Here is a 57,671-nt window from a genome sequence, read left to right as displayed (position 1 = left end):
GTGGAATGTGCGTCTATCAGTGGCACCAGGAAGGCTTCGATCTGCCGGCGGGGGCGCGCCTTCTGGCGCGGGGACAGACGTATCCGAACCAAGCCTTCACGACGGGCCGCGCGGCGTACGGCATCCAGTTCCATCCGGAGGTCACGCACGAGATGATGGAACGGTGGATGGCCAAGGCCGCACACATGCTGTCATGGCCGGGCGCTCGCGACGCCGCCGCGCACCGCGCCGACCGTCTGCGCCACGATGCCAAGCTGGGTCGTTGGCTGACGCGGTTCCTGGATCACTGGCCGGCGACGGCATGAGGGGGAGGGAGACCACACGATGATAAAATCCCTTGCCGCCCTGGGGCGGCCATTCGTTCATGGCCGGGTTGCCTTCGGGCTGGTCGCGCTGATGCTGGCCGGCGTGGTGGCGCTGCAGGTCTGGCTGCAGACCGGCGGTCGCAACGACGATGCCGAGCTTCTGCTGTTCTCTCAGGCGCTGGCGCTGGGCTATGATCCCCTCAATCCGCCGTTGGTGGTGTGGCTGCATTGGCTGAGCGCCGAGGCCCTGGGGCCGACACTGCTGTCCACCCGCGTGCTGGTGGCGGTGCTGCTCTTCGCGGCCTACCCGCTGGCCTGGGCGGCCACGCGCCAACTCGCGCCGGATCGTGGCATGGCCACCCTGGCGGGCCTGTCGCTGGCCGGGCTGGTGGCCTGGAACTGGGCCCCGCACATCAACCTGACCCATACCGTGGCCCTGACCACGGCAGGTTTCGCGCTGCTGTGGGGCGCCTTGGGCGTCGTGCAGCGGCCGAACTGGGGACGGTGGCTACTGCTCGGCCTGATTGCCGGGCTGGGGCTGCTGACCAAGTACAGTTTCGTCCTGGTGCTGCTCGCGGTGGTGCTGGCCGGGCTGGCGACGCCGACGACGCGCGCCGTGATGCGGTCGTGGAAGATGCCGGCCGCCGCCCTGCTGACGGCCATCATCGCGGCACCGCATTACGTCTGGCTGCTGCTGCACTGGAGCGCGGCCGGTCCCCTGTTCAGTCGCAAGCTTTCGCCCGACCCGTCAATCCTGGGGAACTGGGAGGCCACCGCGCCCGGTCTGGCCACCCTGGGCGAGCACGCCCTGATGGTGCTGTTGCCGGCGGTGGCCATCGCCCTTCTGCTGTTTCTGCCGGCGCTCTGGCGCGCGCTGACACGGCCGGAGCCCATCGCCCCGGTCACCCGCGACCGCCGGGATTTCGCGCGGCTGGTGCCGGTGCTGTTCCTGGTTGAACTGGCGGCGCTGGTGGTGGTGGCGGACGTCACCCTGAAGCCGCATCATGTCTATCCGCTGATCCTTGTGGTGGTGCCTTTGTTCGCCTGGCTGGCGCGCGGAAACCCGGGACCGACGGCGCGCGGCCTGTATGCCCTGGTGATCGTGCTGCTGGCGCTGGCGGTCCCGGTGTTCATGGCACGGTTCATCCTCACCACGGCCGACGCGTGCGAGGACAAGTGCAACCTCGTCCTGCCCTATGCAACCTACGCCGACGGCGTGCGCGACGCCGGGTTCGAGGGCGGCACCGTCGTGCTGCTGGGCACGGTCCATCACCTGCCGCTGGAGAACCTGCGTCCGCACTTGCCGGCCTCCCGCTTCGTTCGCCCCGCCGACTCGCAGAAAGCCTTGTTCGCGCCGCCTGCGCGCCCGGTGTCCGGCGACTGCCTCGTGCTGTGGCCCGCCGAGCGGATGCCGGAGGCGGCGGACACCCTGCGCGCGGACGGCATCCCCGGACAGGACGCGACCCTGCCGGAGGACGCCACCATCGGCACGGTCACGGGTGTTCTGGCGCATTCCGGCCGCCCGGCCCCGACCCTCGGCTATGCCCTGGCCAAGGGCGGCGCGGGGGTGTGCCGGTAAATGGATCGGACGCGCGGGTCGCGATGAAGCGGCCCGCGCGCCGCCCCAAGCGAAACGCAAGCGAAACGGCCTCATCCGTGTGGCGGTGTCGGAAATTCGTCCTTTTGGTGGGCCAATCCCATGGCTATACTGGCCGACCCGGCGCCGGCGATCCCGGCGCTCTTCTTTCCTCAGCGACACTGATCCGGCCATGCAGCTGACCATCGAGCGTTCCGCCCTTCTGAAGTCCCTGGGGCACGTCCAGAGCGTCGTCGAGCGACGCACCACCATCCCCATTCTATCCAACGTCAAGCTGGAGGCCCATGACGGCGCGCTCGGCTTGAACGCCACGGACATGGACCTGGAGATCGCGGAATCGGTGGCCGGCGAGGTGGCCCAGGCCGGCGCCTCCACCGCGCCCGCCCATACGCTGTTCGACATCGTCCGCAAGCTGCCGGACGGTGCCCAGGTCGAGCTGAGCCTGGACACCGAGGGCGAGCGCTTGGTCCTGCGCTCGGGCCGGTCACGGTTCAATCTGGCCTGCCTGCCGGTCGAGGACTTCCCCGTCATGAGTTCGGGGACCTATACGCATTCCTTCTCGCTGTCGGCGGCGGACCTGCGCGGCATGATCGACCGCACCCGCTTCGCCATCTCCACCGAGGAAACGCGGTATTACCTGAACGGTATTCACCTGCACGCCACCACCAGCGATGGCGTCCCCGTGCTGCGCTCCGTGGCCACCGACGGCCACCGGTTGGCCCGGGTCGAGGTGCCGCTGCCGGAGGGCGCGGCCGGCATGCCCGGCATCATCGTGCCGCGCAAGACGGTCGGCGAACTGCGCAAGCTAATCGACGAGACCGGCATGGACGTCGCGGTCTCGCTGTCCGACAGCAAGATTCGCTTCGCCTTTGACGACAGCGTGTTGGTCTCCAAGCTGATCGACGGCACGTTCCCCGACTATGAACGCGTCATCCCGATCAACAACGACAAGATCCTGGAGGTGGACTGCGCCACCCTGGGCAAGGCGGTGGACCGCGTCTCCGCCATCTCCACCGAGAAATCCCGGGCGGTGAAGATGACCGTCGAGAAGGGGCAGGTCACCCTGTCCGCCAACAGTCCCGAGGCCGGCAGCGCGGTGGAGGAACTGGAGGCCAGCTTCGACGCCGCGCCCATCGAGATTGGCTTCAACAGCCGCTACCTGCTCGACATCCTGGGGCAGATTGAGGGCGACGCCGTGCGCCTGATCATGGCCGATGCCTCCGCGCCCACGATTCTGCGGGACGTCACCGACGGCTCGGCCGTGTACGTCCTGATGCCCATGAGGGTCTGATGAGGCGAGCCTGATGGCGTCGGCGGATCTCGGTTCCCCGGATCCAGGCTCCCCTCCGGCCGCCGCGCTGCCCGCCGTCACGCGCCTGACCGTGACGGACTTCCGCTGCTACCGGCGCCTGCGGCTGCACATCGAGCCGGCCCCCGTGGTCCTGACCGGCCCCAATGGCGCCGGCAAGACCAACGTGCTGGAGGCCCTGTCCCTGCTGGTGCCGGGGCGTGGTCTGCGGGCGGCGCGCCTGGGAGAGATCACCCGGCACACGGCCGAATCGGGCGCCTGGGCGGTGGCCGCCACGGTCCAGACGTCGGCGGGGCCGGTGTCCCTGGGGACCGGCCTTGAGGCCGGCGGCGGGGCGGATCGGCGCGTGGTCCGCGTCGACGGCGAGACCATGCGTGGGCAGACCGCCCTGGGACGCCATCTCGCCGCCCTCTGGCTGACCCCGGCCATGGACGGGCTGTTCCGCGATGGTGCTGGCGAGCGACGCCGCTTCCTGGACCGGTTGGTGCAGACGCTGGACCCCGATCACGCCGGCCGTTGCGCCGCTCACGCCCATGCCCTGCGCGAGCGCGGCCGGCTGCTGCGCGAGGGGCGTGGCGATCCGGGTTGGTTGTCCGCGCTGGAGGATACCCTGGCCCGTCACGGTGTGGCCATCGCGGCGGCGCGGCGGGATCTTGTGGCGCGGCTGTCGGCGGCACTGGCTGAGGCGGAGGGACCGTTTCCGCGCGCCATCCTGGCGCTGGAGGGTGTGGCCGAACGCGCGCTCGACGACCGGCCGGCGCTGGCCGTCGAGGATTCCCTGCGCGAGGCCATGGCGGCGTCGCGCGCCGCCGATGCCGAGGCCGGGGGTACGGCCCTGGGGCCGCACCGCTCGGACCTGCTGGTGCGCCACGCCAGTCGCGACCTGCCAGCGGCCCAGTGCTCGACCGGCGAACAGAAGGCCGTGCTGATCGCGCTGGTCCTGGCCCAAGCCCGGGTCGTGGCGGCCGCACGGGACGGCCCGCCGCTGCTGCTGCTCGACGAGGTGGTGGCGCATCTCGACGCCGAGCGGCGCGCCGCCCTGGCCGACGCCCTGACCCGTTTGGGCGCGCAGGCCTGGCTGACCGGAACCGACGCCGCGTTGTTCGGTGATTTTGCCGATCAGGCGCAATTTGTCGGCCTTCGGGACGGCAATCTGGTAAACTGACGTGTTCTCTCCGTTCGAACAGGATGCAGCATGGCGCAGCACGCATACGACGCCGAATCCATTAAAGTTCTCAAGGGCCTGGACGCGGTGCGCAAGCGTCCGGGCATGTACATCGGCGATACCGATGACGGCTCCGGCCTGCATCACATGGTCTACGAGGTGGTGGACAACGCCATCGACGAGGCCCTGGCCGGCCATTGCGACCGCACCGACGTCGTTCTCAACGCCGACGGCTCGGTGACGGTGCGCGACAACGGGCGCGGCATTCCGGTTGGCGTCCACAAGGGGGAGGGCGTGTCCGCCGCCGAGGTCATCATGACCCAGCTTCACGCCGGCGGGAAATTCAACCAGGACAGCTACAAGGTCTCGGGCGGGTTGCACGGCGTCGGTGTTTCCGTGGTCAATGCCCTGTCGGAATGGCTGGATCTGCGCGTCTGGCGCGAAGGCAAGGAACACCGCATGCGCTTCCGCGACGGCAAGGCGGAAGCGCCGCTGGCCGTGGTCGGCGACGCCGAGGGCCGCACCGGCACCGAAATCACGTTCAAGGTTTCGTCGGCCATCTTCACCAACACGGCCTTCGACTTCAAAACACTGGAACACCGCCTGCGCGAACTGGCGTTCCTGAACTCCGGCGTGTACCTGAAACTGACGGATGCGCGTCCGGCGGAGCCGGTCAGTATCGATCTGCATTATGAGGGCGGCATCCAGGCCTTCGTCCAATACCTGGACCAGTCCAAGACGGCGCTGCACACGCCACCGGTGGCGATCACCGGGGAGCGCGACGGCACCATCCTGGAGTTGTCCATGGAATGGACGGACAGCTATCACGAGACGATGCTGTGCTTCACCAACAACATTCCGCAGCGCGACGGCGGCACCCACCTCGCCGGCTTCCGGGGCGCCCTGACCCGCACCCTGAACCAGTACGCCCATGAATCCGGCCTGCTGAAAAAGGAGAAGGTGAGCCCGACCGGCGACGACATGCGCGAGGGCCTGACCTGCGTGCTGTCCGTCAAGGTTCCTGATCCCAAATTCTCCAGCCAGACCAAGGACAAGCTGGTCTCCTCCGAGGTCCGCCCGGTGGTCGAGAGCATTACATCCGACCGCCTGGGGCAGTGGCTGGAGGAGCATCCCACCGAAGCCCGCAAAATCGTCGGCAAGATCGTCGAGGCGGCGGCCGCGCGCGAGGCCGCCCGGCGCGCCCGCGACCTGACCCGGCGCAAGGGCGCGCTCGACATTTCCAGTCTGCCGGGCAAGCTGGCCGACTGTCAGAACCGCGACCCGTCGCAGTCCGAACTGTTCATCGTCGAGGGGGATTCCGCCGGCGGCTCCGCCAAGCAGGGGCGAGACCGCGGGTTTCAGGCCATCCTGCCGCTGAAGGGCAAGATCCTGAACGTGGAGCGGGCGCGCTTCGACAAGATGCTGTCGTCGCAGGAAATCGGGACGCTGATCGCCGCGCTGGGCACCGGCATCGGCCGCGACGACTTCGACATCTCCAAGATCCGTTATCACCGCATCATCATCATGACGGACGCCGACGTGGACGGCAGCCATATCCGCACCCTGCTGTTGACGTTCTTCTTCCGCCAGATGCCGGAGATCATCGAGAAGGGGTATCTGTACATCGCCCAGCCGCCGCTGTTCCGCGCCAAGCGCGGCAACTCCGAGGTCTACCTCAAGGACGAGCGGGCCATGGAGCGATACCTCATCGATACCGGACTGGATCAGCTTCGCCTGACCATGAGCGACGGCAGCGCCGTGGTGGCCGAGGACCTGCGCGCCCTCGCCGAACAGGCGCGCCAGTTCAAGCATTCGCTGGAGGGGCTGGGCCGGCGGGTGCCGCTGTGGATCCTGGAACAGATGGCCATCGCCGACGGTTTTGATCCGGAGGTGCTGGCCGATCCGGCGGCGGCAAATGCTCGTGCGGCCGAGGTGGCCGCCCGCTTGGACCGTCAGGAAGCGGAGGCCGAGCGGGGCTGGCGCGGCGAGGCCCTGGAGACCGACGGCGGCCTGCTGTTCTCCCGCACCCTGCGCGGCGTGACCGAACGCCATGTCATCGACGCCACAACCCTGCACAGCGCCGAGGCGCTGCATCTGCACCGTCAGGCCGAAACCCTGCACGCGGTCTATGACCAGCCGGTGACGTTGACGATGTCCGACGGTGATCGCGCCATGCACGGCCCGGCCCGTCTGGCCGACGCGGTGATGACGGTCGGCCGCAAGGGTATCAGCCTGTCGCGCTACAAGGGCCTGGGCGAAATGAACCCCGACCAGCTTTGGGAAACCACGCTGGACCCCAACGCGCGTTCGCTGTTGCAGGTGAAGGTGAGTCAGGTGGACGACGCCGAGGCCATCTTCTCCCGCCTGATGGGCGATCTCGTCGAGCCGCGCCGCGAGTTCATCCAGGACAACGCCCTAAACGTGGTGAATCTGGATATCTGAGGGCGGTCGAACCGCCGGGCGAAGACGCCAAGTTCGGGGGCGTTCAGCCGCCCCCGAACCTGTTGTCCTTGGGGAAGCCGCGCGGCGGCAGCTTGCCGGCGCCGGCGCGGTTGCCGAGCCACGGGGACAGGTCCGTTTCCGTGCGGGTGCGCTCGCCGCTGGGCCAGCTCAGCCCGTCCGCCAACCGGATCACCACCACATCCGACAGCGCGGCGTCCTTCAGCCGCATGAGCGTTACGCCGCGTCCTTTCACCATTGTGGCTACCTGATCCAGCGGGAAGATCAGCAGTTTGCGGTTGGTGCCGACGCAGGCCACATGGTCGCCCGCCGTCCCGCCCGGATCGAGCGGCCGGCTGGTCACCGCCACCGCGCCTTGCCCCGGGGTGAGCACCTGCTTGCCGGCCTTGGTCTGGCCGACGCACTCGCCCTCTTCGACCACGAAGCCGCGCCCGTCCGACGCCGCCAGCAGCCGCTTCGCGCCCGGCCGATGCACATGCAGGCCGACCAGCGCGGCGTCGTTGGGCACGTCCACGATCAGCCGAACCGGGTCACCGAAGCCGCGCCCGCGCGGGATGCGGTCCCCGGCGATGGTGTAATACCGCCCGTTGGAGGCGAACAGCAGCAGCTTGTCCGTGGTCTGCGCGCGGATCACGGTATGCAGGCTGTCGCCGTCCTTGAAGCGCGGGTCGCCGATGTCCTCCGGGTGGCCCTTGAGCGCGCGGATCCACCCCATGCGGGATAGGATCACGGTGATCGGTTCGCGCTCCACCATGGCCTCGATCGGCACCTCGACGACGCCGGGGGCCGGTCCCAGTTCGGTGCGGCGGCGGCCAAGCTCCGTATGGCCGCCGAAGTCCTCCTGGATCTTGGCCACCTGCTCGCCGATGCGCGCCCAGCGCCGCGCCGGGTCCGCCAGAAGATCCCGCAAGTCCGCCTGCTCCGCCGAAAGGGCTTCGTGCTCCTTGCGGATCTCCATCTCCTCCAGCTTGCGCAGGCTGCGCAGCCGCATGTTGAGGATGGCCTCGGCCTGGACGTCGGTCAGGTCGAAGGTGTCGATCAGCACGGGTTTCGGGTGGTCCTCCTCGCGGATGATGCGGATCACTTCGTCGAGGTTCAGGTAGGCGATGAGGTATCCGCCCAACACCTCCAGCCGGTGGGCGATCTTGTCCAGCCGGTGGCGGGTGCGGCGCACCAGTACGTCGTGACGATGGTCGAGGAAGGCCAGTAGCACCTCGCGCACATCCATCACGCGGGGCACACCGTCGGCGTCGAGCACGTTCATGTTGAGGCCGACGCGCACCTCCAACTCGGTCTGGCGGAAGAGCTGTTCCATCAGCGTCGCCGGATCGACGGAGCGCGCGCGCGGCTCCAGGACGATGCGCACGTCCTCGGCCGATTCGTCGCGCACATCGCCGAGCAGGGGCAGCTTGCGGTTGGTCAGCAGGTCGGCGATGCGCTCGATCAGCTTGGCCTTCTGCACCTGATAGGGGATTTCCGTCACCACGATCTGGAACAGGCCGTGGCCCAGCTTCTCCACCGCCCAGCGGGCACGCAGACGGAAGGCGCCGCGCCCGGTGGCGTAGGCCTCGCGGATCGCGTCCGGCGATTCCACCAGGACGCCGCCGGTGGGGAAGTCCGGCCCCGGCAGACGCTCAACCAGGGTCGCAATGGGCGTTTCGCGGTCGTCGATCAGCAGCGTCAGCGCGTCGCAGATCTCGCCCACATTGTGCGGCGGAATACTGGTGGCCATGCCCACCGCGATGCCCTGGGCGCCGTTGGCCAGCAGGTTGGGGAAGGCCGCCGGCATAACCCGGGGCTCGTCCTCCTCGCCGTCGTAGGTGGGGCCGAAATCGACGGCGTTCTCGTCCAGTCCCTCCATCAGGGCCTGGGCCACGGCGGTCAGGCGGGCCTCGGTATACCGCATGGCCGCCGCGTTATCGCCGTCGATGTTGCCGAAGTTGCCCTGGCCCTCGACCAGGGGCCAGCGCACGGCGAAGTCCTGCGCCAGACGCACCATGGCCTCGTACACCGCCGAATCGCCGTGCGGGTGGTACTTACCGATGACGTCGCCGACCACGCGGGCGCACTTCTTAAAGCCGCCCTCCGGGTCCAGCTTGAGTTGGCGCATGGCGTACAGCAGGCGGCGATGCACCGGCTTCAGGCCGTCGCGCACGTCGGGCAACGAGCGGGCGACGATGGTCGACAGCGCATAGGCCAGATAGCGCTCGCCGAGCGCGTCGGCCAACGGCGTGTCGCGGATCTCCCCACCGGCAGGGGGCGGCGGCGGAGGCGGGGTCTGGGTGGTGGTGCTCATGCGTGCGAGAATGCGCCGAAGCGGGGCGCGGGATCAAGGGGTTGTGCGGGTGCAGGCGTTTGAGGGCCTATTTTGATCCTAGGGTGCGCCCGTTCCCCTCACGGCCCGTCGCCGTCCTGCTCGGGATCGAACACGCGGTAGGTGCCCTTGCCTTCGCTCTTGGCGCGGTACATGGCGCGGTCGGCGGCGGCCAGCAGGCCCTCCGCATCGGCGCTGTGCAGCGGAGACAGCGCGACGCCGATGCTGCACCCCATGGGCATCCGCGCCACGTCGACATCGAACGGCTCGGCGAAGGTGTCGAGGACCTTGCGTGCCAGCGCTTCCGCGTTGCCGATCTCTCCGGTGTTCTTGAGCAGCACGACGAATTCGTCGCCGCCCAGGCGGCCGACCACGTCGTCCTTTCGGACGGCAGCCACCAGACGCCGTGCCACCTCCTGAAGGGCAAGGTCTCCCGCGCCGTGCCCATATGTGTCGTTGATCGGTTTGAACCCGTCCAGATCCAGGAACAGGACCGCCAGGGTGTCCTCGGCGCGTCGCCGCGCGTGCAGCGCCCGCGTTAGGCTGTCCAGCAGCATGTGCCGATTGGGCAGGCCGGTGACTTCGTCCTTGTGGGCCTGCTGGCGGATCCGGTCGGATTCCAGCTTTTCCTCGGTGACGTCCGAAAGCAGACCGACATAGCTCAGGACCGTTCCGTCGCGGTCGTGAATGGCCGTGATGGCCAGCCGCTGGGCATAGAGCGTGCCGTCCTTGCGGCGGTTCCATACCGCGCCGTGCCAATGGCCCGTTTGGGTCAGGCCCTCCCACATCTTCCGGTAGAATTCCTTGTCGTGACGGTCCGACGAAAGCAGCCGGGGATTGCGTCCAATGACGTCCTCCGCCTCATATCCGGTCAGCTTGGTGAAGGCCGGATTGACGGCGATGATGAGGTTGTCCGCGTTGGTGACCATCATCGCTTCGGCGGAATTGCGGAACACCGTGACGGCCAGTTGGCGTTCCCGTTCGGCCTGCTGGCGATCGGTGATGTCGGTGGCGATGACCGCGAACGCCGGCGGTGTGTGGGTCGCGACATATTGGCACCGGAACTCGGCCGGCATCGTCGAGCCGTCCTTGCAGCGCAGGCTACCCTCCAGGGTTCGCACCTGCTCGGCGGAGCGGACCAGGGGGGCCAGTTCGGTGGCCAGGTTGCTGTTCCTGTCCAGGAGAATGAGTTCAGGCCCCAGCAGACTCTTCAACGCCTCGTCCGAATACCCCAAGTCCGACCGCGCGCCCCGGTTCGCTTCGAGCACTGCCAGACTGGAGGCGTCCAGCAGCAGGACCTGTTCGTGGGCCAGATCCAGGATGCGGCCCAACTGGAGTTGCCGCGCCTCGGCCCGCCTGTGGCGCGCTTCCGCCCGCCCGAGAATGAACCAGAACAGAACGATCACCGCGATGCCGCCACCGACACTGGCTCCGGCGATGATCAGGATCGTGCTGGCGAGGTCTTCGCGGCGCGCTGTGGTATCCAGGGCCGTGACCAAGTGCGCGACCCGCCGGTCGCCGGCGTCCATCAGCGGGAACCGGAACAGCGCGTGCGTCCTGCCGTCGTGCTCAAGGGAGTCGGCCGCCCCCGTGGGGCCAGTGGGATCGAGCAGATCCAGGGGCAGATCCGTGTCCGTCTCGCTGGCCAGGACCACGTTGGGCAAGGCATCCCATTCAAACGTCCGGCCGAGCATGCGCATGCCGGATTCCCATCCCGTGCGGTCCAGGTATGATTTGTCGATGAACGCGAACAGTTCGACGCCGAACTGTTCGCGCAGATTGGCGAGGACGTGGTCGATTTCCTCGCCCAGTTCCAGATATCCGATCAGGCGGTCGTCGGTTTGCCATGGCACCACGAACCGCAGAGTGAAGGTCCCGAGCGGCCCCAGTTCGACGCCCCAGGTGGGCAGGCCGGTTCGCTCGGCGCCCAGCGCGGTAAACCGGTCGATGGTGTCGCCGTGTCGCGGCGGCTGGTGGACCCGGAGAAAATTCACCCGGTCAGGGCCGTGAAAATAGAAATGCGTGACCCGGTTGTGCGTGTTCAGGTCCGCGTACGTCGGCGCGACAAGGGCAAGCAGGCGATCCCGATCCCGCTGCTCGAACGCCTCAATCAGGCGCGCGTCGCGCGAAATGGCGCTGAGGGCCGCGCGCAGCATCTCGGCGTCCTGGCCAAGGGCATGCTTGAACTCGGCCTCGATGCCGGTTCGCATGCGGCTCAAGAGAGCCTCGGTCTCGCGTTGATGGGCGAGATAGGTCACGCCCGATATGCCGACGATCAGGAGGATCACAAAAACAACGAAAGGCAATAGAATGGCCGATTTTAGGGATCGCAACGGAGGTCCCCCCTGAACGAAGCCGAAGCGGCGAACGAGCAAGTTTACGCTGGTCGGAAAAAAACATACAGGAATCACGGTTAATCTCTTCCGAACCCGCAGGGCGAACACCCGGATCGGGTTCGAGTTTTTTCTACAACGAAAGGACGTAATTGCGTCAAAAATGCGACTTAAGAAGAGGCGGGTGTGACTCCTCTTGGGAATTGCAAGAACGCTCATAGCCGTTGCGTGACCTGACGGATCGGTCACGATCCCTGCCGTGACCGACGGCCGGTGTCCGCGCGGTCTGAACCGCTTCCTGAGGCTTGGGTTGGTGATACCGACCCGGGCGATCAGGCCTCACGGCCTCGCATTCGCACGTCGGGCGGGTGTCCTATGGCCAGCCGCCCGACGGTCGCACTCCAGTCAGACGGACCAAGTATGATCGAGGGCGCTTTGCGGGCGCCAAACCGCGCGGAACGCGCCCACAGTTAAGCACCGCGTCGTCGCGATCCGGTCCAGATCGCTCGGGATTGGCTCTAGAACCGCCGCTGGGCCAGTTCGCGGATCAGGAAGTCGCGGAACACCTCGACCTTCTTGGAGTGGCGCAGTTCCTCGGCATAAACGAAGTAGATCGTCACCTCGGGGCCGCGCAGGTCGGGCAACACCTTCACCAGGTTCCCGGCCTCCAGGCTGAAATAGTCCGGTAGTGCGGCGATGCCCAGGCCGCTCTGCACCGCGCGGAACATGCTGTAGATGTTGTTGACGCGCAGCACGGGCTTGCGCGGCTTGGCGGGATCGGCCCCGGCTTCGATCAGCCAGTTCATGCGTTCCACGGGGGGGCGGAACTTTTCCCCGTAGATGATGATGTTGTGATCGTCCAGGTCTTCCGGCTTCTGCGGAATGCCGTGCTGCTTGATGTAGTCCGGCGCCGCGAAGCAGTGGTAATGCATGGTGATGAGCTGGCGCTTCACCAGATCCGGCTGGCGCGGCGGCATGAAGCGTAGCGCGACATCGGCCTCGCGCATGGCCAGATCGAGTTCGCCGTCGTTCAGCACGATGGTCAGGTCGATCTCGGGATAGCGTTCCAGGAATCGCTTGACCCGGGGCGTCAGCCACAGGGAGCCGAAGGCCACGGTCGTGGTGATGGTCAAGGGACCCTCGGGTCGCTCCCGCGTTTCACCCAGCTTGGCTTCGACCATGGCGAGCTTGGCGAACACCTCGTGGACGGTGCGGTACAGCATCTCGCCGGCTTCGGTGGGGATCAGGCCCCGGGCGTGCCGGTGAAACAGGGTGACCCCAAGACTCTCCTCGAGCCCGCTGATCTGACGACTGACGGCTGACTGGCTGAGGTTCAGGGCCTCCCCCGCGTGGGTGAAGCTGCCGGCGTCCGCCACCGCGTGAAACACGCGCAGCTTGTCCCAATCCATCGCGCCTCCACGCGCTGGCATCGCCGTTCCTCCCTGGTCCCCCGGGGTTGGCCCCGGTGTTGCCGGCCCGGACGGGAGTCCGCGCCCATTGTCCGCTCGGGAGGGGCCTTGGCTCCAATGCAGGCGGCCCATCCCGGCGCAACGAGCCTAGTCGATGCGGACGCCCGGGGGAAGCACAAGCGGGCCGGGGGCGCGGATTCTCCCGCAAGCCTCCCCCGGTGCGTCCGCTCGGGGATCGAGATGCCGGTCAGGCGCCGTTGGTGACAAGGAAACGATCCGCCTCCAGCGCGGCCATGCAGCCCGTCCCCGCCGCCGTCACCGCCTGACGGAATACATGGTCCTGCACGTCACCGGCGGCGAACACACCCGGCACGCTCGTCGCGGTGCTGTCCGGCGCGGTGACGAGATAGCCGGTCTCGTCCATGTCGAGTTGGCCGGTGAACAGTTCGGTGTTGGGCTTGTGACCGATGGCGATGAACACGCCGTCGACGGCCAGATCGGACAGTGCTCCCGTCTGGACGTCGCGCAGGCGCACCCCGGTCACGCCTGGCGGCATGCCGCCGCCCAGGATCTCGTCCACGACGCTGTTCCAGCGCACCTCGACCTTGGGATTGGCGAACAGGCGTTCCTGCATGATGCGCTCGGCGCGCAGGCTGTCGCGGCGGTGCACCAGCGTGACCTTGCTGGCGTGGTTGGTCATGTAAATCGCTTCCTCGACGGCCGTGTTGCCGCCGCCGATCACCGCCACCGCCTTGTTGCGGTAGAAAAACCCGTCGCAGGTCGCGCAAGCGGACACGCCCATGCCGGAGTACGTCCGCTCGCTGTCCAGGCCCAGCCACTTGGCGCTGGCGCCGGTGGCGATCACAAGCGTGTCCCCGATGTAGGTGTCGCCGGAATCGCCGGTGCAGACGAACGGCCGCTTCGACAGATCGACGGAGACGATCACGTCATCGAAGATGCGGGTGCCCACGTTGGCGGCCTGGGCGCGCATCTGTTCCATCAGCCACGGCCCCTGGATGGGATCGGCGAAGCCCGGGTAGTTTTCCACGTCGGTGGTGATGGTCAGCTGGCCGCCCGGTTGCAGGCCGGCGACCATGACGGGGTCCAGGCTGGCACGCGCCGCGTAGATGGACGCGGTGCAGCCCGCCGCGCCGGAGCCCACAACCAGGACCTTGGTCCGATACTCTGCCATTGTTGCTTTCCTTATGGAGTGGCGCCCGAATTCCACCGTCGCCGCGCGCGGCCGGCGGTGTCCTCGGGGCGCGTTCAGTCATATGCAGGAGTCATAATAAACAGGCGGAATCGGGTCAAAGGAAACGGGGCGCCCCCATGGGAGCGCCCCGTCCGTTGTCCAATCCGCCTTCCGTCAAGGCGGGTTTGCGCGACTGGACTCAGAGTTCGTCGGCGTGCTCGGACAGGAACTTGGCGACACCATCCGGGGTGGCTTCCATCCCGGCGCCGCCCTTCTTCCAGCCGGCCGGACAGACCTCGCCGTGCTCCTCGTGGAACTGAAGCGCATCGACCATGCGCAGCGTTTCGTCCACGTTGCGGCCCAGCGGCAGGTCGTTGATGACGTAGTGACGAATGTTGCCGGCCTTGTCGATCAGGAAGGAGCCGCGCAGCGCCACGCTGTTGTCCAGCAGCACGCCGAAATCGCGCGAAATGTCCTTGGTCAGGTCGGCCACCATGGGGAACTTGACGTGTCCCAGGCCGCCGTCTTCCGGCGGGGTCTTTTTCCAGGCCAGGTGGGTGAAGTGGCTGTCGATGGAAACACCGACCACCTTGACGCCCCGGGCCTCGAACTCGGCCATGCGGTGATCGTGGGCCAGGATTTCCGACGGACACACGAAGGTGAAATCCAGCGGCCAGAAGAACACCAGGGCATACGAGCCGCCGATGTAGGACTTGAGATTGAAGGCGTCATCAATGCTATTGTCGCCCATGACGGCCGGCGCGGTGAAGTCTGGCGCCGGCTTGCCGATCAGGTTGCCGATGGTCTCCGCAGTCTCGGTCATGATGTCTCTATCTCCCTATCAGGATCGGTGCCTCGGGTGCCGACATGCACCGTGTGATCTCTTGGCGTTTTCTCACCGGGCCATGCGGCCTCCGGCTCCGGGGCGGTCGTCGCCGAACCAGAGCCACCCTGTCGCCGCGCCCTTTGTTTAGAACGGTTCCAACATAGCGACAGATGGCGGAAGCGCAACCCCCAACCGGCTTCGGGCCGCCATGATTCCGCATCCGCATCGCTTACATGGGCATCCTACCGCCGGATGCCAGCGGACCGGGCGTCTGACCGAGACGTTTGCGTGACGAAGCGATTATCCATTGCGCCACGGTTCGGTGGCTTGTAATTTCATTTCACATCTTTTTCCCCACTCTCGACCCCTCGGCTCGCATGCACCGTGTGAAACTGGACCATGTGGACAGGTCCATCCTGGCCGATCTGCAATCTGACGGACGCATGACCAACGTCGAACTGGCCAAGCGTGCGGGGATTTCGGCACCGCCCTGTCTGCGCCGCGTGCGCGCGTTGGAAGAGGCCGGGTTCATCAAGGGGTATCACGCCGAAGTGGATGCCCTCGCCCTCGGCTATCATGTCACCGTTTTCGCCCATGTCGGGCTGAACAGTCAGGCCGAAACCGACCTGAAGGCGTTCGAGGCCCTGGTGCGGGAATGGCCGGAAGTGCGCGAGTGCCACATGCTGGCCGGCGAAACCGATTTCCTGCTCAAGATCGTGGCCCATGACTGGGATCACTATCAGCAGTTCCTGACCAACAACCTGACGGCGGCGCCCAACGTGGCGCACGTGAAGTCCGCGCTGGGCATCCGCACCGCCAAGATGGAACCGGGCGTGCCCATCGAGCGGCTGGAGACGGCGCCCTGATTTTCCTGGGGAGGCCTTGGCGGGCGTGGCCACGACGCCTATTCTGGGGGCCATGAGTTCCAGCGCCGCGCCCCTCATCCTGCCTGTCTATGAACGCCAGCCCGCCGGGCCGCGCGCGGAATTTCGCTTGGCCTCCGACTATGTTCCCGCTGGCGACCAGCCCAAGGCCATCGCCGAACTGAGCGGCGGCGTCAGCGGGGGCGAGCGCGATCAGGTCCTTCTGGGTGTGACCGGCTCCGGCAAGACCTTCACCATGGCCAAGGTGATTGAGGCGGCGGGCCGCCCGGCGCTCATCATGGCGCCGAACAAAACGCTCGCGGCCCAGCTTTACGGGGAGATGACGCAGTTCTTTCCCGAGAACGCGGTGGAGTATTTCGTCTCCTACTACGACTACTACCAGCCCGAGGCGTATGTCCCGAAGACGGACACCTACATCGAGAAGGACTCCAGCATCAACGAGCAGATCGACCGCATGCGCCACGCGGCGACGCGGGCGCTGCTGGAACGCCGCGACGTCATCATCGTGGCTTCGGTGTCCTGTATCTACGGCATCGGCGCCGTCGAGTCGTACTCTCGGATGGTCATCGGTCTGCGCAAGGGGCAGGAGATCGACCGCGACGCCCTGCTGAAGGGCCTCGTCGAGTTGCAGTACACACGCAACGATATTGCGTTTACGCGTGGCACCTTCCGGGCGCGCGGTGATGCCATCGAGATCTTTCCGGCGCACTACGAGGATCGGGCATGGCGGCTGTCGCTGTTCGGCGACGAGATCGAGGACATCGCCGAGTTCGATCCCCTGACCGGCGCCCGCACGGCCGGCCTTGGTGAAGTGACGGTCTATGCCGCCAGCCACTATGTGACGCCGCGCCCCGCCCTGTCGCAGGCGGTCAGGACCATCAAGGTCGAACTCAAGGAACAACTGGAGGCCCTGCACGCCGCCGGCAAGTTGCTGGAGGCCCAGCGCCTGGAACAGCGCACGATGTTCGATTTGGAGATGATCGAGACCACCGGGCACTGCAAGAGCATTGAGAACTACAGCCGCCACCTGACCGGCCGGCCGCCCGGCGCGCCGCCGCCGACGCTGTTCGAATACCTGCCCGAGGACGCCCTGTTGTTCGTGGACGAAAGCCATGTGACCGTTCCGCAGATCGGGGGCATGTTCAAGGGCGACTTCCAGCGCAAGAGTACGCTGTCGGAGTATGGCTTCCGGCTGCCGTCGTGCGTGGACAACCGACCGCTGAAGTTCGAGGAATGGGACGCCATGCGGCCCCCGTCGGTCTACGTCTCGGCCACGCCGGGCGCCTGGGAGCTGGAGCGCACGGGGGGCGTCGTCGCCGAGCAGGTCATCCGTCCCACGGGTCTGATCGATCCGGTGTGCATCGTCCGCCCGGTTGAGCATCAGGTGGACGACCTGCTGGCCGAGGCGCGGGACTGCGCCGCCAAGGGCCAGCGCGTGCTGGTCACCACCCTGACCAAGCGCATGGCCGAGGACCTGACCGAATACCTCGCCGAACAGGGCATCCGCGTGCGCTACATGCATTCCGACGTGGACACCCTGGAGCGCATCGAGATCATCCGCGACCTTCGCATCGGCGCCTTCGATGTCCTGGTGGGGATCAACCTGCTGCGCGAGGGCCTGGACATCCCGGAATGCGCCCTGGTGGCCATCCTGGACGCCGACAAGGAGGGCTTTTTGCGCTCCAAGACTTCGCTGGTCCAGACCATCGGCCGCGCGGCGCGCAACGTGGACGGCCGGGTGCTGCTGTACGCCGACAAAATCACTGAAAGCCTGCGCTACGCCATCGACGAAACCAACCGGCGGCGCGAAAAGCAACAGGCTTACAATGCCGAACACGGCATCACGCCGGCCAGCGTGCGGGCGCGCATCTCCGATGTGCTGGAGAGCGTGACCGAGAAAGACTATGTCACCGTGCAGGCCGGCATGGCCGAGGAGCAGCACCTCATCGGTCACAACCTGCGCAGCTATATCGCCGACCTGGACAAGAAGATGCGCGCCGCCGCCGCCGACCTGGAGTTTGAGGAGGCCGCCCGGCTGCGCGACGAAATCCAGCGCCTGGAGGCCATGGAACTGGGCGTGGCCGGGGCCGGGGAGGGCGAGGGGGCGAATCCGTTGCTGGCCTCCGTGCGTCGGGCGGAAGCCGACACTAAGGGCGGCAAGGGCAAGGGGCGGCGCCGCAAAGGCCCCGCCAAGACGGGCCGGCCGGCGCGGTGACCGCCGCACGGTCGGGCCTGTTCGGTGGCGCGTAGACAAATACAAGAATCATCCCTGGCCGAACGTCATATGCCGATCCACCAGATTGTCGCAAAGCATGGAAAATCGTATGCATTCCCCGTGGGCAGCCGGCTGGGGGGCAGTCGGGGGTCTTCGGACCCGCCCCGCCGGTCGCTCGTCCGGCCAAGCCCTTAAGTCACGAGGTCTTTCGTGACACGTCGCCCTGCCGTTCCTTCCCGTATTCTCATCACCGGCGCGTCCAGTGGACTGGGCGCCGTGCTGGCTGTTGTATACGCGGCGCCCGGCGTGTCCCTGGTGCTGGGCGCGCGGCGCCTTGACCGGCTGGAGTCGGTCGCGGAGGACTGCCGCAAGCGCGGCGCGGCGGTCGAGATCGCCCGCATCGACGTGACCGACCGCGAAGAAACATCCGCCTGGGTCAGGGCGGCCGACGAGTCGGCGCCCCTGGACCTGCTCATCGCCAACGCCGGCATTTCCGGCGGCACCGGCGGGGGTGAGGAGCCGGAGGACCAGACCCGCGACATTTTCGCCGTGAACCTCGCCGGGGTGCTGAACACCGTGCAGCCGGTCCTGTCGACGATGCGCACGCGCGGCCGGGGGCAGATCGCCCTCATGGCGTCGATTGCCGGGTTCCGGGGCTTTCCGGGCGCGCCCGCCTATTGCGCCAGCAAGGCGGCGGTGAAGGTCTGGGGCGAGGGCCTGCGCGGCTGGCTGGCGGCCGACGGGGTGCGGGTGTCGGTGATCTGCCCCGGCTACGTCCGCACGCCGATGACCGACGCCAACCGCTTTCCCATGCCGTTCCTGATGGACGCCGACCGGGCGGCGGACATCATCCGGCGCGGGCTGGCGCGCAACAAGGGGCGCATTGCGTTTCCGTGGCCGATGGCGTTCGCCGGTTGGCTGGCGGGTGCCTTGCCGGATGCCCTCGTGGACCGACTCACACGGGGATTTCCGCGCAAGTCCTGATCATTCGGAGACCGCCTGATTGAGTCCCTGGCGGTGGCCGGCGGCCCGTAGGTTGGGGTGAGGCGCATCGCGCCAAACCCCAACTTCGCGGCCGATGTTGGGGTTCGCTACGCTCACCCCAACCTACACATTTTTTCGAATGGATCATCCGGGCTTCGTATCACGCCGCGCGTCGGCTCAACGCCAGCCAGACCCCGCCGCCGATCAGGAACGAGCCCGAGATCCGCTCCAGCCAGCGCACGTTGCGGCGCGACAGCAGCGCCCCGGTCTTGCCAGCGGCGACCGCATAGGCCCCATCCAGCAGCAGCGCCACCACCATGAACGTCAGGCCCAGCAGCACGACCTGGACGGCGGCATTGCCCTCGGGGCTGACGAACTGCGGGATGAAGGCGCCGAAGAACAGCAGCGCCTTCGGGTTCGACCAGATCACCAGGAACCCCTGCCACGCATAACTAGCATGGGATCGCGCCGACACGGCTTCCGCCTGTCCCAGCCGCCCGTCCGAACGCCACATCTTCACGCCCAGCCAGATCAGATAGGCCGCGCCCACCAGCCGCAGCACATCAAAGACGACTCCGGCCTGGGTGACGATGGTCTCCAGCCCGGCGGCCAGCACGCCGACCATCAGGATCAGCCCGGCCTGGGTGCCGGCGACGTTCATCAGCCCGGCCATGGGACCGGCGCGCAGGCTGTTGGCGATGATGACCGTCACCGTCGGGCCGGGGACGACCACGATCAGGGCGGAGGCGGCCACATAGGCCAGCCAGGTGGTCAGGTCGAACACGAAAGGCTCCCTTGGAGTCTACAGCAGGAATCGGGTCCGAACGGTCCCCGGAATGGCCGCAAGGGCCTTACGGATGCCCATGCCGGCTTCGATTTCCTGATCAACGTCCACGACGACATAGCCAATGTCACTGTCCGTGCGCAGGTATTCGCCGGCGATGTTGATGCGTCTCGACGAGAAAATATCGTTGATGGCACTAAGAACACCCGGGACGTTCTTGTGTATGTGCATAAAGCGGCTGACGTTCTCCTGACTCGGCAGCGAGACCTCAACGAAGTTGACCGCGCCGGTTGTCGAGCCATTGTCGGAGTACTTCACCAGTTTTTCGGCCACCTCGGTGCCGATATTGGCTTGGGCCTCCATGGTCGAGCCGCCCACATGCGGTGTCAGGATGACATTTCGCAGGCCCCGCAGCGGCGATTCGAACACATCGTTGCCGCCCTTGGGCTCCTTGGGGAACACGTCCACCGCCGCCCCGGCCAGATGATCGGTGCGCAGCGCGTTGGCCAGGGCGTCGATGTCCACGACGTTGCCGCGCGCGGCATTGACGAGAAACGAGCCGGGCTTCATCAGGCCCAGTTCCCGCGCCCCGATCATGTCCTTGGTCAGGGGCGACGAGGGCACATGCAGGCTGACCACGTCGGCGGTTTCCAGCACGGCGTCGAGGGAGGGCAGGGCGGCGGCGTTGCCGATGGCCAGCTTCTCGACGATGTCGTAATAGACGACGTGCATGCCCAGCGCCTCGGCCAGCACCGAAAGCTGCGAGCCGATATGGCCGTAGCCGACGATGCCCAGGGTCTTGCCGCGCACCTCGTGGCTGCCCTCGGCGGTCTTTTCCCAGCCGCCGTCGTGCGCCGCCCAGGCTTTCGCGAACGTTCCCCGGAACAGGCAGATGATCTCGCCCAGCACCAACTCGGCGACCGAGCGGGTGTTGGAATAGGGCGCGTTGAAGACCGGAATGCCCTGAATCTTGGCCGCCTGCAGGTCCACCTGATCCGTTCCGATGGAAAAGCAGCCTATGGCGATCAGCTTTTCGGCTGCCGCCAGTGCATCCACCGTGACCCGGGTGCGCGAGCGGATGCCGAGAATGTGCGTGTCGGCCAGGGCGTCCTTCAGGGCATCCCCCGACAACGCGGTGCTCAGGTGGGTGACGTTGGCATAGCCCTGCCGATCGAGATACTCGACGGCATTGGAATGGACATTCTCCAGCAGCAGGATCTTGATCCTGTCCTTGGGCAGAGAGAGCTTGCTCACGGCGGGCGGATCCCCAAGTCTGTGGACGAACGGCGCGGCCCGGCATTTTCCGGGCCGGCCCACGCCTGACGTACCATACAGCAGCCACGCGAAGCGAAGGGGTTTTTCATGCCTGGACAGATCGAGGACCGCCTGACCGCCTTGGGCATCACGCTGCCGGAGGCCACGGCACCGGTGGCCAACTACGTGCCGTCCGTGCGAACCGGCAATCTGGCGGTGATCTCGGGGCAAATCCCGCTGTCCGACGGCAAGCCGGCCTTCACCGGGTTGCTGGGCCGCGACCTGTCGCTGGAGGAGGGACAGGCCGCCGCCCGCCTGTGCGGGGTTAATCTGATCGCTCAACTCAAGGCGGTGTGCAACGGCGACCTCGAACGGGTGACGCGGATCGTGCGTCTGGGCGTGTTCGTGGCGGCCACACCGGACTTCACCGATCACCCCAAGGTTGCCAACGGGATCTCCGACCTGATGGTCGAGGTGTTCGGTGACGCCGGCCGCCATGCGCGCGCCGCCGTCGGCTGTGCCTCGCTGCCCCTGGGCGTACCGGTGGAGGTGGACGCGATGGTCGAGGTGGCGGACTGACCGGGGCCGCGCGGGCCCTTGGTGGCGGGCGGTGTCGGGCCCACATGCTGTCGCGGAGACACCATCCGGAGACAGAGTCCGCGTGCCCATGACACCGCATGACACGGCCCCCCGTGAGACAGAGACCCCGTCCTACGCCGTTGCCGTTCTGCCCGGCCTGTCGGGTGTGGACGCGGCCCAATGGGATGCCTGCGCAGGCGGAGATAATCCATTCGTCTCCCATGCCTTTCTGTCGGCGCTGGAGGACTCCGGCTCGGTCGGGTCGGGCACCGGCTGGCGCCCGCAGCACTTGCTGATCCGCGATGGTCACGGTCGGCCGCTGGCGGTGGCGCCGCTGTACCTGAAGAGCCATTCCTACGGCGAGTACGTGTTCGACTGGAGTTGGGCCAACGCCTGGCATCAGGCCGGGGGGCAGTATTACCCCAAGCTTCAGGGCGCGGTGCCGTTCACGCCGGTGACCGGGCCGCGCCTGTTGGTGCGGCCGGATGCGCCGGATCCGGACGCGCTCCGTCGCGCCCTGCTGGTGGCGATGGTGGAACTGGCCGACCGCGCCGGGCTGTCCAGCATCCACGTCACCTTCCCCACCGAGGGTGAGGCGACCTTTGGCGAGGAGATGGGCTTTCTGCGCCGGCAGGGCCAGCAGTACCACTGGGAAAACCCAGGCTACCGCGACTTCCAGGATTTTCTGGACACACTGGCCTCACGCAAGCGCAAGGCCATCCGCAAGGAACGCGACCGGGCCAACACACAGGGCGTGGCGCTGCGGGCGCTAACCGGCGGCGACGTGCGATCCCGGCATTGGGACGCCTTCTTCCGCTTCTACATGTCAACGGCGGATCGAAAATGGGGCCAGCCCTACCTGACCCGCGACTTCTTCCACCTGTTGGGCGAGCGCCTGGGCGACCGCGTGGTTCTCATCATGGGGACCGAGGATGCCACCGGCCGCGACGTCTGCGGCGCGCTCAACCTTCGGGGCGGCGAGTCGCTGTACGGGCGCAACTGGGGTTGTCTGGCCGACTATCGGTTCCTGCATTTCGAGGCATGCTACTACCGCGCCATGGACCACGCCATTGCGCACGGCCTGCGCTGGGTCGAGGCCGGGGCCCAGGGCGAGCACAAGGTGCAGCGCGGCTACCTGCCCCGCGCCACACACAGCCTGCACTGGATCGCTGATCCGGGGTTTCGCGATGCCGTCGCCCGCTTCGTCGAGCAGGAACGGCAGATGGTGGGCGAGGACATGGCCGCACTGACGGCTTTCGGCCCTTACCGGAAGGGTGAACGCCCGGCGTCGTAGGCCGTTCGGGAAGAAGACCGGTCATGGTCTTCAGCCAACGTCAAAGCGTGCCTATCCGGTTAACGCACGCACCCCCTACATGTAGGGTGCACCCATTGACCGGAATATAGCTCGGCGAAGGTCGGGGACTCGACACCGCCAGCGATGCCGAGCAGCGAGCGGAAGGCGTTGAACGGGTAGAAGCGGCGGTTGAACCGGAACGTGAATTCGTTGAGGTAGGCTTGCAGATGCTTGGCGCTGACCCCGTGATGGATGCCGTTGAGCCACGTCTTCAGGTTCGAGAAGACGAGATGGATGATCGGCAGGAACTCCTCGGCCACCTCCGGGTCACCGCATTCAGCAATCGCGTGGTGGTCGTAGCCCCGCTTCCTCAGGCTGGCATACCCGTTCCAGTCGTCGGTAATGATCAGCGTCCCCGGCATGACGGCAGCCTCGACAAATCCGGTCAACGATTCGGCGCTACGGTCTTCGACGATGGACAGTCGGACGCGACCGGCATAGCGACCATCCTTTCGCTTGTCCTGCGCCGTGCCCGGCCCCCGGTGGCGAACTTCGACGGCCGCGGCCACCAGCGTCTTGTGGTGGACGCCACGGCCTTCGCCGCGCGTGCGGCCTCCAACGTAGGCTTCGTCCACCTCAACATGCTCCCCAGCCCTGCCGCCAATCCGGTCTTGGTCAGGGCGCACCATACCCGCCCGGAGCTTATGCAGAATGCCAAAGGCGGTTTCATATCGCGTCAGGGGCCAAGCTGCCGCTGAAACTGAACCGCAGACATGCCCTGCGTCTGGCTGGCGACCAAATAGGCCGCCCAGAACCATACGCTGAGCGGCGTGTGGCTGCGCTCCATCACGGTGCCAACCAGAAGCCCGGTCTGACGGCGGCAGGTCCGACATTGCAAGATGCCCGGTCGCGTGGCGATACGAAACGGCTCAGCGACAACGCCACAGTGCGGGCACACGAAACCCTCTCTCCAACGGGCCTTTTCCAAGTAGGCGGCGCACGCCGCGTCGTTGGGAAACAGTCGTTGGAACTCCGGAAGGGATTCCGGGAACGGAAGTTCGGCTTGGTCGAGGACGTCCATGGTCGCTCCGTATCCGCTTCATGCAGAAACCCTGCGCCGGGGACGGGTATGCGTCAAGCGAATACGCGGGTGTATCTAGATGTAGTAGGTGTCTGCCCTAACCGGATAGGCACGCGTCAAAGGTATGAGCTGTAACAATAATTCGCACCGAATTGATTGCAGTCGTTAGGTTGATTTCTGATGTCGGTTGCTCTACGCATTCGCGATCAACTGAATAAAGGCAAGAACCCCTCATGCCTGTCCTGGCTCTTGATGGAGACATCTCGCAGTTGCGTATGCTCGTGGATGCCGTCCCCGTGCCGTGCGCTATAACGACGCGGGCCGAAGGGCGCTTCCTGGCCCGGAACAGGCATGTTGAGGCCCTGTTGGGCATTCCGGAAGACAAGAAGGACTCCGATCTCCGGGCGACCCAACTCTATGCCGATCCCGGACTTCGCGCGACGTTCCTGGAGCACATCGCCCGGGATGGAGGCCTTCGTGACGCGGAGTTTCCTGTTGTCTGCTTAGACGGCACGCGGATCGACTGCATCGGCTCCTTCCAGGCGGCCACATGGCAGGGCGAGGATATCCTGGTGACCTGCATCATCGACGTCACCCGCCACAAGGGAACCGAGCAGGCGTTGCGCGCCAGCGAGGAGAAATTCCGCGAGATCGCCGAGAACACCAGCGATGTGATCTGGCATGCCGCCCCCGACCTCTCCCTGACGTACATCGGAGGCGGCGCGGCCCTGATCGACTGGCTCGGCACGCCGGAGCTGCTCGGGCGCAACGCGCTGGAATTGTGCGCTCCAGAAAGCATCCCGGCCCTGAAATCAGCTTGGATGGACCGCATCGCCCGGGAATGCGCGGGCGAGCAAACCGGCCGGGCCTGCCACGAAATGCGGCTGCTCAACGCGAGGGGTGAGCGGCTGTGGGTTGAACTGACGGTCTATCCGCATCGCGACTCCGAGGGGCGGCTGTCGGGCTATTTCGGGGTCATGCGGGACATTTCGGAACGCAAGCGCGCCGAGGACGCCTTGCGGCACAGCGAAACCCTGTTCCGCCAGATGTTCGACGCCAGCCCGGTCTCCGAACTGCTCGTGGATCCGGCGTCGTTCGTGATCGTCAACGCCAATGCCAGGGCCGCCAGCTTTCACGGTCATGAGCCGGCGGCCCTGGCGGGCCTGTCCCTGGGCGACCTGATCATGCCGTCCGGCTCGGATGACTGCGATCCTCTGGCTCTCCTGCGCGAGGCCGCCAAAGAACACGGTGGGCCGGTCGAGTTGACCCATCGGCGCGCCGACGGGTCGCTCCGTCGGATGTCCGTTCATGTCGGGGCGCTGGATGTCTCCGCGCCGGATGGGACCCCGCGCCGATACCTGAACCTCAGCCTGTTCGACGTCACCGACCGGGAGCGGTACGCAGTAGCGCTGGAGCACCGCAACGCCGACCTGCGCGACTTCACCGCCGCCGTCTCTCACGACCTGCAGGAACCCTTGCGTCTGGTGACCAGCTTTCTCGGCCTGCTGGAACGTCGCCTTGGCGACCGACTGGGGGACGATGAGCGCGAGTTCATCGGTTTCGCGGTCGATGGCGCCACCCGCATGCGATCCATGATCCACGGCCTGCTGGACTATGCCCGGCTGGATTCCCGTGCGCTGGAGCCGCAACCGGTTGCCCTGGAGGAGGCCATGGCACTCGCGATGGGCACGTTACGTGCTGTCCTGTCGGAGGCCGATGCAAGCCTTCGCGTGTCGGATCCGCTGCCGACGGTCATGGCTGACCGCCGGCAGATCACGAGTCTGTTTCAGAACCTGATCGGCAACGCGGTCCGCTACCGGCGTCCCGATGGAGACTGCATCATTACGGTATCCTGGGAACGGCACGAAGATTCGGTCACCGTCAGCGTGAGCGATACCGGCATTGGCATCGATCCCAACAACCACGAGCGGGTCTTCGGCGTGTTTCAGCGCCTGCGAAAGACAGGCGACGAGGCGGACACCGGTACCGGCATGGGCCTGGCCATCTGTCGGCGTATCGTCGAGCGTCATGGCGGCCGAATTTGGCTGGAGTCTCCTGGCCAGAACCAGGGTGCGACGTTCCGCTTCACCCTGCCGCTGGCGGTTCCGGCGGCGACCACCGCGGCGCCGAACGTGGTATGACAAAGCAATGACGCGGAACCCGCCGCGTCACCCCCGGCTTGACCGGTCCCGGGGGCGCCGCTAGCGTGCCCGCGCCACACTGTCGATTTTTCCGCGCCAGCGAGACCTCCATGAACCACGCCGCGCCCGCCGCGCCGCCCAGTTTCCAATCCCTGATTCTCCGGCTCCAGTCCTACTGGGCCGATCAGGGATGCGTGATCCTTCAGCCCTACGACATGGAGGTCGGCGCCGGCACCTTTCATCCGGCCACGACGTTGCGTGCCCTGGGGCCGGAGCCCTGGAGCGCCGCCTACGTGCAGCCGTCGCGGCGGCCGACGGACGGCCGTTACGGCGAAAACCCGAATCGCCTGCAGCACTATTACCAGTTCCAGGTCATCATGAAGCCCTCGCCGGCCGATGCCCAGGAGCGCTATCTGGGTAGCCTGCGGGTGCTGGGCATCGACCCGCTGAAACACGACATCCGGTTTGTCGAGGACGACTGGGAAAGCCCGACCCTGGGCGCCTGGGGCTTGGGCTGGGAGGTTTGGTGCGACGGCATGGAGGTCTCGCAGTTCACCTATTTCCAGCAAGTGGGCGGGTTCGACTGTGACCCGGTGTCACTGGAACTGACTTACGGGCTGGAGCGGCTGGCGATGTACATCCAGGGCGTCGAGAACGTCTATGATCTTGATTTCAACGGCGCCGGCGTGACCTACGGGGACGTGTTTCTCCAGGCGGAGCGGGAATACTCCGCCCACAATTTCGAGCACGCGGATCCCGAGGCCCTGTTCCGGCACTTCGCCGACGCCGAAGCGGAATGCGCCCGGCTGCTGGACGCCGGTTTGGCGTTGCCCGCCTATGACCAGTGCCTGAAGGCGTCGCACCGGTTCAATCTGCTGGACGCGCGCGGGGTGATCTCCGTGACCGAGCGAGCCGCCTACATCGGCCGCGTGCGCGCCCTCGCCAAGGGCTGCGCGGCCGGCTGGCTGAAAAGCCGTGGCTTCGGGGCGGAGGGCTGAGCCATGGCGGAACTGTTGCTGGAGCTGTTTTCCGAGGAAATTCCGGCGCGCATGCAGCGCCGCGCCGCCGACGACCTGCGCCGGCTGGTGACCGACGGCCTGACCAAGGCCGGGCTGACGTTCGACGGTGCCCAGGCCTATGCCACGCCGCGCCGGTTGGCGCTGGTGGTGGACGGCCTGCCCCTTGCCCAGCCGGACACCCGCGAGGAGCGTAAGGGGCCGAAAGCCGACGCCCCCGATAAGGCGATCCAGGGTTTTCTGGGCTCGGTCGGCCTGACCCGTGACCAGGTGGAGACCCGCGCCACGCCCAAGGGGGCGGTCTTGTTCGCGGTCATCGAGCATAAGGGGCGCCCGACCCACGAGGTTCTGCCGCGCCTTCTGTATGAGGCCATCATCGGTCTGCCGTGGCCCAAGTCCATGCGCTGGGGTGCCGGTTCCCTGACCTGGGTGCGACCCCTGCATCACATCCTGGCGGTGTTCGACGGCCAGACCCTGGACGGCGGCCTCAGCCTGGGTACGACGCCCGGCGCCCGGCCGGACGGATCGGGGCCGGCCGTGCCCGTCGGCTTCATTGAGGACCCCAAGACCGCGTCGGCGGACATGCCGGTCCTGGCGTTCCAGTCCGGCACGCCCGGGCATCGCTTCCTGGCGCCGGACCTGTTCCGCGTTGCTGGGTTCAACGATTACCGCGACAAACTGCGCGCGGCCCATGTCGTGCTCGACGCCGCCGAGCGCGCCCACCTGATCCACGAACGCGCCGAGGCTCTTGCGGAGGCGGAGGGGCTGCGCCTGCGGCCAGATCCCGGGCTCCTGGACGAGGTGGCCGGACTGGTGGAGTGGCCCGAGGTGCTGATGGGCCGACTCGACGAGGCCTTCATGGATGTGCCGCCCGAGGTGCTGACCACCGCCATGCGCGGCCATCAGAAGTATTTCAGCCTGGAACACCCGGACGGCCGTCTGGCGACCCGGTTCATCCTGGTGGCCAACACCTCCGGCGATGACGGTGGCGCCCGGATCGTCGCCGGGAACGAACGCGTCCTCCGCGCCCGCCTGTCCGACGCCCGGTTTTTCTGGGATCAGGACCGCAAGACGGCACTGGCCGATCGGGTCGATCTGCTGCGCCATCGGGTCTTTCACGCCCGGCTCGGCACGGACCATGACCGGATGGAGCGGATCCGGGGGCTGGCTCGCCATCTCGCCGACGCCATCCCGGACGCCAACGCGGACAACTGCGACCGCGCCGCCCTGTTGTGCAAGGCCGACCTGACCACCGGCATGGTCGGCGAGTTCCCGGAATTGCAGGGCCTGATGGGCCGGTATTACGCTGCGCATGACGGCGAGCGCGCGTCCGTCGCCGACGCGATCGCCGAGCATTATGCTCCCGTCGGCCCGACCGACCAGTGCCCGACCGCCCCGGTTTCGGTGGCCGTCGCCCTGGCCGACAAGATCGACACTCTGGTCGGCTTCTGGATGATCGACGAAAAGCCCACCGGTTCGCGCGATCCCTTCGCGTTGCGCCGGGCGGCTCTGGGCACTATTCGCCTGATTGTCGAAAATCAACTTCGCATCGGCCTCATGGACGTCTTCAGGGTTGCCCGAACCGCCTATCTGCATCAGGTTCGGGGAGCGGTGCAGGAAGAACTCCGGCAGGCGGGCGCGGATGGGGAGCATGCGACCACGTCCAGGATGGACAGAAACTGGTCGGAAGCCGTTCTTGATGATCTGCTGGGGTTCTTTGCCGACCGCCTGAAAGTCCACCTGCGGGATCGGGGTGTGCGGCATGATCTGGTCGCGGCTGTCTTCGCGCTGGGCGGCGAGGATGATCTGCTCCGACTTCTCGCACGTGTGGACGCGCTGGCCAAATTCGTGGACAGTGATGACGGGTCTAATCTTCTGGTCGCCTATCGCCGCGCCGCCAACATCGTCAGAATCGAGGAACGCAAGGACGGGGTGCGGTACCAGACACAGGATGTCAGCGCCGATCTTTTGCGGACAGACGAGGAACGCGCGCTCTTCGCGGCTCTGTCAGACACCGCCACCGCGACCGCACAGGCCGTTCAGGCCGAGCGTTTCGAAGACGCCATGACATCGCTGGCATCCCTGCGCCAACCGGTGGATGCCTTTTTCGAAACCGTGACCGTCAATGCCGATGAACCATCCCTGCGGCGCAATCGTTTGCGACTTCTGTCGCGTATCGAGCTGGCCATGAGTACCGTGGCCGACGTCTCAAGAATCGAAGGGTGAGGGAACATGTCGAAGTGGGTCTACTTCTTTGGTGACGGTCAGGCCGAGGGCCGCGCCGACATGAAAAACCTGTTGGGCGGTAAGGGCGCCAACTTGGCTGAAATGAGCTCCCTGGGCGTTCCCGTCCCGGCCGGCTTCACCATTACCACCGAGGTCTGCACGTATTACTACGAAAATGGCGAAACCTATCCCGCCGACCTTAAGCAGCAGGTGATGGACTCGCTGAAACAGATCGAGTCGATCATGGGGGCCAAGTTCGGCGATCCTGACAACCCGTTGCTGGTCTCGGTGCGCTCCGGCGCCCGCACCTCCATGCCCGGCATGATGGACACGGTCCTCAACCTGGGTCTGAACGACACCACGGTTCAGGGCTTGATTAAGCTGTCCGGCGATGCCCGCTTCGCCTATGACAGCTACCGTCGGTTCGTGACCATGTATTCCGACGTGGTCCTTGGCGTGGATCACTATCACTTCGAGGAAATCCTTGAATCGCTCAAGGAAGACAAGGGTTACACCCTGGACACCGAGGTGACGGCCGAGGACTGGAAGCATCTTGTCGGGGTCTACAAGGCCAAGGTGCTGGAGCAACTCGGCACGCCGTTCCCCGAGGACCCGGTCGAGCAGATGTGGGGCTCCATCGGCGCCGTGTTTGGAAGCTGGATGAACCAGCGCGCCAAGACCTACCGGCGCCTGCATCATATCCCAGGGCACTGGGGCACGGCCGTTAACGTGCAGGCCATGGTGTTCGGCAACATGGGCGACGATTCGGCCACCGGCGTCTGCTTCTCCCGCGACCCGTCCACCGGTGAGAACGCCTTCTACGGCGAGTACCTGGTCAACGCCCAGGGCGAGGACGTTGTGGCGGGCATCCGCACGCCGCAGAACATCTCCATCGCCGGTAAGGAAAAGAACAACTCCGATCTGCCGGCCATGGAAGAGACCATGCCGGTCATTTACAAGGAGCTGGTCGCAATCCGTGATCGTCTTGAGGTCCACTACAAAGACATGCAGGACATGGAGTTCACCATCCAGAAGAACAAGCTCTGGATGCTCCAGACCCGCAACGGCAAGCGCACGGCGGCCGCCGCGCTGAAGATCGCCGTGGACATGTGCAACGAGGGCCTGATCGACAAGGAAACCGCCATCCTGCGCGTCGCGCCGGAACACCTGGATCAGCTTCTGCACCCGACGCTGGACCCCAAGGCGCCGCGCGATCTGCTGGCCCACGGTCTGCCGGCGTCTCCGGGCGCGGCCTCCGGTCAGGTGGTCTTCACCGCCGACGAGGCCGAGGCCTGGGCGCAGAAGGGCAAGAAGGTGGTTCTGGTGCGCGTCGAAACCTCCCCGGAGGACATCGGCGGCATGCACGTCTCCCAGGGTATCCTGACGACGCGCGGCGGCATGACCAGTCACGCCGCCGTGGTGGCCCGCGGCATGGGCGTGCCCTGTGTCGCCGGCGCCGGCGAAATCCGTGTCGACTACCGCGCCAAGACGCTCACCGTGGGTGACCGGGTGGTCAAGGAAGGCGACATCATCACCCTGGACGGCGCCAAGGGCGATGTCTTCCTGGGCGAGGTTCCGACCCTGCAACCCGAACTGAGCGGCGATTTCGCCGACCTCATGTTGTGGGCCGACAAGGTCCGTCGCATGAAGGTTCGCGCCAACGCCGAGACCGCCGAGGACTGCGGCACCGCGCGCAAGTTCGGCGCGGAGGGTGTGGGCCTGTGCCGCACCGAGCACATGTTCTTCGATCCCAAGCGCATCATCCACATCCGCCAGATGATCCTGGCCGAGGACGAGGCCGGCCGCCGGGCGGCGCTGGAGCATCTGCTGCCCTACCAGCGCCAGGACTTCGTCGAGGTCTTCACCATCATGCAGGGCCTGCCGGTGACCATCCGTCTGCTGGATCCGCCGCTGCATGAGTTCCTGCCGCACTCGGAAAACGAAATCGCCGACGTCGCCGCGTCGGCCGGCGTGGACGCCGCGACCGTCAAGAGCCGCGTCGCCATGCTGCAGGAGGCCAACCCGATGCTCGGCCATCGCGGTTGCCGCTTGGGCATCACCTACCCCGAGGTCTATGAGATGCAGGCCCGCGCCATCTTCGAGGCGGCCCTGGAAGTCTCCGAGGCGTCAGGCGAGACGGTTCTGCCGGAGATCATGATCCCGCTGGTCGGTTCGGTGAAGGAACTGGAGCCGATGCGCGCCCTGGTGGATCGCGTGGCGGAGGAAACCTTCACCGCCAAGGGCCAGCGGATCGAATACCACGTCGGCACCATGATCGAACTGCCGCGCGCCTGCCTGCAGGCCGCCCAGATCGCCGAGCACGCCGAGTTCTTCAGCTTCGGCACCAACGACCTGACGCAGACGACGCTGGGTATGTCGCGCGACGACTCCGGCCCGTTCCTGGAGGTCTATGCCCAGAAAGGCATCTACCCGCGCGATCCGTTCCAGAGCATCGACGTGGACGGTGTCGGCGAAATGGTTCAGATCGCCGCCGAACGCGGCCGAAAGACCCGCCCGGACATCAAGCTGGGCATCTGCGGCGAACACGGCGGCGATCCAGACTCGATCCACTTCTGCGAGACGGTGGACCTGAACTACGTCTCCTGCTCGCCGTACCGGGTGCCCATCGCCCGACTGGCGGCGGCGCAGTCCGTGCTGCTGAAAGGCAAGGAGGCCGAAAAGGACCGGTGATGGCCTGAGCGGTCACCGGCCGGTTGGCGGCCAAACGGCAAGGGACCCGCCTGGCTCTGGCGGGTCCCTTGGGTTTTGCGCCGGCCCAGCGGCGGAACGGGGGCTCTTTCCTTGGCTCCGTCCTGGGCCGACACAACGGGAAAACGAGAATGATAAACTCCAGGCCGGGCCTGCTGGATGCGGTGCGCGCGCGCTTCGCCCATGTCGACGTCTGTCCCTTTGAAGGGCCGCGCGTGTTTTTCGAGAACGCGGGCGGGGCGCTGACGCTCAATTCGGTGGTGGAGACCTCCGCGCGGCTCGCCGCCATTCCCGACAATCAGGGACGGGACAACCCGGCCTCGCGCGCGCTCGTGTCGCTGATCGACAAGGGCCGGGAGGACATGCGGCTGTTCTTCAATGCCCCCGCCGGCAAGGTCTTTGTCGGTGAAAGCGGCACCGAACTGCTGTTCCGGCTGATCCGTGCCGCGTGCGTCGGTGCGCCGCCGGGTCGGGTGCTCGGCAGCACTTTGGAGCATCCCGCGACGCGCAGCGCCGCCCGGCACTGGGCCGAGGTCACGGACCGGCCGCATGTTCTGGTGGCCCACGACGCCCCGACCGGGAGTGTCGACGCGGCTGCCTACCGTCCACAGATCACGGCCGACACGCGCGTGGCGACGATCCTGCACACCTCGCCAGTGACCGGCATGGGTGTGGATGTGGCCGCCATCGCCGCCGAGATCCGCGCGGTCGCGCCGGACTGCCTCATCATCGTGGACGGCATCCAGCATGCCGCGCACGGCCGCATCGATATCGCCGGATATGACATCGACGGCTATGTGATCTCGCCTTACAAGGTGTTCTCGCGGCATGGCTACGGGGTGGCCTGGGTGTCTGATCGCCTGGACGTGCTGCGACACGAACACTTGATCGGCGCGCCCGGGGCGCCGTGGGAATTGGGCACCCGCGATACCGGCGCTTACGCCACCTTCTCGGATGTCGTGGACTATCTTGATTGGCTCGGCGGCGAGGTGTCGGAGGCCACCGACCGCCGCGCCCGGATCGTGGCCGCCGGAGAGGCGATCCACGCCCACGAGCAAGCCCTGACCGAAGCCATGATCCACGGCACCGGCAACCTCAAGGGGCTGGCCGACATGCCGTCGGTCACGATCATCGGCGGGGCCGAGAACCCGTTGCGGGAAGGGCTCGTGTCCCTGAGCGTGGACGGCCTGGCGGCCGTCGACGTGGTGAGCGCGCTACGCCACCGTGGCATCCGTACCTACACCCGCAAGGCCGATCACTACTCGGCCAACGTTCTGGAGCCGCTGGGACTCGCCGGCGCCATCCGGGTCTCGCTGTGTCACTACAACACCGTGGCCGAGGTGGCGGCGTTCCTGCAGGCCATCCGCGAGATCACCGAGGAAGGGGCTGCGCTTTCCGGCTGATCCGTCCTACGTGACGTAGGCGCTGTGAACGAACCCGACCTTCCGCGGATCGTCCGGTATGCAGACCTTCCACCACACCGTGCCGCATTCCAGCACGACCAGCACGGTGTCGGCGGGCAGGGGGCCCCAGGACAGCTTGTCGAACTCTACCCCCGGTCCACCCCGGACGTTCAGGGCGCTGGCGGTCACGGTGGCGCGCTCGCCGTCCTCGTCGTCGTCATACAGGGCGTTCAGGACCTGACAAGCGGTGGTGACCTGCGCTGCGGCCAGATCCTGCTTACGGGCGTGGGCGGTGGCGCGGTCGGCCGGGTTGGACCCGAAGAACGGCTCCGTCAGGATCGACGGCCGCGCCCCCATCTGCGAAAGATTGTGCGCACCCCGGCCGCCGCTGGCCTCGTGCGGCGTCTTGACGCCCCGGTCCTTCAGCCCCAGGACATCGACCGTGGCGTCCTGGATGGCCTCGGCCAGAACCTTGGAGGCGGCGGTCAGATACAGCGTCTCGGTGCCGGTGGCTCCGGGGCCGGCGGCATTGAAATGCAGTTCCATGGCGGCGTCCGCGCCCCACGCCCGGGCCCGCCGGTAGGCCCCCCGCACGCCGCCGTCATCGCGGGTGAACACCTCCACCGCCAGGGCATCGGCCAGATGCTCTTCGGCATGCGCCTTCATCCGCGCGGCAAGGTCACCGTTCCAGTCGTATTCGCTCTGATTGATGGGCGCGCCGGCGAAGGCGCCGACGCTGGTGCGCGTATGTCCCACGACAATGGCCAGCTTTTTCATGGGGGTCCCCCCTGATTGCGGGATAGAGGTCTGCGCCTCATCGGCCCTGATACGGTTTTCGGTTCAATCGTTCGCGCCCGTAGGGCGGCGGGCCGAAGGACAGCCGCCGCCAAGCCACGGGGTGGCGGGTGCCCTTCGGTCACCCGCCCTACACTTGATCGTCGACGCACCGAACCAATCATCCGGTTTCCGTATGAGACAACGTGACGCGAACGGCGTCCCTTTCCAAGAGCCTACCCGGTCACCCGAACGGCCAGCAGGGTGGCGCTGCCACCGCCGTGCCATCCGCTGTGGCGGCCGAACAGGCGCCAGAACGACGCCAGATCAGTCACCCCGGAGACATCCGGCATGGCCTCCAGGATGCGGGCGCCGTCCTCGGTTCTCGCCTCGACCAAGGCCATGAGGGTCAGGGCGCGGTAACCCGGCCCCGGCACCATGGTCCCGGCGTCGTTCAGCGCGAACCCGGCCGGGGTGAAACGCCGTTCGCCCGCCGGAACGGCGAAGGTCTCCCGCCCCAGGTCGGTCCAGTCCGCCGCCACGGCGAATCCGGGGTAGGGCGCGGCGAAAAGCTGCACCTCGACCTCGATGTCCGCCTGCCGCCGGTTGCCCACCGCGACATAGACGTGCCGGCCGCCCGTCGCGGGCAGCGTCGGATCGTCCGGCGGTAGGCCGGCCAGGGCCGCCTCCGGATCGCCCAGCGGGCCGTCGGCGATGCGGATGGCGGTGCTGCGTCCGCCCCAGGCCAGAAGGCGCAGGTCGGCGTCGTCCAGGCCGTCGGGCACCGCCAGCGCCGTGTCGGTGCCCACCACGCGCAATGCGACACGCCGTTCCGTGCGCGACAGCGCGGACGGATCGGCCCGCGCATCCACCACCAGGCCAGGGCCGTCGGCGGTCAGGTCGTCATCCGGATGGGTGATGACCGCCAGCAGCGCGGCATGCTGGCCGAGCGTGCCGGGCGGCGTCCAGGGCAGGCCGACGACACGCGGGGTGCTCGGATCCACGCCGTCCACCGTCGCTTGACCCGCCAGTTGCCAGACCGATCCGTCCGGCGGCGGCGCCGGGAAGGTGTCCCAGAAGCCGGCGTCGAGATCGGGCGCCTGCGGGTCTTGCCCCGGGGCGGGTGGCTCCGCGTTGGCGAAATACAGCCGCAGGTCGATGCCGTCCACGGTGGAGAAGCCGGCGGTATGGATCTGCACGAAGATCCGGTTCCGCCGGCCGACGTTCAGGATCCCGCTGCGGAAGCGCTCGTCGAACTCGGCGCCGTCGAAGCTGTCGCCGAAGTCGAAGTTGTCGGCGCTGTCGACGCGCAGGTCGAACGCGCGGTGCCAGTGCAGGTCCTCCGTGGCGTCGGTGGTGACCATGCGGATGCGCGGGTCGACGGTCACGGCGGCCTGTGTGTTCTGATACGTCGTCCCGTCGTCGATGACGGTGGAGCGCATGAACAGCCGCACGGAAGGGGTTCCGTCCAGCGCACACTCGTAGAGGCCCCGGCCGTAGGTGGCGCACAGCAACAGATGCCGCGCCACCGAGCCATCCTCGGCCAGAACCGGCACGAAATGGAGGTCCTGCACCGTAACGAGCGGCATGCCGGTGTTGAGGTGGCGCCACGTCCCCTTCGGGACGGGGGCCGACAGGTCCACGTCGCGGGCCACGAACACCCCGGCCCCGGTGCCGACGTACAGCGTCTGCGGTTGGCTCAGGTCGTTCGGGCTGTTTGGGTCGAAGCGCACCGTGGTCACCGGGGTCTCGGGCAGATTGTCGGGCGCCGTGCCGCTGCGCGCGATCTCGTGCCATGTCGCCCCGGAGTCCGGGGTGACGTAGACCTGATCGGCGTCGCGCGACAGGGCGACCGCCGCCACCTCGGCCCGGGTCGGGTGCCCGCTGACGTCGGCCACGTAGCTCATCTGGCTGTTGTCCACGCGCAGCCACGACGCGCCGCCGTCCGTGGTCCGGAACAGGCGGGCGTCGTCGGCGCTGCCCTCGGTGCCAATCCACCAGTGGGTATCGGGGCTGGCGGGGGAATAGGCGATGGCGGTGACGTCGTTCCCGCCCAGGTTGGCCGGGTTGTTGGCGCCGGCCCCCGTCAGGCGATTGAACCGGATGCCGTCCGTCGAGCGGTAGGCGGCGCCCGCGCGCGCCACCAGGAAGTCCGGCGTGGTCGTCGGGTGGTGGATAACGCGGCCGCCGAACACGCCGCTGTGGCGGAAGCCGCGATTGCGGTTGGTCTGGTTGGCGACGGTGATGCGGAACGGGCCGTCGTGCTCGGTCGGGCCGAGCCCGGCCACGTCCGGCAGGGAGTTGCGGTATTCCAGCCGGGGCCGGTTCGGCAGCGGCAGGGGCCGCGTCTCCGGCCGCACGTCCACCAGACTAAACACATCGCCGACGTTACCCTGCCAGCTCAGAAGGATGCGCTGGATGTCGCCATGATAGAAGGCCGAGCCGCCGCCGTCGCCGCCGCCCATGTGATGCCAGGAGGGGCCGCCGAAGCCCATCCAGGTGCCGTTGTCCTGGAACCCGGCGGAGCGGATGAACGGAAAGTCGGGATGCACCTGGATGTCGTAGTACTGCGTCGCCAGGATGCCGTGGCTGCGCTTGCGCCAGTTGGCGCCGTCGGTCTGGCCTTGGCTGACGCCGCCGTCGTTGCCGACCCAGATCTCGCGCGGATTGCCCGCGTCCGCCCCGGTGAAGGCGGTTGAATCGTTGTACTGCGAGCGTTCGAACAGCACCTCGTGCTGGTCGGCGTGCTGGGCGCGGTCCCCCAGGTCATACTGCTCCCAGTCCATGATTTTCGCCCAGGATCCGCCGCCGTTGTGGCTGGCGTACAGGTCCACCGAGCCGGCCACCACCACATCCGGATCGCGCGGGCAGACCTCCAGCACGAAGGCATGAAAGGACTGGTCGCCGTCCCGATGCACGCCTGTCCGGCGCCGGTTCGCTGGCGTCGGGTTCCAGGTGGCGCCGCTGTCATCCGACCGAAAGACGCGGGACGCCAGCACACCGCGCCGGAAAAAGCTGAACACGCAGTACAGGCGATCCGGCTGCGAGGCGCACAGGGCGAACAGGATGCGATCCGGATCCGTGGCATGATCAAAGGGATTGAAGACCTGGTTCCAGGTGTTGCCGCCGACCGGGTCATAGGTCTGGGTCGCCCAGTCGAAAATCGCGCGGTAGACCCCGTCGTCCTTGACCGCTGCGTAGACCGTGTACTTCGCGGGCCGCGTCGCCGCGTTAAGGCCGCCGAAGTCAATGGCCACGTCGGTGATCTCGAACCCGGCCCAGTTGTTGGTGTCGGCGATCGCCTGCACCTGCGGCGGGTCGTTCGCACTGACGCCGGGTTCCGTGCGGAACAGCCCGTCCTCGGAGGCGCACCACGCCCGGCGTGGCTCCCAGGGATCGACCAGGACCTTTGAGAAGCGGCGGAAGGCGTTACCGCCGTGGGTCTCGTCCACGAGGCGCCGGAAGGTGTCGCCGCCGTCGTCGGTGTAGAACAGGCCGATGCCGGTCAGGGTCGGGTTGTCGATCAGGGCACCGGTGGCGACGTAGAGATGCTGCGGCGAGCGCTCACACAGCCCGAGCGCGCCGACGGGCACCGCCACCTCCTTGTTGGCGCGGACAAGCCCGGTCAGCGGCGTCCAGGTGTCGCCCCGGTTGGTGGTCTTCCACACGCCGCCCTGGCTGCTGCCGGCGTAGAAGGTGTCGGGATGGGCCGGGTCCTGGACCATGGCGCGGATTCGCCCGCCGACGTTGCGCGGCCCGCGCGGCGCCCAGGTCAGCGCCGCCGACTGGGCGTCGGCGAAGGCCGGATCGGCCGCCCGGTCGTAGGCGCCCGTGGCGACCAAATCGAGGTCCAGGTCGGTCAGGGCGCGCCGCTCGGCCTCCGTCCGGGCGCGTTCGTCGTCGGGTTTGAGCGCCCAGATCCGGCTGTCGTCCTGCTCTTCGGTCCCCTCGTCCAGGGCGATGTCGTCTTCGTCGGACATGGCGGGCCTCTCCTGTCCGGGCCGTCAGCGGGCGGTCACGATCATCCAGGTCTCGAGGACACCACCCGGTAGGTGAGGCGTCTTGATCCCCAGGGCGGCGTCCAGTGCGGCGGAGAACACGCGCTCCTGCTCATCGAACAGAGCGCCGACGTGCAGGCGGATGGTCAGCCGCGCCCCCTGTCGCACCATGGCGTCCAGACGGTCCCGGTTGATCTCGGGCTTCCAGAACACCTCCCGGCCGTCCATCCGCGTGGTTCCGGGGAGGGCGTGGAGCGGCTGAGGGTCCTGCGCGCCGGTGCCGGCAATCCAGACCTCGACGATTTGCGGTTGGCTTTCGGCGATGCGTGGGTGCGGTGGCTCGGACAGGGCGAAGCGGATATGCGCGAGCTGCCGGGCGGCCTCCTGGGCATTCAGGGAAGCGCCGTGCTTCCAGCCGATCCGGGCAACGAACGGCCAGTCGCCGGCCATCCCCTCGCCGGGCTCGCCCCGGGGGCCGCGCGGTCCCCGGGCGCCGTCGGCGCCGGGCGGGCCGTCCTCCCCTCTGGGACCGGCGGGGCCGGGCGGTCCAGGAGGGCCATGCTCGCCCTGCGGGCCGGTGGGGCCTTGTTCGCCCTGGGGGCCGGGCGGTCCCGGAGGGCCATGCTCGCCCTGCGGGCCGGTGGGGCCTTGTTCGCCCTGGGGACCGGGCGGCCCCGGCGGTCCATGCTCGCCGCGCGGGCCGCGTGGTCCCTGGGCGCCCTGGATTTCGGCGCCGTCGAAGCGCCAGTGCCCGAGCGCATCCTGGACGTGGGCGCCGGAATGCGCATGCCCGCCCATGGCCACGAACAGGGCGTCCGGCTGCGCCAGCGCGCTCTCGGCATCGATGGTGGCGATCACCAGGGCGTCCGCGCCGACGTCGCTTCCGTCGTCGGGCTCCAGCGTCACGTTGGTCGTCAGCGTCACCAGCGTCTGCACATCGCCCACCCGTAGCGCCGCGACATCCCCGTTGGCGGCCCGCATGACCAGCCGCAGCGGGCGTTCCGGCGGCAGGGTGTGGGACTGTGCGCTGTTCACGAACAGCCGCACGCCGGAGGCCGCGAAGGCCGCGCCCGGCGTCAGGTGCAGTGCGTCGCCCTCCAGTGTCGCCCGCAGGCCCCAGGCGACGCGGCCCAAACCGACCGTCATGCGCAGGTCCAGCACCGCCTCGCGCAGCCGGTCCTGCATGTGCTGGAGGTGGTCGCCCGTCACCCGCAGGCCGTCGACGAAGGTGGTGCGCGCATCCTGGGCCATGGCTCGCCCGTCCTTTCTATGAATCGGAAACGACGTCGATGTCGGTCAGGGTCAGGGTCATCGGGGTCAGGGCCACCAGATCAAGCGCCGGCCCGCCTGCCACCGCCGCGCCGCTGAGTATCACCCGCGTGCCCTTCTTGGTCGGCAGCACCGTGGCGGCGGCCGGCCAGCCGATGGCCAGCGGATCGAGGGGCGCTTCGGCCGGGGCGGTGCCGATCATGCGGATCCGTGCCCGCAGGCCGGCATAGCCCTCCCGGTCGAACAGGGCCGGCAACGCCTGGAACGGGCCGGTGGCGGGGCCGACCCGCACCCGCCCGGCCTCCGTGGCCGCCGTGGTGTCGGTCATCGCCAGCGTCGCCGCGCCCCGGCTGCACAGGATGGCGGCCCACAGCGGGCGATCCGGGGGCAGCGGGACCGGCTCCGGAAAGGTCAGCGACAGCCATGCCCATGCCTGCGCGCCGGCCTCCAGGCTTGCCGGATCGGTTGCCGGGGCCTCCAGCGGTGCGGTGGGCACGGAGATCATGGACTCCGAAACCCGCTCCTCCGCATCCACACGCGAGTCCCACAGCAGGGCACGGATTTCGGCGCCCTCAGGGCCGCCGGTGGCGGCCACGCTCAGCGCCTCAAAGTGCTCAAGTCCGGAGGTCACCGGCAGCCGCACCAGAACGGCATGATCCGGATCCAGCGTCAGGGCAACCTTGTCGCTGGCCTCCGGCCCCACGGGGGGAAGTGTGCGCGGTGGCCTTGGCGATGCGCTGGCGGTGAAGCGGATCTCACTGACCGTGGCATCGGTGGGCAGGTCGGGTCCGGTCAGGGCCTGGACCACCCGGCCCGCGTTCGAGAACGATACCACCTCCCCCGATTGCCCGGCCAGCGTGCATCGGCGGATGCGCCGCGTTTCCGACTCAAGGGCCGAGATGGCCAGGGCCCCCGGCGATGAACTGGTCAGGACCAGCACCAGCGTCACGGGGTCCGCCGACCTTGGATTGCCCAGGCGGGCGCCGAGCGCCGCCGTCAGATCCACGCGCCGCTTGCCCTCGCTGTTCCATCCGGTGGTGGTGATCTCCTCATCCGGTCCCGGCGTCACGATGCCCTGCTCGCGCCAGACGATGCCGCTGCCCTCGATGGCAAGTTGAAGGTTGGCGGGCGCATCCGGCAGGGCCAGAACGGCGCGGTCCATCAGGTTCTGACCGTCATCGCCGCCGGAGTAGGTGATTTCCAGACGCTCGGTGCGCACTTCGGCCGGCAGGACGATGGTCGAGCCGTAATCGGACTCCTCAAGCGGATCGGGCAGGGGGGAGGGAAAGGCGGGCAACGGACCGAAGCCCGTTCCCGTCCATGTCCGCACCTGATGGATCCCGAAGGACTCCGGTACCGCGATCGCGGTCACCGTGCGCGGCACGCCCAGATCGACGATTAGGGCACCGTCGGCGAGGTCCTCGTACCCGGGCGGCGGCGGTCCCAACCGAAGCTGCGCCACGGCGCGTGCCGCCGTCAGGGCGGAGGATCGAGCCGTCACCACAACCGAGGCCCGATCCACCAGGGCGTTGGCCGGCAGGGTGAGGTCCCGCCGTGCCTCCATGCGTCCCTGAGCGACCACGATGTCGAGGAGATCGAGGTCATGATTCAACTCGAGATCCTTGACGGCGTCGCGCAGGTCGTCGGCCGTCACGCCGCCGTTGAACTGAAGCGCCCTGAGCCCACCCGTCCGTTCGGCCGTGACGCCGTCGGTTGCGGTGGGTTTGTCGGGGCTGGAGTCGACAAAGACGGGCATCGGTCCACACCTCGTTTCAACCGAAGGCCAGGGCCGTCTTCATGGTCCGGAAGGCGGAGTCGGAGTTGAGGTCCGGTTTCGTCTCGTCGATCTCGATGTCACGTTCCTCCAGGGCTCGATGGAACGCCTTCTGTTCGATTTCAGGCATCTCCTCGAAGCTGTCGTACTTGGCGACGCGTTCGCGCATGGCGCGGTCGGCCAGATGGGCCTTGACGATGTCTTCCATCGTCGTGGTTTCCTTGGCGATGCCGCGATGCGATCCGGGGATGAGTTTGCCCGGGATGGACTGGCGCGGGGCGAGGAACAGGTCCACCTCCGTGCCGCGCGGCACCTTGGTGCCGGCCTTGACCGACTGACTGACCACGCGAGGCGCTTCGTCGGGCTTGATGAGGTCCTCCAGAACGAAGCGGTCCAGTGCGGCGTCGTCCAGCTTGACCGGAGGCACATTCAGGCCCTCGCGCACGATTTTGGCGCTGGCCGCCTTTTCGCTCAGGTCGACAAGCTGCACATCGGCGGATTTTCTGAACGTGCCGGAGGAAAAACGAGTGGTGGGCATGGCGATCATCCTTCGTTACGCGGTCCGCCGTCAGCGTTTGGTCGTGACCTTGCCGAGTACGAGACCCAGGTCGTCGAGCACCTGTCGCGCCTCGTCGAGGGTGAGGCCGGTCAGCGACGGCACCTCGACCGAGGGTTCGACCTTCACCGAGGCGGCGACGACGAGCTGGGCGCCGGTCTTGGAGGACACCGGCTCGCCGGCGGCCGGGAGTTGCATGAGCACCGGCGTGTCCCGGTAATCCGGATCGGGGTTGGCCGGCGCCACCTCCCGCCCGGTGGCGTCGATGACGCGGGAGACCGCGATCCCCTCTTCCTTCAACAGCTCCAGCGCCACCGCCAACGCCTCGCCGAACACCGAGGGCATGCGTGGTTGGGTGCGCTCCAGGGCCAACTCAACCGTGGTGGCGGAAGGGGCGGTCACCGTGGTCGTGGCGGTGCCGAAGCCCGGCGCGCTGGCGCGGATGGTATAGGGACCGGGCGTCAGGTTGGTCAGGATGAACGGCCCCTTCGGCTTGATGGGCCGGGCCGCCTCCACGGCGCCGCCGTCCGCGCCGAGCGCGGTGACGCGGGCCTGTGCCGGATCGACATCGGCGTTGGCGATCATGACCTCCAGCACGGAGCCGGACAGGCCCTGCACGGTCGAGATCAGATCGGCCGTGGCTCGCACGATGTCGTTCCAGGCCTGGGCGGTCAGCGGCTCGCCCGGGGCCACCTCGCGCGCGATGAAGTCTTCCAATGCCATTGCCCTGCCTCGCTCCTGGTCGCCGAATGCCTGTCCTCAGTCCGTGTCGGAGCTGTCCCACAGCACCGTGCCGCCCTGCAACGCGGCGACGGGATTGACCGCCGCCCCGTCGCTCAACACCGCCTCGCCGACCACGAAGCGGCCGTCGAGGAACCTCACCTCCACCACGATCCCCGCCGCCCGGAAGCGGTCGAGCGCGCGCGCCACATGCCGCAGCACCGCCGCGCCGTCGTTCTCGGCGTCGAGCGCCCGGAACCGGGCCGGAATCACCACCCGCACGGTGTACGCCCGCCGTTCCAACCACGAGAACCGGATGGCCGCGAAATCAGGGCGTTTGCCGTCGTCCAGGCCGCCGAACACGGTGTGATCGAAGGTGCCCGAAAACACGGTCGGCACGACCGCGACCGACGTCGCCTCCGCGTCGCGGCGGCTGGCGAAATGGGCCAGTCCGCTGAAAGCCGCGTAGCGCGTCACGCCGACACCGATGCCGGGGGCGGTGATCGGGTGACCGGCGTGGGGATAGGAAAAGCCCCGTCCTCCTGCGCCGGCCGGTTCGAACGTCGCGAACGCGCAGTCGCCCGCGTCGAAGCGGAAATCGCGGTCGTGCGGCTTTTCGGCGTCCGCGAACACCGCACCCCGGAACGAAAACGCGGCGGCGGTCGCATCGGCGCCGTCAAGGCGCGCGCGTCCGTCCTCATTGAACTCCAGTACGCTGTTGTTCGGCACCTGCCCCATGAAGCCGATCCCCCGGCCCTCGTCGCGATTGACGATGATGGGCCGATGCGTGCGCTCGTCCACGCCCACGATCCGGATCGCCAGCCGCTCCCGCCCGAACCCGCGTCGTTTGACCTCGAAAACCTCGCCGTGATGCCGGCGGGTCTCATCGGTCTGGTCGCGCCAGGGCGGGTTCTCGATCAGGCCGACCACCTCCTCGGCGGCGGGCAGGGGACCGTCCGGGCCGGTCAGGCGCAATCGGTCAGTGGCGACGGCGGCGTGCAGATAGCGGTCCACGCTGTGTTGGATCGGGCCGACGTCCAGGTCGAGGGCGTTGGCCGCGCCTTCGATCAGGGCGGCGACGGTGCCGTTGCCGCGGGCGTGCCGGCGGCAGATGCCCAGCACCCGGGCGCGCGTCAACGCGACTCGGGAGGCCCGGCGCACCGCGCGATGGGCCGCCGCCGACAGACGGTCGAGCGCGGTTTCGCCGTCCGGACCGTCCAGCGCGTCGGCGTCCAGGCCGTCGTCCAGGAAGGCGGCGAGGCGGGGAGGCTCCCCACCGAGTCCAAAGGTGTCGAGCAGCCGTTCCGCCGCCGCCAGCCGGTCGGGCAGGGGGGCCGTTCCGTCCACAACCTTCAACTCCGCCCGTGCCTGGGTCATGCGCAGCGCCAGCACCTCCATCTCGGCGGCCGTGATCCGGTGCAGCGCTCCCAGCCGCATCACGTCGGTCAGTTCGTCCGCCTCGCCAATGCGATGAGCGCGGCGGATGGCGGCCATCTCCGACGCCGCCACGTCCATGTCTCGCGCCTGGGCGGCGGCGATCACGCCGAGCAGCTTGCCCGGCTGGCCGGCCTCCAGATGCGCCGGGAAGCGCGACAGGATGACGTCGGCGCGGCTCATGCTCCGGTCTCCGTGTTGAGCAGCGAAACCCCGCGCACCCAGAGCTGTTCCAGCCCGCCCAGCGGCAGGGTGACGTCCTGGGCCTGCACCCGCACCCCGGCGTCCTGGTAGGTGACCTGATAGTGCAGATCGCCCACCTCGTAGGTGTCGCTCTCCGATAGCAGGCCGCGCAGCGCGGCGACGGTCAACTCCGGCCCAGACAGGGTCGCGACACCCGCGCGCAGTTCGGCTTCGACCGCCGCCCGCGCGCTTTCCCGCGCCGGATCCGGCTGGTCGAGCAAGGCCACGCCCTTCAGTGTGATCGAGACAGACACGTCGATCAGGATCAGCGAGGCGCCCACCTGCACGGCCACGGTCCCGGCCCGGGGCCGCGCGCCCGGCTTGGCGGGCAGGATGTTCTTCTGTCGGCTGCCGCTGGTGTCCCCGGGCAGGCTCATTTCCAGCGACACGTCGAGCATGCCCTCCAGCGCCATCAGGCGGGCGACGAGACGGTTGAAGATCAGGGCCTCGCCCAGCCCCGCCTCGGCGATGAAGGCGTGAATTTCCGCCTCGCCGGCGGCGCGCAGGGCGGCGCGTTCATCGGCGGCGAGGTCCAGCCGCGCCGGGATCAGGGTGGCGGAGACATCCACATCGACGAACAGATCCTGACCGCCCGCCATGGTGACCGGATCGCCCTCCTCGTCCACGCGCGGGTTGCCCGTGGGCGCGGTCTCCCCCGCCGGCAGCGGTGCGTCCAGGTTTGCGAGCACGCGGATTCCGGCCGGGCGGCTTTCGTCCAGCAGGTCGGCGACGCGGGCGACGGTTTCGGCGCGTTGGGCCTCGTTCAGGTCCTCGCCGATGGCCACATCGACCTCGATGACTCCCGGCCGGGCGATGGGGTCCTCGGCGACGCGCACGTCCTTTTCGCGCACGCCCGCCACCCGGGTCAGGGCGCCGACGATGGCGCCCTGGGTGGCCTTGCCGGCGCTCTGCAGGGCGCGGGAGGCGCGGGCGCGCAACTCGGCGTCGCTCTCACGGCTGCCGACCAGGGCGGTCGGCCTGGGGTTGCCAACGGTGTCGATCCCCAGGATCGGGCGGTGAAGGATGCCGATGGCGCCGGCCGGCACGATCCCCGCCGGCCCGTCGGCCAGCGCCGTCACGGGCACGTCAACCGACAACTCGCCCCGGCGCAGGGTGCGGGCCTCCGTCACCTCGAAGATGACCTCCGGCGCGTCCACCGTGGACAGCCGCAGCCCGGCGGCGATGGAAATGTCGCCCGGCGCCGGGGTGGCGCGCGAGAACACCACCAGTCCGGCGGCCGCGCTGGCGCCGCGCCGGGTCACGCCCACCAGGGCGCAGACCTGATCCAGGTCGCGACCCTCGGCGGTTTCCAGGAAGGCCGCGCGGTAGACCGCCTCCAACTGGCCCGACAGGACCGCGTGCTCGCGCGCCATGCTTTCCGCTAGCAGGCGGGTCACACTGCCCGGGTTGCGGTCGGTCAGAAGCGGCGTGGACTGGAACAGGCCGCGATGCTCGAAATTGACATAGAAGCGCGTGCCCGGGTCGGGCCAGACCGCCGTGTCCCGCCGGCCGCCGCCCGGCCCGGTCAGCCAGACGACGCGGGTCTTGTCCACCGTGAAGTCCCGGGTGCGCTGGAACACCTTGTGCGCGCCGCCGGCGATGCCGTGGATGCGCACCGTCTTCGCCAGTACCTCGGCCGGCGCGTTCAACTCGAACGGCTCGTTCTCCGGCAGGAAGCGGAACACCTGCCGGATCGACCCGCCAGTGAAGGCCGTCAGCAGGTCATCGACGAACAGGCCGTAGGGTTCGGCGACATAGGTCATCTAGGACGCCTCCAGCGAGAACGGGACCACAAGGTTGGCCGGCGCCTGCACGCCGATCAGCTTCAGCGCCAGCACGATGCGCACCACCTCGCGCGGCGGCGCGTGCGCGGCGGTGACATCGCAGCGGATCACCTTTTCAATGCGCGGTTCGCGCTTCAGGGCCTGCAGCACGTACAGCTTGATGAGGTTGCGCGTGCGCTCGACGTTGGGCTGGCCCATCAACTCGTGATGCCGCGAGCCGTAGTCCGGATGGCCCAGCGGCGCCAGTTCGCCCATGCGGGTTTTCAGCCGGTTGGCGACCGCCTGGACGGCGGCGTCCACCTCCGACGCCACCGCCAGATCCGTCAGGTGGCCCGGTCCCTCCGAACGCGTGGCGGGCACGAGGTCGGCGTCCTCGTAGAAGCCGCCGTGGCGGTAGTCCAGCATCAGGTCGCGGCCCCAGAGAGCCCGGTTCGCGGTCATCTCACGGTGCTCCCTGATCGGTGATCCAAGGCGCGGCCGGCGGCCCCAGAATGGTCATGATGCCGCTTCCGGAGGGGATCATGTCGCCCATGCGGACCAGGGCCTTGCCCTCGACAGTGACGACGGTCGAGCCGCCGGCCGAGCCGATGGGCAGCGGATAGGGCGCGCCGCTGACGGAATTCACCATCTGGCACAGGCTTCCCGTGGTGGCGAGCGGCATGCCGCCGGCCGAGATGAACGGCGGCAGCACCGTCATGATGACGCCGGAGTCCGGCGGACCGGCGGCCCCGGGGCTGACGGTCACGGCACATCCGACGGAAACGGGCGGTCCGGGCATCGCGCGTTCGCCTCCTCATGCCATCTTGAAGCTGGTGGTGCCGGCCAGGGTCAGGAGCGAGCCCTTGACCTGGGTTTCGGTCTGGCCCTCGACGGTCACCGTCATGCCCTTCAGGGTCAGGTCGGTGGCGGCCTGAAGGGTCAGGGCGGCGTCGCTGGCGACCTCGATCCCGGCGGCGGACTTGATGGTGATCGAACCGGCGGCCTCGATGACGATGTCGCCGTCCTGCTGGACCTCGACGCGGGTTCCGCCCGCCTCGATGGTCGTGCCCTGGTCGCCGACGGTGACCGAGCCGCCGCCGGGCGTGGCGATGTGGAAGCGCTTGACCGCGTCGTCCGGGTCGTCCGGCGGGACGAAGGCGGTGTCCAGCTTCTCGGCGGGGGGCGGATTGCGCTCGCTGTCGTAGACCGATCCGACCACGACGGGCCGGTTGCGGTCGCCGTCGATGAACACCACCACCACCCGGTCCCCGACCCGGGGCAGCATGGAAAAGCCGATCCGGGGCACGGCGACCGGCACATGGGGCAGTTCGGCGCCGGAGGTCACGAGGCGGACACTGACCTGATGGTTGCCGCCGCCGTCCCCGCCGGGATGGGCGTCGGTCACCTCCGCCAGTTCGGCGACCCGATTGTTGGCCAACTCGTCGCGCACGATCTGGCGCAGGATGTCCACAAGCTGGCTCATGGCAGCCCTCCGGCGAGTCCGGCCGCGCCGCCCTCCATATCACCGGGCGCCGTGGACCCGCCCAACTCCAGCGTGGTGACGAACCCGGCCTCGCGGTTCAGGGAATGGGTCAGGCCGGTGATCCGGTAGGGTGGCTTGGACGACGACCCTCCCAGCACCCCCGACAGGGCCTCGGTCGCCGCATCGAGCAGACTGCCGCCGCCGCTCTCAGCCAGCACCAGATCCAGCGTATCCCCGATGCGCAGGTCCGGCCGTCCCCACACCCGCGCCCGCGCGCGCACCGCGGCATTGGCGGCGCGCGCCGCCGCCGCCGCCGTGGCCGCTTCCGCCGCGTCGGTGTTGGCGAACGCGCCCAACACCCGGGACTCGCCGGTCTCCGCTCCCTTCACGGCGGGATCCAGCCAGTGCCACTTGTCCGCGCCGGCCCGGCTGCCGGCGCCATGAACGGCGTAGGTTTCCGCCTCGGGCGGAACGGCCGACAGGGTTTCCCAGCCCAGCAGGTCGATGCCCCGGTGCAGGGTGTGGCCCTCGCCAGCCCCGTAGGGCGCGAACACCAGCGCGCCGTCGGCGGTGCAGTGCAGATCCGCCCCGGCGAGCGCGGCCAGTTCCCGCAGGTGACTCCACACGCTGCGGCGGCCCTCCACGGCATACAAGGACAGTTCAATCTCGCTTTCGGCGGCCGAAACCGGCACGTCCCCGGCCAGTCCGTGGACGATGTCGGCGATGGTCTGGTTGACGAACGAGCGGTTCAGGCGGGACACGAGCAGGGGCGCAGGGGCTTCTCGCGCCTCAATGACGACCGCGCGGGGACCTTTGCGGACGCTCTCGATCACGCCGGAAAAGACGGGCGTCGGATCGTCCGCCGCGCCGATGGACAGCGCGATCTCGTCGCCCGGCGCGGCATTCTCGAATGCGGTTCGTGGCCACAGGCTGAGATGCGCCGACCCCACCGTGCCCGTCGCCAGATCGACGGACAGCGCGGCCAATCCGGCCTCGGCGGCGGAGAGGTCGCGCCCGGAAACCTCGATGCGCGCGTCAGGCTTCAGGACCCAGCTCATAGGTCACCTCCGATGCCTTGGGCGCGGGCCTCCCGCCGCAGCAGGTCGGTCAGCCGCTCGGCCAACCGGACATCGTCGTCGCGGTCGAGGGGGCCGGGCGGAGCCGACGGCGCGGGTGACGCTGCCAACGGCGTGTCAGGGTAGGCTTGGTGCGGGCGAGTCCGATCCGACCGCGCCGACGAGGCGGTTTGGTCGCCGCGCGCGGCACCGTTTGCGGCCACCTCCGGAACCGCAGCGGCGACCGGCGCCGCACCGGCCCGCTCGGCCAGGCGGCGCAGGCCGGACGGCGCGCCGTCGACCAGGATCGGCGCGGCTTTGGGTGCGGGCGTGGGTGAGGGCGTCGGCGCGGGCGGTGTGTGTTCGGCCACCGGCTGCCTTGCTGCAAGGGACGTTTGTGCGTGGGATGTCGAGGGACCCGCCGGACGGGAGGCCGCGCCACGCTCCAGGCGTTCCAGCGCCCGCGCGATCCGGGTCTCGGCCGTCGCGAACGGCCCGGCGCCGGGGTCGTCGCGGGGCTCCGTCGCCTCTCCCAGGGGAACGCGGGACATGACGGGCTGTTCGGGGGCGGACACATCCGGTGCGGCGCGCGCGATTTCGGCGGCGACGGCGCGCGGATCGCCCGACAACAGCGCCCGGCGCAGGGCCATCGGCAGACCGGTGTCCGGCTGAACGGGTGCCGTTTTGGTGGAAAAGGCCGGGGCGGCGGGCAGCGCGGGGGACGCCGGAGCCGATGGGCCGTCTGCGGGGCTAACCGTTCTTGCCGCGCCGGCTCCGCGCGAGGCGGGCGCGGCTCTGCGGTGCGCGTGTCCGGGCCGTGTCGGATCGGTCTCGGCCTGGAGGAGGGGGGCGGATCGAACGCGCGGGCTGTCCTGAGCGGTATTGGGTGAGACTCCGTCACCGGACGCCGGTACGACCGCCGCCCTTTCTGGGCGCTCAGTTCGATTGATGGGCGCTTTCCTGTCACCAAAGGACGACTCTCGCTTCGCCGCGCGCATGCTCTCGGCTCCGGCGGGTGGCGGCGTCGCGACACCGAACACCGACGCGGCCGACGGGGGCATTGCGGCCGGATCGCGGTGCGGAGTGGCCTTCCCGGTCTCTTTCGGCTGGGGCCTGGGACCCTCCGTCGCCCGCCTGGTGTCCCCGCCGGTGCCGGGCCCGTTCGCCAGTCGGGCGAGGGCGGCGGCGAGCCTGTCGTCGGCCGTCTCGGGGTCCACCAGATCGGCGAACCGGTCGGCGTCGAGCAACAGCGGATCATCAAGGTCCGCCGTCAAGGCATCCATCGCCGCGCCCGCCGTGCGCAGGTCGGCCCCGGCGCGGATCAGCGCATTGGCGCCCCGGTCAAGGGGAGAGCGCGCGCCGGTCATGGCAGACCCTCCGGCGTTTCGCCCCGGCCCAGCATCTCCAGGTACAGCAGCACCTGCCCCAGGGTCAGGCCGGCGCACTCCTCCGGTGTCCAGCCGAACTCGCGCGACAACGTGAAACAGGCGCGGGCCAGCGGGGCGCGGACGGTGGCTTCCAGGTCGTCCTCGCCCATGGCCAACCCGCTGATACGGTTGACCTCGCCGACCAGGAACCGCACCAGACCGGCCGGCAGGGCCGAGACCTGATCCACCGTCAGGGCGGGCTCGACCAGGGCCTGCTGGACCATCAGCACGCTGGTGAGAACCTTCTGCTCCTTGGCCGCCGCCGTGATCCGCTGCACGTCCCGCACGGTCAGGGGACGCAGGTCCACCGTCCCGGCGGCCGCGTTCGCGTTCGCGTCCGCGTCCGGCAGCAGGGCCGCCGGAACCTCGATGCGGTGGGTGCGGCCGGCCCCGGCCAGCAGATCAGCGGCGGTCAGGACGTGGTTCATGAAAAGGGGTCCCTGTTTGAGAATGTTTGATTCACGTCACGTCGTCATTGCGAGCCCTCGTCATCAGACGACGGCGAAGCCATCCAGGGCGGAGGACGGTGAGCCTAGCCCTGGATTGCTTCGGCGCTTCGCGCCTCGCAATGACGGCGTCTTCCTGCTCAAGAAGACATGCCCCTCCTAGTCCTACGCCGTGGCGTCCTCGACCTTCACCCACAGCGCTTGGAAGCCGACCTTTTCCATGACGAAATCGTCCTCCGGGATGCCGTAGGTCCACTCGTCCAGTTTCACACCCATGACCGTCACCGTGGAGCGGTTGCCGGGCAGCGCTGGGTTCTCCAGTTGCAGCGACAGGTTGAACGCCGGGCTGGCGAAGGTGCCCTGCGGCCGGGTCCGCGCCGCCGGCCCCAGCATCAGGCTCAGCAGAGCGCCGTTCACGTGCGCGCGTTCGATGGTGCCGGAGACGTTGATATTGCCCGGCCTCAGTTCGGTGGCGAAGCGCTGGCCCAGTTCGTGGAAGGGCTTGACCTCGCTGGTGACCCGCACGGTGACGCCGGTGACGCGGCCGATGGGGGCGAGCCCGTATTCTTCGTCCACGGCGGCGGCCAAGTCGCCTTCGGGACTCGATTCCACGGCGACGGAAAGGGTTCCGTCGGAGCCGCGATAGACATTCGTTGCCATCTCTCAGGAGCCTCCCCGTTTATTCCAGGATCATCGTGACGCGGATGTAGTCGATGGAGAACGTCGGCCGCAGCGTCAGGGTGACGGCGGCGATGCCGTTGATCTCCTGGGCGCGGGTCGCGGTGACGTCGAGCTCGTAGCCGGTCAGCATTTCGTCCTGGACCATCTGGGCCAGGAACCCGTCCAGCGTCGCCTTCAGCGCGGCGCGGACCCGGGTGTTGTTCAGGCGGCCGATGTAGGGATTGGCGCCCTTGCGCACCCCGGCCTTGGCGTAGTCCACGATCCGGCGCACCGAAATCTGGGTGAAGGCGCCGGTGTCGGTGGTGATCCCGCGCAGCGCCCGGAAGCCGAGGTTCTGCATCAGCACCATGATGCGGTTGCCCAGCAGCGCCTTTTGCTGGGCGCGAGAATAGACCGTGGTCAGGCCGGTGGCCGGCACGTCCTTGTTGGTCAGGCTGATGTGGGGCGCGAGACCCGACAGCCGGCCGGCCACCAGCGCGGCGGCATAGGCCGGCGGCAGGTTCACCGCCTTGCCGTCACTGGCGGCGTCGCCGGCCTCGATGCCCGGGGCCACCAGCACGATGCGCTTGTTGGAGACCGCGTTGGCGTCCTGTTCCACCTGGGTCAGGGCATCGCCGCGCGTGCCCAGGATGGCGATGCGCTCGCGGCCGTCGTTTTCGGTGCGCTCCAGGTGCGCCAGGACCGTGCCGGCCACCGTGTCGGCGCCGTAGCCGGCGACGATCAGGATATTGACCGCGCGGCTTTCCAGCAGAGCCAGCCCCTCCGCGATCTGCGGGATCAGCGCGCCCATGGCGCCGGCGCCGTCCGGTCCACCCACGGCGTCGCCGCTGGCCGCCGTGACGGTGTCGGGCTGGGCCGTGCCTTGTCCGTCGGCGACGGCGGAGGCCCGCACCAGGGCACTTTCGGAGTTGATCTCGCGGGCCAGTCCGGCGGCGTCGGCGGCCTCGTGGGTCTCGCGCTGGCGGCCGTGGGTCAGGGTCAGGCGGATCGGATCCGTGTCCGTCGCCGCCTGGACGGCCACCGCGATGTCGTTCGCCCAGGTGCCGGGCGAGGTCGCCTCCAGGGTGAACGCCGGGGTGCCACCGGTGGCGACGGTCCAGCTCATTGTGTTCATGGTCGCGCCGTCGGCCAGATTGGCGACCCGCACTGCATGCACGGTGGAGGCGCCGCCCCGGAACGCCTGCTCCAGTGCCCGGACCAAGGTCAGGTGTGCGGTGGCGGACGGATCGGCCGGCCAGGCGTCGTAAGTGCCGAAGATGGCCAGGGCGTCGGCATAGGAGCCGAGCACCACCGCCTTGTTCAGGGAACCGCGATTGGCCGTCCCGACGATGCCGATGTTGCCGGTGGCGATGCCGCCGACCCCGATCAGCCCTTCCGCCCGGACCTCGATATAGGTCCCCGGCAGGATCATTTCGCCGATGCTCTCACTCATCTACGCATCCCCTTCATGGCCAACGAAAGTCTGGGTGTCGTGCACGGTGTCCTCGACCACGACGCCGGTGTCGGGATCGAGGGACGCGCGCCGCAGGGCACTGGTGATCGGCACGCGGGCGATCACGCCGCCGGCGGACAGCGGCCGGTCGGCGATGTGGTCATAGGCGAACGAGAACTCGGCCTCGCGCGCCCGGGCGCCGGCGCGCGCCGGGTTCTCGGGGCCGACCGCGCCCAGCCTGACCAGGGCGATGCGGCGCAGTCCGGCCGGGCGGCTTTCCCCGGTCAGGGCGGCGATGGTCTGATCGCTGAGCGTCGCCACGTCCGTGCCGGAGCCGTCGAGCACGGTCAGGCGCAGGGTGCCCTCCAGGCGGATGACCTCGCGCTCCCAGGCACCGACGAAGTAGCTGGCGCGGATAGTCCCGGAGGCCGGCTGGGCCGCGCCGAAGGTCAGGCGGCCGGCGATCGGATCGACGGCGTATTCGGCCTGGGTGCCGGGTTCGGCGCTCAGGGTTAGGGTCTGGTTGCCGCGCCGCACCTGGATGTCGGCCGTGCCCAGCGGGCCGGTGGTGCCGTCGGCGCGCACCAAGCCGCCATGCGGCAGGGTCAGGCGCGTTCGGTCGGCGCTGAGCAGGTCGAGGCCCGGGACCTCCGCCAGCGTGGGGTTGGTCAGGGAGACCGTGCTTTCCACCGCCAGCGCGCCCTCGACGGTCTCGACGCCGCCGCCGAGGCCCAATTCCAGCCGGGTCACCGACGGCAGGTCGAGCACCAGGGCGGGCAGGTCCTGGGCGTCGTTGACCGGATCGATCACGCCGGCCATGGCCGGCGCCGGGGACAGACCCGCCGGTCCCGCCAGAAAGGCGCTCAACGCCGTCAGCATCGCGGTTTCGGCCATGGCTTAGGGCCCTCCCGCCGGGACGCGGGCCGGATCCGGCCGGTCGAACAGATAGGCGATGCCCCGGGTCAGGGTGCGGGTGGCGATCTCGCCTTCGCCCGGGTCGGTCTCGTCCAGCGCGTCGGCGTTCGGGTTCTCCAGTCGGTCGAGCCACGTCCGCAGCAGCGGGACCCAGCCCAGGCCGCGCGTGGTGGCCTCCGCCGCCGCGATCACGGCCGGGTTGCCCTGGGCCATCATGGGGTGCAGCCACGCGGCCGTGTCGCCCGGCCCGAGCGCGCCGCCGGGCAGGGCGCGGTCATAGGTCTCGACGGTGGGTTTCTCGGTGCGGGCGTTGCCGGCGACCAGCATGCGCCACTCGTTGACGCGGCGGTGGTCCAGGTTCCAGTTGCGGAACACCTGGAAGACGCGGGGCTCGTCGCCGCCGGGACCGGCCGGCGGGTCGATGTGTCCCATCGCGCCCAGGCACAGCAGAGCCGCGACGTCGCCGGACAGCGCCATCACGGAGTCGTCGCTGTCCGGCTGGCCGGGATCGACCACATAGGCGAACCCGTCCTGGCCCTCGAACGTGCCGGTTTCGCCTTCGACGTCTGCAAACGGGCGCGGCATGACGCGGGACCGGCCGGTGCGCACCGACTGCCACGACTTGGTCGCATGGTGGAGGACATAGGCGTCGTTACCGTCCGCCGTGCCGAGGGCGCGGAACGTCGCCGTCTTCTCCTGGACCTCCTGCTCGGTTTCCTCATCGTCGCCGTGCGAGGCGAAGGTCGCGCCCGGCGGCAGGAAGATGTCGTTGTCCCCGTCGAGGGCCACCGCCTGAAGCTGGCCGGTGGCGCCGCCGCCGTCGCGCACGGTGGCGGTCAGAAGGGCAAGGTATTCCGACAACCGCATGGGCGCGAGCGCCGCCGGCACCGTCTGTTCGTCGCCGCCGTCCAGCCGGAACACGAGCCCGTAGCGGTCGGAGCGGATCTCCATCGTGCCGCCGCCGGTCCACCACAGTCGCGCCAGGGCGCGCCGGCCCGACGGATAGAGCCTCTGGTCCGCCGCCGGTTCGCCGGAGTCGTCGAGGTCGGGGGTCATCGCGCCGTCGTCGAACAGACGCACGGCGTGGCGGTGGCGGGCCATGAAGTGATCCGGCTGTTCTGGAATGCGGATGTCGCGCAGCCACGTGCTGCCCAGCACCCAAAACACGATCATGGCCACCACCCAGATCACCGTCGTGATCCAGAACGACCACGCCTTGAAATCGAATTCGGCTCCGGCCAGTCCGGTCAGGCCGTTCACCCCCCACAGGAGCAGGGTGAGCACGCCGAACAGCAGCAGGAACGCCACCATCGGGCCAAACGCCAGGGCCGGCGGGACCAGTGTCGCGGCGCTGCGGCGCTTGGTGCCCTCGTCCGAAAGATCGCCTCCGGCGATGCCGGCCAATGCGGTCATCAGCAACAGCGGCAGCCCGAACAGAATCAACCACCGCGCTGCCGACGGCATCACCCGCATGCCCCCCTCGATCAGGAACAGCACCAGCAGCAGCGTCATGACGCAAGCGGCGATCAGGCCGAGCACCATGCGGTCCTCGACCCCCTTCGAGGTCAGGGCGGACATCCAGGCCTGGAGTCCGAGCGCGCTGCCGGACCCGATCAGCATCGGCAGCGTGAGCAGATTGAACAACACGCGGTCGGGATCGCTGTCCTGGTACGACAGGCCGGCCAGCGGCCGTGTGTCCGGCAGCACCAGGAACACGAACGGCAACACGATCATCGGCACCGCCACGCCGGCCAGCACGCCGGCCCAGTCGTCCTCCGCGAAGTCGTAGACGACCGAAATGACGGCCCGGTGGAAGGTCTCGTAGCCGTCGCGGACGAAGGCGCCGTCCAGTGTCGGCGGATCCAGCGCGGCCAGATCGGACTCGAACGGATTGAACCCGCGGGGCCGTTGCGTCGCGCCGCCGGCCTCGTCGATTCCGTACACGTCCTTCAGCGCGGCGGCATAGGCATCATAGAGTTCCGGCGGAACCTCTGTCGGTTCCGGCCACCAGCCGTCCCAGCCGCCGTCCGCGCGCACCCCGGCGCGGCCGAACACGCGTTGCGCCACCAGGGCTTCGTGGGCGCCTTCCGCCTCGTGGTGAGAGGCCTCCTTGCGGCCGTCGGTGCCCAGGTGCCAGTCGATGTCGTCGACCAGCGGGTGGGAGATCACATCTCCCGCCACATGGGTCAGGTGGCCAAGCACGAACGCCTTCAGCCGGTTCAGGGGCGCCTCGCGGTCCCCGGCGCCGTAGGCGGACTCGATCAGCGCCCGGCCCCGGCTGTGGATCATCAGGGCAAGGTCACTGGTGCCGGCCAGCATGCGTTCGCGGTTGCCGTCGGGGTTGCCCTTGTGGACGGTGTCGAACACCCAGGCCTGACCGGGGCGCAGGATTTCGGCGAACCCGGTCAGGTCCGGCCCCATGGACCCCATGACCGCGAACTTCGATACCCCGTCCGCGACGGTCTGCCCGGCGAGGTTGCCGGGCACGTTGGCGTCGACGTGCGGCCCGGTGTTGAGCACGTTCAACGCGCTGCGGGCGAGGTCACGCAGGCGGACCTCGACATCCGTCGCCTCCTGTCCGGCTGGCGCCGCCGCGATGCGCGCCGACATCACGCGGTCGATCTGTGACAGCCGCTCGCGCGCCAGCAGCATGATCGCGGTGTGGGTCAGGACCGATGGCATGGCGGCGCGTCCTCCCCCTTCCTCAACCGACCGAGACCGAGACGGACACGCGGGTCGAGCCGACCTGGTCCGGCAACGCGTCCTGAAGCTCACGGAAGGCCGTGGCGGTGTCGTCGAGGCCGGCGTTGACCTGGGCGGCCAGCCGGTCCAGTTCATCGAACACCCCGGCCATCAGCGTGGCCACCTGAAGCCGCTCGATCTCCGCCACGATGGCGGCGTGCAGGTCCACGGCGCCGGACAGGATCTCCGACGGCGTCAGCTTGGCCACCGTGCGCTCGGCCCGCTCGGCCAAGTCGTCCAGGAGGGCCTGCACCGCGCCCAGGGGATCGAAGGCGCCGAGGGTCTGCTGCGCGGTGGTGAAACTGGCGAGCGGTTCCGCGAGCAGGGAAGAGGGCCGCAACGCCTCCACCCGCGCCACCAGATCGTCATAGATGCCGGCCAGCGCGTCGCGAAGCGGGCTGAGATCCAGAATCTCGATGGCATCGATCAGATCCTGGATGCCCTGCTTCAGGGGCTGCGCCACGGACTCGATCAGGGTGTCATAGCGCAACCGCACGGCCCGGAAGATCGGAGTCAGGAGGCCGGCGATTCGCCCCGGTGGCAATACCTGGAAGAATCGCCGCAGCAGGTTGCCCAGGCCCGGCTCGGGGCCGTCGAGGCCCAAGGCCTCGATCACGGCGACAAAGGGTGCCTTCAGGGCCGACAGGGGATCGAACCCGGCGCGCAGGCGGGCGGCGGCGGCCTCCGCTTCGCCGAAGCCCCGGGCGGCGACGGCGCGTAGGTCGGCGGCCACGTCGTTCAGCCGGGACAGGTAGGCTTGGCGCGGCCCGGCGATCAGGGTCAACTGACCGGCGCTGGCCTGCACCGAAAAACTGGCCTGAAGCCGCACCTTCAGCCCCGGGTCGGCGGTGGCGTCGATAGCCGCCTGGATGGGTTGGGCGCGGGCGCTCAGGCGCATGGCCAGGGCGGCCGGGTCCACGGCCTCCACGGCGGCGATGGTCGCGGAGATCCGGCCGGCGATGGCCTGGGCGTGGGCATCCAGCGTCGCCTGAGCGCCGCCTTGGGTGACCCAATCCGCGACCGCCCGGAACGCCCGGGGCCGCACACCGGCGTCCGGCCCGTCGGCGACCAGTCCGCCGAGCGCGGCGATCCAGCCGTCGAGCAGTGACAGGCGGGGGTCGGCCTCCAGGCGCTCGCGGAACGTCTCCATCTCCCGCTTGATGAGCGGTTCCAGCATCAGGGGATCGACCGCGTCCAGGATTCCCTTGGCGGCGGCTTCCATCTCCTCCAGCCGGGTCAGGATGTCGGGCAGGCGGGTGGCCTCCAGCACCTGCCCGCGCACCGCGTCCACCCGGTCGTCCAGGGGGGCGATCAACTGATCCGGCGCATAGGCGTTCAGGGCCGTGATCATCTCGTCGAACGCCTGATCCGCCGGGGCCAGCAGCGCCGCCGCGTCCAGGCCCGTGACCTGGGTCTTGGCGTCGTCGAACATCTGGCGCAGCCCGGACAGGTCGATGCCCTGGTGGATTTCCTCGATCG

Annotated in this window: 41 protein-coding genes and 1 pseudogene (2 of these 42 cut by a window edge); 15 read left to right on the top strand and 27 right to left on the bottom strand. The window is 68.4% G+C overall.

Annotated features, from left to right (window positions below):
• The 5 genes from BLS85_RS03335 to gyrB all read left to right on the top strand — a co-directional run.
• Positions 1 to 305: the end of a glutamine amidotransferase-related protein gene (locus tag BLS85_RS03335; RefSeq protein WP_218128258.1), read on the top strand. 475 nt of this gene lie to the left of the window's left edge; only the last 305 of its 780 coding nucleotides appear in the window; its start codon lies off the left edge, out of view; it ends in the stop codon at positions 303 to 305.
• A gap of 19 nt (positions 306 to 324) precedes the next feature.
• Entirely contained in the window at positions 325 to 1,884 is a 1,560-nt protein-coding gene (locus BLS85_RS03330; protein ID WP_092781985.1) for a glycosyltransferase family 39 protein, read from the top strand.
• Positions 1,885 to 2,074: 190 nt separating this feature from the next.
• On the top strand, positions 2,075 to 3,193 hold the full coding sequence (dnaN, locus tag BLS85_RS03325) for a DNA polymerase III subunit beta (RefSeq protein WP_092781983.1): 1,119 nt from the start codon (positions 2,075 to 2,077) through the stop codon (positions 3,191 to 3,193).
• A gap of 13 nt (positions 3,194 to 3,206) precedes the next feature.
• Positions 3,207 to 4,376 (top strand): DNA replication/repair protein RecF, encoded by a 1,170-nt coding sequence (recF, locus tag BLS85_RS03320; RefSeq protein WP_092781980.1) that lies wholly within the window; start codon positions 3,207 to 3,209, stop codon positions 4,374 to 4,376.
• A gap of 30 nt (positions 4,377 to 4,406) precedes the next feature.
• Complete coding sequence (gene gyrB / locus BLS85_RS03315) at positions 4,407 to 6,818, top strand: DNA topoisomerase (ATP-hydrolyzing) subunit B (RefSeq protein ID WP_092781977.1); 2,412 nt, start codon at positions 4,407 to 4,409, stop codon at positions 6,816 to 6,818.
• A gap of 43 nt (positions 6,819 to 6,861) precedes the next feature.
• Here gyrB and parC read toward each other — a convergent pair whose 3' ends face one another.
• The 5 genes from parC to BLS85_RS03290 all read right to left on the bottom strand — a co-directional run bounded on the left by parC (position 6,862) and on the right by BLS85_RS03290 (position 14,907).
• Positions 6,862 to 9,132, bottom strand: coding sequence for a DNA topoisomerase IV subunit A (gene parC / locus BLS85_RS03310; RefSeq protein ID WP_092781974.1), 2,271 nt, complete (start codon positions 9,130 to 9,132; stop codon positions 6,862 to 6,864).
• Positions 9,133 to 9,230: 98 nt separating this feature from the next.
• Positions 9,231 to 11,408 carry a diguanylate cyclase domain-containing protein gene (locus BLS85_RS03305; protein ID WP_176793314.1) on the bottom strand — a complete coding sequence of 726 codons (2,178 nt, stop codon included), beginning with the start codon at positions 11,406 to 11,408 and terminating at the stop codon, positions 9,231 to 9,233.
• A 593-nt stretch (positions 11,409 to 12,001) separates the two neighbouring features.
• Positions 12,002 to 12,913, bottom strand: coding sequence for a LysR family transcriptional regulator (locus tag BLS85_RS03300; protein WP_425438459.1), 912 nt, complete (start codon positions 12,911 to 12,913; stop codon positions 12,002 to 12,004).
• A 226-nt stretch (positions 12,914 to 13,139) separates the two neighbouring features.
• Entirely contained in the window at positions 13,140 to 14,084 is a 945-nt protein-coding gene (gene trxB / locus BLS85_RS03295; protein ID WP_092781965.1) for a thioredoxin-disulfide reductase, read from the bottom strand.
• A 199-nt stretch (positions 14,085 to 14,283) separates the two neighbouring features.
• Positions 14,284 to 14,907 (bottom strand): peroxiredoxin, encoded by a 624-nt coding sequence (locus BLS85_RS03290; protein ID WP_092781962.1) that lies wholly within the window; start codon positions 14,905 to 14,907, stop codon positions 14,284 to 14,286.
• Positions 14,908 to 15,287: 380 nt separating this feature from the next.
• On the opposite strand from BLS85_RS03290, the gene BLS85_RS03285 reads away from it, so the two are divergent.
• The 3 genes from BLS85_RS03285 to BLS85_RS03275 all read left to right on the top strand — a co-directional run bounded on the left by BLS85_RS03285 (position 15,288) and on the right by BLS85_RS03275 (position 18,993).
• The gene (locus BLS85_RS03285) at positions 15,288 to 15,776 is read left to right on the top strand and encodes an Lrp/AsnC family transcriptional regulator (protein WP_092781959.1); all 489 of its coding nucleotides are present in this window, start codon (positions 15,288 to 15,290) and stop codon (positions 15,774 to 15,776) included.
• A gap of 52 nt (positions 15,777 to 15,828) precedes the next feature.
• Positions 15,829 to 18,009 carry an excinuclease ABC subunit UvrB gene (uvrB, locus tag BLS85_RS03280; RefSeq protein ID WP_092781956.1) on the top strand — a complete coding sequence of 727 codons (2,181 nt, stop codon included), beginning with the start codon at positions 15,829 to 15,831 and terminating at the stop codon, positions 18,007 to 18,009.
• Positions 18,010 to 18,219: 210 nt separating this feature from the next.
• Positions 18,220 to 18,993: an SDR family NAD(P)-dependent oxidoreductase gene (locus tag BLS85_RS03275; RefSeq protein ID WP_092781953.1), complete on the top strand. Its 774-nt coding sequence runs from the start codon at positions 18,220 to 18,222 to the stop codon at positions 18,991 to 18,993.
• Between the two features lie 160 nt (positions 18,994 to 19,153).
• Here the strand turns inward: BLS85_RS03275 and BLS85_RS03270 are convergent, their stop codons facing one another.
• Both BLS85_RS03270 and serA read right to left on the bottom strand, forming a co-directional pair.
• On the bottom strand, positions 19,154 to 19,777 hold the full coding sequence (locus tag BLS85_RS03270; RefSeq protein WP_092781950.1) for a LysE family translocator: 624 nt from the start codon (positions 19,775 to 19,777) through the stop codon (positions 19,154 to 19,156).
• 18 nt (positions 19,778 to 19,795) lie between these two features.
• Positions 19,796 to 21,031 (bottom strand): phosphoglycerate dehydrogenase, encoded by a 1,236-nt coding sequence (gene serA / locus BLS85_RS03265; protein ID WP_092781947.1) that lies wholly within the window; start codon positions 21,029 to 21,031, stop codon positions 19,796 to 19,798.
• Between the two features lie 108 nt (positions 21,032 to 21,139).
• Between serA and BLS85_RS03260 the strand changes: the two genes are divergently transcribed.
• Both BLS85_RS03260 and BLS85_RS03255 read left to right on the top strand, forming a co-directional pair.
• On the top strand, positions 21,140 to 21,610 hold the full coding sequence (locus tag BLS85_RS03260; protein ID WP_092781944.1) for a RidA family protein: 471 nt from the start codon (positions 21,140 to 21,142) through the stop codon (positions 21,608 to 21,610).
• 88 nt (positions 21,611 to 21,698) lie between these two features.
• Entirely contained in the window at positions 21,699 to 22,904 is a 1,206-nt protein-coding gene (locus BLS85_RS03255; RefSeq protein WP_092781941.1) for a GNAT family N-acetyltransferase, read from the top strand.
• Between the two features lie 59 nt (positions 22,905 to 22,963).
• Here BLS85_RS03255 and BLS85_RS03250 read toward each other — a convergent pair.
• Positions 22,964 to 23,985, bottom strand: a pseudogene (locus tag BLS85_RS03250) (IS1595 family transposase).
• Between the two features lie 233 nt (positions 23,986 to 24,218).
• Here BLS85_RS03250 and BLS85_RS03245 point away from each other — a divergent pair.
• The 5 genes from BLS85_RS03245 (at position 24,219) to BLS85_RS03225 (ending at position 33,480) form a co-directional block, all read left to right on the top strand.
• Positions 24,219 to 26,126 (top strand): sensor histidine kinase, encoded by a 1,908-nt coding sequence (locus BLS85_RS03245; protein WP_092781938.1) that lies wholly within the window; start codon positions 24,219 to 24,221, stop codon positions 26,124 to 26,126.
• Between the two features lie 110 nt (positions 26,127 to 26,236).
• Positions 26,237 to 27,124: a glycine--tRNA ligase subunit alpha gene (locus tag BLS85_RS03240; RefSeq protein WP_092781935.1), complete on the top strand. Its 888-nt coding sequence runs from the start codon at positions 26,237 to 26,239 to the stop codon at positions 27,122 to 27,124.
• 3 nt (positions 27,125 to 27,127) lie between these two features.
• Positions 27,128 to 29,368, top strand: a complete 2,241-nt coding sequence (glyS, locus tag BLS85_RS03235) for a glycine--tRNA ligase subunit beta (protein ID WP_092781932.1) — start codon at positions 27,128 to 27,130, stop codon at positions 29,366 to 29,368.
• A 6-nt stretch (positions 29,369 to 29,374) separates the two neighbouring features.
• Positions 29,375 to 32,059, top strand: coding sequence for a pyruvate, phosphate dikinase (gene ppdK, locus BLS85_RS03230; RefSeq protein ID WP_092781929.1), 2,685 nt, complete (start codon positions 29,375 to 29,377; stop codon positions 32,057 to 32,059).
• Positions 32,060 to 32,208: 149 nt separating this feature from the next.
• The gene (locus tag BLS85_RS03225) at positions 32,209 to 33,480 is read left to right on the top strand and encodes an aminotransferase class V-fold PLP-dependent enzyme (protein WP_092781926.1); all 1,272 of its coding nucleotides are present in this window, start codon (positions 32,209 to 32,211) and stop codon (positions 33,478 to 33,480) included.
• 6 nt (positions 33,481 to 33,486) lie between these two features.
• Here the strand turns inward: BLS85_RS03225 and BLS85_RS03220 are convergent, their stop codons facing one another.
• The 19 genes from BLS85_RS03220 to BLS85_RS03130 form a co-directional block, all read right to left on the bottom strand.
• Positions 33,487 to 34,257: an N-acetylmuramoyl-L-alanine amidase gene (locus BLS85_RS03220; protein WP_092781923.1), complete on the bottom strand. Its 771-nt coding sequence runs from the start codon at positions 34,255 to 34,257 to the stop codon at positions 33,487 to 33,489.
• Between the two features lie 233 nt (positions 34,258 to 34,490).
• Positions 34,491 to 38,234, bottom strand: coding sequence for a hypothetical protein (locus BLS85_RS03215; RefSeq protein ID WP_092781920.1), 3,744 nt, complete (start codon positions 38,232 to 38,234; stop codon positions 34,491 to 34,493).
• A gap of 24 nt (positions 38,235 to 38,258) precedes the next feature.
• Positions 38,259 to 39,503, bottom strand: a complete 1,245-nt coding sequence (locus BLS85_RS03210; protein WP_218128256.1) for a hypothetical protein — start codon at positions 39,501 to 39,503, stop codon at positions 38,259 to 38,261.
• Between the two features lie 16 nt (positions 39,504 to 39,519).
• Positions 39,520 to 41,277: a hypothetical protein gene (locus BLS85_RS03205; protein ID WP_092781917.1), complete on the bottom strand. Its 1,758-nt coding sequence runs from the start codon at positions 41,275 to 41,277 to the stop codon at positions 39,520 to 39,522.
• A 16-nt stretch (positions 41,278 to 41,293) separates the two neighbouring features.
• On the bottom strand, positions 41,294 to 41,833 hold the full coding sequence (locus tag BLS85_RS03200; protein WP_092781914.1) for a PASTA domain-containing protein: 540 nt from the start codon (positions 41,831 to 41,833) through the stop codon (positions 41,294 to 41,296).
• 30 nt (positions 41,834 to 41,863) lie between these two features.
• Complete coding sequence (locus tag BLS85_RS03195; protein ID WP_092781911.1) at positions 41,864 to 42,574, bottom strand: carboxypeptidase-like regulatory domain-containing protein; 711 nt, start codon at positions 42,572 to 42,574, stop codon at positions 41,864 to 41,866.
• A 36-nt stretch (positions 42,575 to 42,610) separates the two neighbouring features.
• The gene (locus BLS85_RS03190) at positions 42,611 to 44,188 is read right to left on the bottom strand and encodes a hypothetical protein (protein WP_092781908.1); all 1,578 of its coding nucleotides are present in this window, start codon (positions 44,186 to 44,188) and stop codon (positions 42,611 to 42,613) included.
• Positions 44,185 to 46,011 carry a baseplate J/gp47 family protein gene (locus tag BLS85_RS03185; protein WP_092781905.1) on the bottom strand — a complete coding sequence of 609 codons (1,827 nt, stop codon included), beginning with the start codon at positions 46,009 to 46,011 and terminating at the stop codon, positions 44,185 to 44,187. Before BLS85_RS03185 ends, BLS85_RS03190 begins: the two co-directional genes overlap by 4 nt.
• The gene (locus BLS85_RS18995) at positions 46,012 to 46,473 is read right to left on the bottom strand and encodes a GPW/gp25 family protein (protein WP_092781902.1); all 462 of its coding nucleotides are present in this window, start codon (positions 46,471 to 46,473) and stop codon (positions 46,012 to 46,014) included. It lies immediately after the preceding gene.
• 1 nt (position 46,474) lies between these two features.
• Positions 46,475 to 46,810 (bottom strand): hypothetical protein, encoded by a 336-nt coding sequence (locus BLS85_RS03175; RefSeq protein ID WP_092781899.1) that lies wholly within the window; start codon positions 46,808 to 46,810, stop codon positions 46,475 to 46,477.
• A gap of 15 nt (positions 46,811 to 46,825) precedes the next feature.
• Positions 46,826 to 47,494, bottom strand: a complete 669-nt coding sequence (locus tag BLS85_RS03170) for a phage baseplate assembly protein V (RefSeq protein WP_092781896.1) — start codon at positions 47,492 to 47,494, stop codon at positions 46,826 to 46,828.
• The gene (locus BLS85_RS03165) at positions 47,491 to 48,552 is read right to left on the bottom strand and encodes a hypothetical protein (RefSeq protein WP_092781893.1); all 1,062 of its coding nucleotides are present in this window, start codon (positions 48,550 to 48,552) and stop codon (positions 47,491 to 47,493) included. Before BLS85_RS03165 ends, BLS85_RS03170 begins: the two co-directional genes overlap by 4 nt.
• Positions 48,549 to 49,916 carry a hypothetical protein gene (locus BLS85_RS03160; protein ID WP_092781890.1) on the bottom strand — a complete coding sequence of 456 codons (1,368 nt, stop codon included), beginning with the start codon at positions 49,914 to 49,916 and terminating at the stop codon, positions 48,549 to 48,551. The genes BLS85_RS03165 and BLS85_RS03160 overlap by 4 nt, the downstream gene beginning before the upstream one ends.
• The gene (locus BLS85_RS03155; protein ID WP_092781887.1) at positions 49,913 to 50,404 is read right to left on the bottom strand and encodes a hypothetical protein; all 492 of its coding nucleotides are present in this window, start codon (positions 50,402 to 50,404) and stop codon (positions 49,913 to 49,915) included. The genes BLS85_RS03160 and BLS85_RS03155 overlap by 4 nt, the downstream gene beginning before the upstream one ends.
• A gap of 183 nt (positions 50,405 to 50,587) precedes the next feature.
• Entirely contained in the window at positions 50,588 to 51,082 is a 495-nt protein-coding gene (locus BLS85_RS03150; protein WP_092781884.1) for a hypothetical protein, read from the bottom strand.
• A 19-nt stretch (positions 51,083 to 51,101) separates the two neighbouring features.
• A complete protein-coding gene (locus tag BLS85_RS03145; RefSeq protein ID WP_092781882.1) occupies positions 51,102 to 52,535 on the bottom strand; it encodes a phage tail sheath C-terminal domain-containing protein in 1,434 nt (477 codons plus the stop codon).
• Positions 52,536 to 53,429 (bottom strand): hypothetical protein, encoded by an 894-nt coding sequence (locus BLS85_RS03140; protein WP_092781879.1) that lies wholly within the window; start codon positions 53,427 to 53,429, stop codon positions 52,536 to 52,538. It abuts the gene before it with no gap.
• Positions 53,430 to 53,432: 3 nt separating this feature from the next.
• A complete protein-coding gene (locus BLS85_RS03135; RefSeq protein WP_092781876.1) occupies positions 53,433 to 56,132 on the bottom strand; it encodes a hypothetical protein in 2,700 nt (899 codons plus the stop codon).
• Between the two features lie 22 nt (positions 56,133 to 56,154).
• Positions 56,155 to 57,671 carry the 3' end of a hypothetical protein gene (locus BLS85_RS03130; protein ID WP_092781873.1) on the bottom strand. It continues 1,822 nt past the right edge of the window, so 1,517 of the gene's 3,339 nt are visible here — the last part of the coding sequence; its start codon lies beyond the right edge, outside the window; the stop codon is at positions 56,155 to 56,157.

The sequence above is a fragment of the Rhodospira trueperi genome (genome assembly GCF_900101965.1).
GTDB lineage: Bacteria > Pseudomonadota > Alphaproteobacteria > Rhodospirillales > Rhodospirillaceae > Rhodospira > Rhodospira trueperi.
Note: the sequence above shows the minus strand (reverse complement) of the source record. Positions and strands in the feature narration are given on the sequence as shown.

Coding starts and splice junctions, on each gene's coding strand:
- BLS85_RS03330 (WP_092781985.1), top strand. CDS start 325: ATGATAAAATCCCTTGCCGCCCTGGGGCGGCCATTCGTTCATGGCCGG.
- dnaN (WP_092781983.1), top strand. CDS start 2,075: ATGCAGCTGACCATCGAGCGTTCCGCCCTTCTGAAGTCCCTGGGGCAC.
- recF (WP_092781980.1), top strand. CDS start 3,207: ATGGCGTCGGCGGATCTCGGTTCCCCGGATCCAGGCTCCCCTCCGGCC.
- gyrB (WP_092781977.1), top strand. CDS start 4,407: ATGGCGCAGCACGCATACGACGCCGAATCCATTAAAGTTCTCAAGGGC.
- parC (WP_092781974.1), bottom strand. CDS start 9,132: ATGAGCACCACCACCCAGACCCCGCCTCCGCCGCCGCCCCCTGCCGGT.
- BLS85_RS03300 (WP_425438459.1), bottom strand. CDS start 12,913: ATGCCAGCGCGTGGAGGCGCGATGGATTGGGACAAGCTGCGCGTGTTT.
- trxB (WP_092781965.1), bottom strand. CDS start 14,084: ATGGCAGAGTATCGGACCAAGGTCCTGGTTGTGGGCTCCGGCGCGGCG.
- BLS85_RS03290 (WP_092781962.1), bottom strand. CDS start 14,907: ATGACCGAGACTGCGGAGACCATCGGCAACCTGATCGGCAAGCCGGCG.
- BLS85_RS03285 (WP_092781959.1), top strand. CDS start 15,288: ATGCACCGTGTGAAACTGGACCATGTGGACAGGTCCATCCTGGCCGAT.
- uvrB (WP_092781956.1), top strand. CDS start 15,829: ATGAGTTCCAGCGCCGCGCCCCTCATCCTGCCTGTCTATGAACGCCAG.
- BLS85_RS03260 (WP_092781944.1), top strand. CDS start 21,140: ATGCCTGGACAGATCGAGGACCGCCTGACCGCCTTGGGCATCACGCTG.
- BLS85_RS03255 (WP_092781941.1), top strand. CDS start 21,699: ATGACACCGCATGACACGGCCCCCCGTGAGACAGAGACCCCGTCCTAC.
- BLS85_RS03245 (WP_092781938.1), top strand. CDS start 24,219: ATGCCTGTCCTGGCTCTTGATGGAGACATCTCGCAGTTGCGTATGCTC.
- BLS85_RS03240 (WP_092781935.1), top strand. CDS start 26,237: ATGAACCACGCCGCGCCCGCCGCGCCGCCCAGTTTCCAATCCCTGATT.
- glyS (WP_092781932.1), top strand. CDS start 27,128: ATGGCGGAACTGTTGCTGGAGCTGTTTTCCGAGGAAATTCCGGCGCGC.
- ppdK (WP_092781929.1), top strand. CDS start 29,375: ATGTCGAAGTGGGTCTACTTCTTTGGTGACGGTCAGGCCGAGGGCCGC.
- BLS85_RS03225 (WP_092781926.1), top strand. CDS start 32,209: ATGATAAACTCCAGGCCGGGCCTGCTGGATGCGGTGCGCGCGCGCTTC.
- BLS85_RS03220 (WP_092781923.1), bottom strand. CDS start 34,257: ATGAAAAAGCTGGCCATTGTCGTGGGACATACGCGCACCAGCGTCGGC.
- BLS85_RS03215 (WP_092781920.1), bottom strand. CDS start 38,234: ATGTCCGACGAAGACGACATCGCCCTGGACGAGGGGACCGAAGAGCAG.
- BLS85_RS03210 (WP_218128256.1), bottom strand. CDS start 39,503: ATGGCCCAGGATGCGCGCACCACCTTCGTCGACGGCCTGCGGGTGACG.
- BLS85_RS03205 (WP_092781917.1), bottom strand. CDS start 41,277: ATGCCCGTCTTTGTCGACTCCAGCCCCGACAAACCCACCGCAACCGAC.
- BLS85_RS03200 (WP_092781914.1), bottom strand. CDS start 41,833: ATGCCCACCACTCGTTTTTCCTCCGGCACGTTCAGAAAATCCGCCGAT.
- BLS85_RS03195 (WP_092781911.1), bottom strand. CDS start 42,574: ATGGCATTGGAAGACTTCATCGCGCGCGAGGTGGCCCCGGGCGAGCCG.
- BLS85_RS03190 (WP_092781908.1), bottom strand. CDS start 44,188: ATGAGCCGCGCCGACGTCATCCTGTCGCGCTTCCCGGCGCATCTGGAG.
- BLS85_RS03185 (WP_092781905.1), bottom strand. CDS start 46,011: ATGACCTATGTCGCCGAACCCTACGGCCTGTTCGTCGATGACCTGCTG.
- BLS85_RS18995 (WP_092781902.1), bottom strand. CDS start 46,473: ATGACCGCGAACCGGGCTCTCTGGGGCCGCGACCTGATGCTGGACTAC.
- BLS85_RS03175 (WP_092781899.1), bottom strand. CDS start 46,810: ATGCCCGGACCGCCCGTTTCCGTCGGATGTGCCGTGACCGTCAGCCCC.
- BLS85_RS03170 (WP_092781896.1), bottom strand. CDS start 47,494: ATGAGCCAGCTTGTGGACATCCTGCGCCAGATCGTGCGCGACGAGTTG.
- BLS85_RS03165 (WP_092781893.1), bottom strand. CDS start 48,552: ATGAGCTGGGTCCTGAAGCCTGACGCGCGCATCGAGGTTTCCGGGCGC.
- BLS85_RS03160 (WP_092781890.1), bottom strand. CDS start 49,916: ATGACCGGCGCGCGCTCTCCCCTTGACCGGGGCGCCAATGCGCTGATC.
- BLS85_RS03155 (WP_092781887.1), bottom strand. CDS start 50,404: ATGAACCACGTCCTGACCGCCGCTGATCTGCTGGCCGGGGCCGGCCGC.
- BLS85_RS03150 (WP_092781884.1), bottom strand. CDS start 51,082: ATGGCAACGAATGTCTATCGCGGCTCCGACGGAACCCTTTCCGTCGCC.
- BLS85_RS03145 (WP_092781882.1), bottom strand. CDS start 52,535: ATGAGTGAGAGCATCGGCGAAATGATCCTGCCGGGGACCTATATCGAG.
- BLS85_RS03140 (WP_092781879.1), bottom strand. CDS start 53,429: ATGGCCGAAACCGCGATGCTGACGGCGTTGAGCGCCTTTCTGGCGGGA.
- BLS85_RS03135 (WP_092781876.1), bottom strand. CDS start 56,132: ATGCCATCGGTCCTGACCCACACCGCGATCATGCTGCTGGCGCGCGAG.